Annotated in this window: 59 protein-coding genes (2 of these 59 only partly in view); 43 read left to right on the top strand and 16 right to left on the bottom strand. The window is 66.9% G+C overall.

All coding sequences use genetic code 11. From position 1 onward, the window contains the following. On the top strand, window positions 1-146 hold the 3' portion of the coding sequence (locus ABQE44_RS08015) for a zinc-binding dehydrogenase (protein ID WP_448390944.1). It extends 886 nt beyond the left edge of the window; 146 of the gene's 1,032 nt are visible here — the last part of the coding sequence; the start codon falls outside the window, past its left edge; the stop codon is at window positions 144-146. Between the two features lie 8 nt (window positions 147-154). Continuing rightward, window positions 155-1,318, top strand: coding sequence for a sulfotransferase family protein (locus tag ABQE44_RS08020; RefSeq protein ID WP_448390945.1), 1,164 nt, complete (start codon window positions 155-157; stop codon window positions 1,316-1,318). Between the two features lie 77 nt (window positions 1,319-1,395). Here ABQE44_RS08020 and ABQE44_RS08025 read toward each other — a convergent pair whose 3' ends face one another. Both ABQE44_RS08025 and ABQE44_RS08030 read right to left on the bottom strand, forming a co-directional pair. Then, a complete protein-coding gene (locus ABQE44_RS08025; RefSeq protein ID WP_448390946.1) occupies window positions 1,396-1,860 on the bottom strand; it encodes a ferritin-like domain-containing protein in 465 nt (154 codons plus the stop codon). Next, complete coding sequence (locus tag ABQE44_RS08030) at window positions 1,857-2,369, bottom strand: hypothetical protein (RefSeq protein WP_448390948.1); 513 nt, start codon at window positions 2,367-2,369, stop codon at window positions 1,857-1,859. The genes ABQE44_RS08025 and ABQE44_RS08030 overlap by 4 nt, the downstream gene beginning before the upstream one ends. 142 nt (window positions 2,370-2,511) lie before the next feature. Here ABQE44_RS08030 and rimP point away from each other — a divergent pair, with 142 nt between their 5' ends. The 7 genes from rimP (at window position 2,512) to ABQE44_RS08065 (ending at window position 10,077) form a co-directional block, all read left to right on the top strand. Beyond that, the gene (rimP, locus tag ABQE44_RS08035) at window positions 2,512-3,051 is read left to right on the top strand and encodes a ribosome maturation factor RimP (RefSeq protein WP_448390950.1); all 540 of its coding nucleotides are present in this window, start codon (window positions 2,512-2,514) and stop codon (window positions 3,049-3,051) included. Further along, the gene (nusA, locus tag ABQE44_RS08040; protein ID WP_448390951.1) at window positions 3,048-4,091 is read left to right on the top strand and encodes a transcription termination factor NusA; all 1,044 of its coding nucleotides are present in this window, start codon (window positions 3,048-3,050) and stop codon (window positions 4,089-4,091) included. The genes rimP and nusA overlap by 4 nt, the downstream gene beginning before the upstream one ends. Window positions 4,092-4,153: 62 nt before the next feature. Next, window positions 4,154-4,552, top strand: a complete 399-nt coding sequence (locus tag ABQE44_RS08045) for a YlxR family protein (protein ID WP_448390953.1) — start codon at window positions 4,154-4,156, stop codon at window positions 4,550-4,552. A 67-nt stretch (window positions 4,553-4,619) separates the two neighbouring features. Beyond that, window positions 4,620-7,292 (top strand): translation initiation factor IF-2, encoded by a 2,673-nt coding sequence (gene infB / locus ABQE44_RS08050; protein ID WP_448429059.1) that lies wholly within the window; start codon window positions 4,620-4,622, stop codon window positions 7,290-7,292. Then, a complete protein-coding gene (rbfA, locus tag ABQE44_RS08055) occupies window positions 7,289-7,765 on the top strand; it encodes a 30S ribosome-binding factor RbfA (RefSeq protein WP_448390956.1) in 477 nt (158 codons plus the stop codon). Before infB ends, rbfA begins: the two co-directional genes overlap by 4 nt. Further along, a complete protein-coding gene (locus ABQE44_RS08060) occupies window positions 7,740-8,741 on the top strand; it encodes a DHH family phosphoesterase (RefSeq protein WP_448429061.1) in 1,002 nt (333 codons plus the stop codon). The genes rbfA and ABQE44_RS08060 overlap by 26 nt, the downstream gene beginning before the upstream one ends. After that, window positions 8,734-10,077, top strand: a complete 1,344-nt coding sequence (locus ABQE44_RS08065) for an MATE family efflux transporter (RefSeq protein ID WP_448390958.1) — start codon at window positions 8,734-8,736, stop codon at window positions 10,075-10,077. The genes ABQE44_RS08060 and ABQE44_RS08065 overlap by 8 nt, the downstream gene beginning before the upstream one ends. Before the next feature lie 84 nt (window positions 10,078-10,161). On the opposite strand, the gene ABQE44_RS08070 is transcribed toward ABQE44_RS08065, so the two are convergent. Together ABQE44_RS08070 and ABQE44_RS08075 are read right to left on the bottom strand one after the other, a co-directional pair. After that, window positions 10,162-10,725 (bottom strand): class I SAM-dependent methyltransferase, encoded by a 564-nt coding sequence (locus ABQE44_RS08070; RefSeq protein ID WP_448429063.1) that lies wholly within the window; start codon window positions 10,723-10,725, stop codon window positions 10,162-10,164. Between the two features lie 89 nt (window positions 10,726-10,814). Then, window positions 10,815-11,582, bottom strand: coding sequence for an enoyl-CoA hydratase (locus ABQE44_RS08075; RefSeq protein ID WP_448390961.1), 768 nt, complete (start codon window positions 11,580-11,582; stop codon window positions 10,815-10,817). Window positions 11,583-11,605: 23 nt separating this feature from the next. Here ABQE44_RS08075 and ABQE44_RS08080 point away from each other — a divergent pair, with 23 nt between their 5' ends. Then, window positions 11,606-11,878: a DUF2277 domain-containing protein gene (locus ABQE44_RS08080; RefSeq protein ID WP_448390962.1), complete on the top strand. Its 273-nt coding sequence runs from the start codon at window positions 11,606-11,608 to the stop codon at window positions 11,876-11,878. After that, on the top strand, window positions 11,875-12,423 hold the full coding sequence (locus tag ABQE44_RS08085; RefSeq protein ID WP_448390963.1) for a DUF1802 family protein: 549 nt from the start codon (window positions 11,875-11,877) through the stop codon (window positions 12,421-12,423). Before ABQE44_RS08080 ends, ABQE44_RS08085 begins: the two co-directional genes overlap by 4 nt. Here ABQE44_RS08085 and ABQE44_RS08090 read toward each other — a convergent pair. Together ABQE44_RS08090 and ABQE44_RS08095 are read right to left on the bottom strand one after the other, a co-directional pair. Further along, window positions 12,412-14,085, bottom strand: coding sequence for a CocE/NonD family hydrolase (locus tag ABQE44_RS08090; protein WP_448429065.1), 1,674 nt, complete (start codon window positions 14,083-14,085; stop codon window positions 12,412-12,414). The two genes, ABQE44_RS08085 and ABQE44_RS08090, sit on opposite strands and share 12 nt — an antisense overlap. After that, window positions 14,082-14,714, bottom strand: a complete 633-nt coding sequence (locus ABQE44_RS08095) for a TetR/AcrR family transcriptional regulator (protein ID WP_448429067.1) — start codon at window positions 14,712-14,714, stop codon at window positions 14,082-14,084. The genes ABQE44_RS08090 and ABQE44_RS08095 overlap by 4 nt, the downstream gene beginning before the upstream one ends. A 121-nt stretch (window positions 14,715-14,835) precedes the next feature. Between ABQE44_RS08095 and ABQE44_RS08100 the strand changes: the two genes are divergently transcribed. Next, on the top strand, window positions 14,836-15,972 hold the full coding sequence (locus ABQE44_RS08100) for a sulfotransferase family protein (RefSeq protein ID WP_448390968.1): 1,137 nt from the start codon (window positions 14,836-14,838) through the stop codon (window positions 15,970-15,972). Then, window positions 15,969-17,036: a DUF7064 domain-containing protein gene (locus ABQE44_RS08105; RefSeq protein ID WP_448429069.1), complete on the top strand. Its 1,068-nt coding sequence runs from the start codon at window positions 15,969-15,971 to the stop codon at window positions 17,034-17,036. Before ABQE44_RS08100 ends, ABQE44_RS08105 begins: the two co-directional genes overlap by 4 nt. On the opposite strand, the gene ABQE44_RS08110 is transcribed toward ABQE44_RS08105, so the two are convergent. Continuing rightward, window positions 17,033-17,605 carry a DUF3558 domain-containing protein gene (locus tag ABQE44_RS08110; RefSeq protein WP_448429071.1) on the bottom strand — a complete coding sequence of 191 codons (573 nt, stop codon included), beginning with the start codon at window positions 17,603-17,605 and terminating at the stop codon, window positions 17,033-17,035. The two genes, ABQE44_RS08105 and ABQE44_RS08110, sit on opposite strands and share 4 nt — an antisense overlap. Before the next feature lie 164 nt (window positions 17,606-17,769). Here ABQE44_RS08110 and ABQE44_RS08115 point away from each other — a divergent pair, with 164 nt between their 5' ends. From ABQE44_RS08115 to ABQE44_RS08130, 4 genes are read left to right on the top strand one after another with little or no spacing between them, the layout of a single operon-like run. Further along, the gene (locus ABQE44_RS08115) at window positions 17,770-18,720 is read left to right on the top strand and encodes an ACP phosphodiesterase PptH (RefSeq protein WP_448390972.1); all 951 of its coding nucleotides are present in this window, start codon (window positions 17,770-17,772) and stop codon (window positions 18,718-18,720) included. Window positions 18,721-18,722: 2 nt separating this feature from the next. Further along, window positions 18,723-19,397, top strand: coding sequence for a 4'-phosphopantetheinyl transferase PptT (pptT, locus tag ABQE44_RS08120; protein ID WP_448390973.1), 675 nt, complete (start codon window positions 18,723-18,725; stop codon window positions 19,395-19,397). Next, complete coding sequence (truB, locus tag ABQE44_RS08125) at window positions 19,394-20,278, top strand: tRNA pseudouridine(55) synthase TruB (protein WP_448390975.1); 885 nt, start codon at window positions 19,394-19,396, stop codon at window positions 20,276-20,278. The genes pptT and truB overlap by 4 nt, the downstream gene beginning before the upstream one ends. Window positions 20,279-20,326: 48 nt before the next feature. Beyond that, window positions 20,327-20,734, top strand: coding sequence for a DUF6632 domain-containing protein (locus ABQE44_RS08130; protein WP_448390976.1), 408 nt, complete (start codon window positions 20,327-20,329; stop codon window positions 20,732-20,734). On the opposite strand, the gene mntR is transcribed toward ABQE44_RS08130, so the two are convergent. After that, the gene (gene mntR / locus ABQE44_RS08135) at window positions 20,731-21,435 is read right to left on the bottom strand and encodes a manganese-binding transcriptional regulator MntR (RefSeq protein ID WP_448390978.1); all 705 of its coding nucleotides are present in this window, start codon (window positions 21,433-21,435) and stop codon (window positions 20,731-20,733) included. The two genes, ABQE44_RS08130 and mntR, sit on opposite strands and share 4 nt — an antisense overlap. Before the next feature lie 80 nt (window positions 21,436-21,515). Here mntR and ABQE44_RS08140 point away from each other — a divergent pair, with 80 nt between their 5' ends. From ABQE44_RS08140 to ABQE44_RS08190, 11 genes are all read left to right on the top strand, one after another. Continuing rightward, window positions 21,516-22,496, top strand: coding sequence for a bifunctional riboflavin kinase/FAD synthetase (locus ABQE44_RS08140; protein WP_448390979.1), 981 nt, complete (start codon window positions 21,516-21,518; stop codon window positions 22,494-22,496). A 125-nt stretch (window positions 22,497-22,621) separates the two neighbouring features. Next, the gene (rpsO, locus tag ABQE44_RS08145; protein WP_448429073.1) at window positions 22,622-22,891 is read left to right on the top strand and encodes a 30S ribosomal protein S15; all 270 of its coding nucleotides are present in this window, start codon (window positions 22,622-22,624) and stop codon (window positions 22,889-22,891) included. Between the two features lie 299 nt (window positions 22,892-23,190). Next, a complete protein-coding gene (locus ABQE44_RS08150; protein ID WP_448390981.1) occupies window positions 23,191-25,461 on the top strand; it encodes a polyribonucleotide nucleotidyltransferase in 2,271 nt (756 codons plus the stop codon). Window positions 25,462-25,537: 76 nt separating this feature from the next. After that, window positions 25,538-26,815: a M16 family metallopeptidase gene (locus tag ABQE44_RS08155; RefSeq protein ID WP_448391374.1), complete on the top strand. Its 1,278-nt coding sequence runs from the start codon at window positions 25,538-25,540 to the stop codon at window positions 26,813-26,815. 178 nt (window positions 26,816-26,993) lie between these two features. Beyond that, window positions 26,994-28,178, top strand: coding sequence for a lipid-transfer protein (locus tag ABQE44_RS08160; protein WP_448390982.1), 1,185 nt, complete (start codon window positions 26,994-26,996; stop codon window positions 28,176-28,178). A 1-nt stretch (window position 28,179) separates the two neighbouring features. Continuing rightward, window positions 28,180-28,638, top strand: coding sequence for a MaoC family dehydratase N-terminal domain-containing protein (locus ABQE44_RS08165; RefSeq protein WP_448390983.1), 459 nt, complete (start codon window positions 28,180-28,182; stop codon window positions 28,636-28,638). Then, the gene (locus ABQE44_RS08170) at window positions 28,635-29,048 is read left to right on the top strand and encodes a MaoC/PaaZ C-terminal domain-containing protein (RefSeq protein ID WP_448390984.1); all 414 of its coding nucleotides are present in this window, start codon (window positions 28,635-28,637) and stop codon (window positions 29,046-29,048) included. Before ABQE44_RS08165 ends, ABQE44_RS08170 begins: the two co-directional genes overlap by 4 nt. A gap of 21 nt (window positions 29,049-29,069) precedes the next feature. Then, window positions 29,070-29,900, top strand: a complete 831-nt coding sequence (locus ABQE44_RS08175; protein WP_448390985.1) for an SDR family NAD(P)-dependent oxidoreductase — start codon at window positions 29,070-29,072, stop codon at window positions 29,898-29,900. A gap of 2 nt (window positions 29,901-29,902) precedes the next feature. Continuing rightward, entirely contained in the window at window positions 29,903-30,661 is a 759-nt protein-coding gene (locus tag ABQE44_RS08180) for an enoyl-CoA hydratase/isomerase family protein (RefSeq protein WP_448390986.1), read from the top strand. A 79-nt stretch (window positions 30,662-30,740) separates the two neighbouring features. Continuing rightward, the gene (locus ABQE44_RS08185) at window positions 30,741-31,937 is read left to right on the top strand and encodes a TetR/AcrR family transcriptional regulator (protein ID WP_448429075.1); all 1,197 of its coding nucleotides are present in this window, start codon (window positions 30,741-30,743) and stop codon (window positions 31,935-31,937) included. Between the two features lie 134 nt (window positions 31,938-32,071). After that, window positions 32,072-33,625, top strand: a complete 1,554-nt coding sequence (locus tag ABQE44_RS08190; protein ID WP_448390988.1) for an acyl-CoA synthetase — start codon at window positions 32,072-32,074, stop codon at window positions 33,623-33,625. Here ABQE44_RS08190 and ABQE44_RS08195 read toward each other — a convergent pair. Genes ABQE44_RS08195 through ABQE44_RS08210 form a run of 4 tightly spaced genes read right to left on the bottom strand, consistent with a single transcriptional unit; the run spans window position 33,619 to window position 37,975 of the window. Next, window positions 33,619-34,875, bottom strand: coding sequence for a PucR family transcriptional regulator (locus ABQE44_RS08195; protein WP_448429077.1), 1,257 nt, complete (start codon window positions 34,873-34,875; stop codon window positions 33,619-33,621). The genes ABQE44_RS08190 and ABQE44_RS08195 overlap by 7 nt on opposite strands. Window positions 34,876-34,929: 54 nt before the next feature. Then, window positions 34,930-36,297 carry a flavin-containing monooxygenase gene (locus ABQE44_RS08200; RefSeq protein ID WP_448429079.1) on the bottom strand — a complete coding sequence of 456 codons (1,368 nt, stop codon included), beginning with the start codon at window positions 36,295-36,297 and terminating at the stop codon, window positions 34,930-34,932. Beyond that, a complete protein-coding gene (locus ABQE44_RS08205; RefSeq protein WP_448429081.1) occupies window positions 36,294-37,196 on the bottom strand; it encodes an alpha/beta hydrolase in 903 nt (300 codons plus the stop codon). Before ABQE44_RS08205 ends, ABQE44_RS08200 begins: the two co-directional genes overlap by 4 nt. Next, window positions 37,193-37,975 carry an enoyl-CoA hydratase/isomerase family protein gene (locus ABQE44_RS08210; RefSeq protein WP_448390992.1) on the bottom strand — a complete coding sequence of 261 codons (783 nt, stop codon included), beginning with the start codon at window positions 37,973-37,975 and terminating at the stop codon, window positions 37,193-37,195. The genes ABQE44_RS08205 and ABQE44_RS08210 overlap by 4 nt, the downstream gene beginning before the upstream one ends. A gap of 188 nt (window positions 37,976-38,163) precedes the next feature. On the opposite strand from ABQE44_RS08210, the gene ABQE44_RS08215 reads away from it, so the two are divergent. From ABQE44_RS08215 to bla, 10 genes are read left to right on the top strand one after another with little or no spacing between them, the layout of a single operon-like run. Further along, entirely contained in the window at window positions 38,164-38,997 is an 834-nt protein-coding gene (locus ABQE44_RS08215; protein WP_448429243.1) for a mycofactocin-coupled SDR family oxidoreductase, read from the top strand. 2 nt (window positions 38,998-38,999) lie between these two features. Next, window positions 39,000-39,770, top strand: coding sequence for an MlaE family ABC transporter permease (locus tag ABQE44_RS08220; RefSeq protein WP_448390994.1), 771 nt, complete (start codon window positions 39,000-39,002; stop codon window positions 39,768-39,770). Window positions 39,771-39,781: 11 nt separating this feature from the next. Continuing rightward, entirely contained in the window at window positions 39,782-40,624 is an 843-nt protein-coding gene (locus ABQE44_RS08225) for an ABC transporter permease (protein ID WP_448391376.1), read from the top strand. 1 nt (window position 40,625) lies between these two features. Continuing rightward, complete coding sequence (locus ABQE44_RS08230) at window positions 40,626-41,900, top strand: MCE family protein (protein WP_448390995.1); 1,275 nt, start codon at window positions 40,626-40,628, stop codon at window positions 41,898-41,900. Continuing rightward, complete coding sequence (locus ABQE44_RS08235) at window positions 41,897-42,925, top strand: MCE family protein (RefSeq protein ID WP_448390996.1); 1,029 nt, start codon at window positions 41,897-41,899, stop codon at window positions 42,923-42,925. Before ABQE44_RS08230 ends, ABQE44_RS08235 begins: the two co-directional genes overlap by 4 nt. Continuing rightward, complete coding sequence (locus ABQE44_RS08240) at window positions 42,922-44,154, top strand: MCE family protein (RefSeq protein ID WP_448390997.1); 1,233 nt, start codon at window positions 42,922-42,924, stop codon at window positions 44,152-44,154. Before ABQE44_RS08235 ends, ABQE44_RS08240 begins: the two co-directional genes overlap by 4 nt. Then, entirely contained in the window at window positions 44,151-45,392 is a 1,242-nt protein-coding gene (locus ABQE44_RS08245) for an MCE family protein (RefSeq protein ID WP_448390998.1), read from the top strand. Before ABQE44_RS08240 ends, ABQE44_RS08245 begins: the two co-directional genes overlap by 4 nt. Further along, window positions 45,389-46,528, top strand: coding sequence for an MCE family protein (locus tag ABQE44_RS08250; RefSeq protein ID WP_448429083.1), 1,140 nt, complete (start codon window positions 45,389-45,391; stop codon window positions 46,526-46,528). The genes ABQE44_RS08245 and ABQE44_RS08250 overlap by 4 nt, the downstream gene beginning before the upstream one ends. A gap of 1 nt (window position 46,529) precedes the next feature. Then, window positions 46,530-47,951 (top strand): MCE family protein, encoded by a 1,422-nt coding sequence (locus ABQE44_RS08255; RefSeq protein WP_448429085.1) that lies wholly within the window; start codon window positions 46,530-46,532, stop codon window positions 47,949-47,951. Between the two features lie 49 nt (window positions 47,952-48,000). Continuing rightward, the gene (bla, locus tag ABQE44_RS08260; RefSeq protein ID WP_448429086.1) at window positions 48,001-48,885 is read left to right on the top strand and encodes a class A beta-lactamase; all 885 of its coding nucleotides are present in this window, start codon (window positions 48,001-48,003) and stop codon (window positions 48,883-48,885) included. A 226-nt stretch (window positions 48,886-49,111) separates the two neighbouring features. Here the strand turns inward: bla and ABQE44_RS08265 are convergent, their stop codons facing one another. Then, a complete protein-coding gene (locus ABQE44_RS08265; protein WP_448429088.1) occupies window positions 49,112-50,017 on the bottom strand; it encodes an NAD-dependent epimerase/dehydratase family protein in 906 nt (301 codons plus the stop codon). Window positions 50,018-50,075: 58 nt separating this feature from the next. Beyond that, a complete protein-coding gene (locus ABQE44_RS08270) occupies window positions 50,076-51,527 on the bottom strand; it encodes a PE family protein (RefSeq protein WP_448429090.1) in 1,452 nt (483 codons plus the stop codon). Between the two features lie 366 nt (window positions 51,528-51,893). On the opposite strand from ABQE44_RS08270, the gene dapB reads away from it, so the two are divergent. Genes dapB through ABQE44_RS08290 form a run of 4 tightly spaced genes read left to right on the top strand, consistent with a single transcriptional unit; the run spans window position 51,894 to window position 54,025 of the window. Beyond that, window positions 51,894-52,631, top strand: coding sequence for a 4-hydroxy-tetrahydrodipicolinate reductase (gene dapB / locus ABQE44_RS08275; protein WP_448429092.1), 738 nt, complete (start codon window positions 51,894-51,896; stop codon window positions 52,629-52,631). Next, window positions 52,628-53,095, top strand: coding sequence for a tetratricopeptide repeat protein (locus tag ABQE44_RS08280; RefSeq protein WP_448429094.1), 468 nt, complete (start codon window positions 52,628-52,630; stop codon window positions 53,093-53,095). Before dapB ends, ABQE44_RS08280 begins: the two co-directional genes overlap by 4 nt. Further along, complete coding sequence (locus ABQE44_RS08285; RefSeq protein ID WP_448391007.1) at window positions 53,092-53,547, top strand: flavodoxin family protein; 456 nt, start codon at window positions 53,092-53,094, stop codon at window positions 53,545-53,547. Before ABQE44_RS08280 ends, ABQE44_RS08285 begins: the two co-directional genes overlap by 4 nt. Window positions 53,548-53,563: 16 nt before the next feature. After that, complete coding sequence (locus ABQE44_RS08290) at window positions 53,564-54,025, top strand: hypothetical protein (protein WP_448391008.1); 462 nt, start codon at window positions 53,564-53,566, stop codon at window positions 54,023-54,025. Here the strand turns inward: ABQE44_RS08290 and ABQE44_RS08295 are convergent. Both ABQE44_RS08295 and ABQE44_RS08300 read right to left on the bottom strand, forming a co-directional pair. Further along, the gene (locus ABQE44_RS08295) at window positions 54,022-54,945 is read right to left on the bottom strand and encodes an HpcH/HpaI aldolase/citrate lyase family protein (RefSeq protein WP_448391010.1); all 924 of its coding nucleotides are present in this window, start codon (window positions 54,943-54,945) and stop codon (window positions 54,022-54,024) included. The two genes, ABQE44_RS08290 and ABQE44_RS08295, sit on opposite strands and share 4 nt — an antisense overlap. 43 nt (window positions 54,946-54,988) lie before the next feature. After that, a complete protein-coding gene (locus ABQE44_RS08300; protein ID WP_448391011.1) occupies window positions 54,989-55,729 on the bottom strand; it encodes a dienelactone hydrolase family protein in 741 nt (246 codons plus the stop codon). 43 nt (window positions 55,730-55,772) lie between these two features. On the opposite strand from ABQE44_RS08300, the gene ABQE44_RS08305 reads away from it, so the two are divergent. Further along, window positions 55,773-56,503, top strand: the 5' portion of a protein-coding gene (locus tag ABQE44_RS08305; RefSeq protein ID WP_448391012.1) for a thymidylate synthase. It continues 70 nt past the right edge of the window; the window shows 731 of its 801 coding nt (coding positions 1-731); its start codon is at window positions 55,773-55,775; the stop codon falls past the right edge of the window.

The raw sequence follows: 56,503 nt of genomic DNA on the forward strand, positions 1-56,503 counted from the left end.
GCGCGCTGCTCGAACTCGTCGCGGCTCGTGCGGTGCGGCCGGTGGTCGGGCGGCGGGCGACGATGGACGAGGTGGCAGGCGCCCTGCAGGACCATGAGCAGCGCCGCACCACCGGGCGCACCGTCGTCGTCCTCGGACACGGATAGGGCGGGCCGTGGCGATCTTCGACGTCGACGACCTCATGGCCAGCGCCGTCGAGCTCGCGGGCTGCGACGAATTCGGCTCCGACGACTTCCGCGAGGGGCTCACCGTGCTGTGCGCATCGGCAAGCGATGAGGCCCAGCTCAACGAGCTCGGCGTGATGGCCGTGCGGCAGAACTTGATTGGCGGCCTGGTCAACCGGCTGAAGGTGCTCGACTGGGTCCGTCAGCATCCCGAGGTCACCGCCGAACCGGTGGAGGCGCCGCTGGTGATCGTCGGGTTGTTCCGTGCGGGTACGACATTCGTCAGCGAACTGCTCGACCAGGATCGGGCCAACCGGTCGCTGCTGCGCTGGGAAGCCGCCGACAGCGTTCCGCCGCCGACGCCGCAGACGTTGCGGTCGGGCCCGCGCGTCGACGCGGCCGCCGCGGCCATCGACATGCTCGAATCGCTGAACCCGAAGATTAAAGTGGTCCACCACGAGGACCCCGCGGGCCCCACCGAGTGCCTGACCCTGTTGGGCCAGGACTTCAAGAGCCTGACCTGGGAAGCGATCGCCAACGTGCCCGGCTACAGCCGCTGGCTGCTGGGCGCCGACCACCGCTCGGCCTACGAGTACCACCGCACCGCGCTGCAGGTGTTGGCCAGCAACGGCGCGCGCGGCCGGTGGACGCTGAAGAGCCCGCACCACGCGATCGCCCTCGACGCGCTGAGCGCCGTCTACCCCGATGCGCAACTCGTGGTCCTGCACCGCGACCCAACCGTGCTGTGCGCGTCGGCGTGCAGCCTGTTGTCCACGCTCACCGGCACTTTCAGCGACGCCGACCACACCGCCTACATCGCCGAGCACTGGACCCGGATGCTCGAGGTGTCGATCGAGCGGATCGAGGCGTTTCGCCGCGCGAACCCCGGGCACACGGTTCTGGACGTGCGGTACGGCGATCTCGTCGTCGACCCGGTGGGCACCGTCGAGGCGATCTACGCCGGCTGCGGCCGCGAGCTGTCGGCGCAGGCGCGAAAAGCGATCAGCGCCTACGTCGGCACCCATCCGCGTGGCCGGTTCGGCGCCCACGGCTACCGGCTCGAGGACTACGGATTGGCTCAGGGGCAGATCCGTGAGCGCTTCGCCGACTACATCGCCCGCTACGACGTGCCTCCCGAGACGGGCCGCGCCTGAGCGCCGCGGTTGTGCGCTTTCATACGCCCGTCCCGGCGCGTCGCGGACGAAACCGCACAGCCAGCGCAGCAGGCCACTTACTCGTTGCCGCCCGGGAACGCGACGGTGACTGGGACGACGCCGAGCACCGTGCGCCACCGCGCGGCCATCACCGCGCACTGCGTCAGCGCGGTCACCGCGAACGCGCGGTCCTGCTGGTCGGTGGCCTGTTCGACGACCGCGCGCCACGCGACCGCGGCGTCCTGCTCCATGCGCACGGCCAGGGTCGCGGCGGCGGTCGGGGTGTCGACGTCGATCGGCAGCGAATACCCGGCGGCGGGCAGCGGCGCGTCCGCCGAGTGCGCCTCGAGCATGGCCAGCGCGGCATCGCGGCGTTCGCGGTGCTCGGTGATCGCCTCCGACACCAGGTAGTTGCGTTCGGGCAGCGAGTGCGCCGACACCACCCCGTAGCCGTAGATGGTCGCGTGCTCGGTGGCCACGGCGTCGAACAACGCGCCGGCGGCGGGATCGGACGGACGGGCGGGCTGCTGCGGGGCGGTCATGGCGCCTCCTCCGGAAACACGAGCGCGACGCGGTAGGCCGTGGTGCAGCCGGCGGCGATCGACGCCACCAACCCGGCGCGGTAACCCGACAAAGTCGCCGCCAGCTCGGCAGCGCTCTGCGCGGAGACCCGTAGCGCGCCGACGACGTCCTTGGCGGTCGGTGGCCGGGTCGGCTCGGCGGTGGTGCTGGTCGGGGTCGCGGTCGGCGCGTCCTCGCCGCGCATCCGGACCAGTTCGTCCGTCAGCGCCTGGGCATGGGCCGCACGCTCGGCGGCGACGGCGTTGAGCGCCTGCGCGACGGCCTTCTCGGCGTGGGCGGCGGCATCCGAAGCCAGCTGGCTGTCGGTGCGGGCGCGGTTGAGCTGGGCGAGCAGTTCGTCGACCTCCGGCGGCGGCGGTGAGGATCCGCATCCGCTGGCGGCCACCCCGAGCAGCGAGAGCGCCGCCGCCCCGATCAGGACACGTCGCCTGCTGAGGGTCGGCGGTGGGCTGCTCGGCACGTGCCACATCTTGCCATCGTCGGCTGCGGCGGTCGCAGCGCGTTTAGGGCTTACCCCGGCAGCGCTGGCGTATCGTGGGTAGTCGGTTTCGGTGTCTTAAGAAGCAGTGCGCCGAACCTGTGTCCGGACAATTCAAGATGAGGAGCTCGCCGTGTCGGAGCGTTCTGCGGAGTTGCCGTCGCAGGAACAGGTGATCGAGCTGCTCGACGGCGAGTTCGCGCGCGCGGGTTACGAAATCGAGGACGTGGTCACCGCCGCCAACGCGCGTCCCCCGCGCATCACCGTGGTCGTCGACGCCGACGACGGCCTGGATCTGGACTCGCTCGCTCAGCTGTCCCGCACGGCATCCCAACTGCTCGACCGCCTCGACGCCGAGTCGGCGCCCTACATCCTCGAAGTCACCTCACCGGGGGTGGAGCGGCCGTTGACCGCCGAGCGGCACTATCGGCGCGCCCACGGCCGCAAGGTGGAGTTGACCCTGTCCGACGGCTCCCAGCTCACCGGCCGCCTTGGCGAAACCGAAGGCGGCGCGGTGCGACTGGTGGTCCGCGAAGGCCGCAGACCCGACTTCACGGTGCGCGAACTTCCGCTGGAATCCATCGTCAAAGCCGTTGTCCAAGTGGACTTTTCGCCTCCAAATCCGCGTGAGCTGGAGCTGGTCGGCCGATCTGGGAAGGAGGCCGGGGCGTGAACATCGACATGGCGGCACTGCACGCGATCGAGGTGGACCGCGGCATCCCGGTGGGTGAACTCGTCGAGACGATCAAGTCGGCGCTGTTGACCGCCTACCGGCACACCGACGGGCACGCCGACGAGGCCCGCATCGAGATCGACCGCAAGACCGGCGAGGTCAAGGTGATCGCCACCGAACACGACGCCGACGGCAACCCGATCACCGAGTGGGACGACACCCCGGAGGGCTTCGGCCGGGTGGCCGCCACCACCGCTCGTCAGGTGATGCTGCAGCGGTTCCGCGACGCCGAGAACGAAAAGACCTTCGGCGAGTTCTCCGCGCGTGAGGGGGACATCGTCGCCGGCGTCATTCAGCGCGATGCCCGCGCCAACGCCCGCGGCCTGGTCGTCGTGCGGATGGGCAGCGAAACCAAGGGCTCTGAGGGCGTCATACCCGTCGCCGAACAGGTGCCCGGCGAGCGCTATGAGCACGGCGACCGGCTGCGCTGCTACGTCGTCGGAGTCACCCGCGGCGCCCGCGAACCGCTGATCACGCTGTCGCGCACTCACCCCAACCTGGTGCGCAAACTGTTCTCCCTGGAGGTCCCCGAGATCGCCGAGGGGTCCGTGGAGATCGTGGCCGTCGCGCGCGAGGCGGGCCACCGCTCGAAGATCGCGGTGAGCTCGCGGGTGTCCGGGCTCAACGCCAAAGGTGCCTGCATCGGCCCGATGGGACAGCGGGTCCGCAACGTGATGAGCGAATTGTCCGGCGAGAAGATCGACATCATCGACTACGACCCCGACCCGGCGAAGTTCGTGGCCAACGCGCTGTCCCCGGCCAAGGTGGTGTCGGTGAGCGTGATCGACGAAGCGGCCCGGGCAGCACGCGTCGTCGTCCCCGACTTCCAGCTGTCGCTGGCTATCGGTAAGGAAGGCCAAAACGCCCGGCTGGCCGCCCGGCTGACAGGGTGGCGCATCGACATCCGGAGCGACGCCACCGTCGCCGACAACCCTGAACCCGATCCCGGCGCGGCGCGCGGCGCGGCCCGCGACCGCTAAGCCGGCCACGCCGACCAGCACCGCCGTTGCGAATCGCACCCGACGGGACGGTAGACTCACCTGTGATCCAGCGCGAGACTTCGGCTTCGACGCATCGACGCAGCTCCGACGCCATAGTCGGGCCGGTGCGGACGTGCGTGGGCTGCCGAAAACGAGAGCTGGCCGTCGAACTGCTTCGAGTAGTCGCTGTGGTCGATGGCACTGGGAACGGTCCCAGCGCCGTAACCGTTGACTCAGCGAGAAAGCTGCCGGGGCGGGGTGCGTGGCTGCATCCCGATCCGCAGTGCCTTGAGGCGGCCATTCGCCGGCGAGCATTCGGTCGAGCGCTGCGCATCACCGGTTCACCGGACCTAACTGCGGTGATCGAGTACGTTAGCGCTGCCAGCAGCGCCGAACTGGCCGATCCACCCGGCAACAGAACAGGTAGCGAAGAACATGAGCACACCGTGAAGTCCCGATGACAATGCGTCATAGCTAAACCGAGGCGCGGCGCCTACCACCGCTGACGCCTCTAGAGATGGAGATGTAGTGGCAAAGGCCCGTGTACACGAGTTGGCCAAGGAACTCGGTGTCACCAGCAAGGAAGTACTCGCCCGGCTGAGCGAACAGGGCGAATTCGTCAAATCAGCGTCCTCCACCGTGGAGGCCCCCGTTGCGCGCCGGCTGCGCGAATCGTTCGGCGGCGGTAAGGCCGCACCGGACAAGGTCAAGGCCGACGGCAACGGTGCGTCGGCGGCCGCTCCCGCCAAGTCCGCCGCGAAGGCGCCGGCCAAGTCGGCTGCGCCCAAACCCGCGGCACCGGTCGAGCCGCCGGCCGCCGCACCGCCGCAGGCGACCCCGGCACCGCCGCCCGCAGCGGCCGCACCGCCGGAGGCTCCGCCGGCCCGGCCCGGCCCGACGCCGGGTCCACGGCCCGGCCCGTCGGCCGCACCGAAACCGGCCCCGCGCACCCCGCGCGTCGGCAACAACCCGTTCTCCACACAGCAGCCCGTCGACCGGCCGATCCCACGTCCGCAGGCACCACGCCCGGGTGCACCCCGTCCGGGTGCGCCGCGACCGGGTATGTCTCCGGGCAATATGCCGCCGCGCCCGGCCGGACCGCGTCCGGGCGCCACGGGCCGCCCCGGCGGTCCTCGCCCAGGCCCGGGCGGTCGTCCGGCTCCCGGCGGCGGCGGTCGTCCCGGCGGCGGTGGTGGCGGTGGTTACCGCGGTGGCGGCGCGCCCCCCGCTGGCGGTTTTCGCGGTCGTCCCGGCGGCGGAGGCCGTCCCGGGCAGCGCGGCGGCGCGGCCGGCGCCTTCGGTCGCCCCGGCGGTGCGCCCAAGCGCGGCCGCAAGTCCAAGCGGCAGAAGCGCCAGGAATACGACTCGATGCAGGCGCCGGTCGTCGGTGGTGTGCGGTTGCCGCACGGCAACGGCGAAACCATCCGGCTGGCCCGCGGCGCGTCGCTGTCTGACTTCGCCGAGAAGATCAACGCCAACCCGGCATCGCTGGTACAGGCGCTTTTCAACCTCGGTGAGATGGTGACCGCCACGCAGTCGGTCGGTGACGACATCCTCGAGCTGCTCGGCGGCGAGATGAACTACAAGGTTCAGGTCGTCAGCCCCGAGGACGAGGACCGCGAGCTGCTGGAATCCTTCGACCTCAGCTATGGCGAGGACGAGGGCGACGAATCGGATCTAGAGAGCCGCCCGCCGGTGGTGACCGTGATGGGTCACGTCGACCACGGCAAGACCCGACTGCTCGACACCGTCCGCCAGGCCAATGTCGGTGAGGGCGAGGCCGGTGGGATCACCCAGCACATCGGCGCGTATCAGGTCAGCGTGGAGCACGAAGGTGACGAGCGGCTGATCACCTTCATCGACACGCCCGGTCACGAGGCGTTCACCGCGATGCGTGCCCGCGGTGCGAAGGCCACCGACATCGCGATCCTGGTGGTCGCCGCCGACGACGGCGTCATGCCGCAGACGGTGGAGGCCATCAACCACGCGCAGGCCGCCGATGTTCCGATCGTGGTGGCGGTCAACAAGATCGACAAGGAAGGTGCCGACCCGGCCAAGATCCGCGGGCAGCTCACCGAATACGGTTTGGTGGCTGAGGATTTCGGCGGCGACACGATGTTCGTCGACATCTCGGCCAAGAACAACACCAACATCGATGCGCTGCTCGAGGCCGTGTTGCTGACCGCCGACGCCGCGTTGGACCTGCGGGCCAACCCCGACATGGAGGCTCAGGGTGTGGCCATCGAGGCGCACCTCGACCGCGGCCGGGGCCCGGTGGCGACCGTGCTGGTGCAGCGCGGCACGCTGCGCGTCGGCGACTCGATCGTGGCCGGCGACGCCTACGGGCGCGTCCGGCGCATGGTCGACGAGCACGGCGACGACGTCACCGAGGCGCTTCCGTCGCGGCCGGTGCAGGTCATCGGCTTCACGTCGGTGCCAGGTGCCGGCGATAACCTGCTGGTTGTCGACGAGGACCGGATCGCCCGCCAGATCGCCGACCGGCGCAACGCGCGCAAGCGCAACGCGCTGGCCGCGCGTTCGCGCAAGCGCATCAGCCTGGAGGATCTGGATTCGGCGCTGAAAGAAACCAGCCAGCTCAACCTCATCCTCAAGGGCGACAACTCCGGCACCGTCGAGGCGCTGGAGGAGGCCCTGCTGGGCATCCAGGTCGACGACGAGGTGCAGTTGCGCGTCATCGACCGCGGTGTCGGCGGCGTCACCGAGACCAACGTCAACCTGGCGTCGGCTTCGGATGCGATCATCATCGGGTTCAACGTGCGCGCCGAAGGCAAGGCCACCGAACTGGCCAACCGCGACGGTGTGGAGATCCGCTACTACTCGGTGATCTACCAGGCCATCGACGACATCGAGAAAGCCCTCAAGGGCATGCTCAAGCCGGTGTACGAGGAGCGTGAGCTCGGTCGTGCCGAGATCCGCGCGATCTTCCGGTCGTCGAAGGTCGGCAACATCGCGGGCTGCATGGTCACCTCGGGTGTCATGCGCCGCAACGCCAAGGCCCGGTTGTTGCGTGACAACGTCGTCGTCGCCGAGAACCTCACGGTGTCCTCGTTGCGGCGGGAAAAGGACGACGTCACCGAGGCCCGCGAGGGCTTCGAATGCGGTCTGACGTTGACCTACAACGACATCAAAGAAGGCGATGTCATCGAGACTTACGAGCTGGTCGAGAAAGAGCGCTCGTGAGCGATCCGGCACGAGCACGCCGGCTGGCCAAACGAATCCTGACCGTCGTCGCTTCGGCGATCGAGTACGAGATCAAGGATCCACGGCTGGCCGGCGTCACGATCACCGACGCCAAGGTCACCAACGACCTGCATGACGCCACGCTGTACTACACGGTGATGGGCAACAGCCTCGACGAGGAGCCCGACTATGCCGGCGCCGAGGCGGCGCTGGACAAGGCCAGGGGAGTGCTGCGCAGCAAGGTCGGCGCGGCCACTGGAGTGCGATTCACCCCGACACTGGCCTTCGAGCGCGATACGGTGCCAGACACGGCAGTGCGGATGGCCGAGCTGCTCGACCGGGCACGCGCGGCCGATGAGGATCTGGCCAGGGTTCGGGAAGGCGCCAAGCACGCGGGTGACGCGGACCCGTACCGTAGTGCTGGGGGGCCTGACTCTGAGGACACCGGTGACCGCGACCGACAAGATGACTGACGCCGCTGTTGCGACGCGTCCGGTCGTCGATGCGCGCGAGGCAGCCGATCTGCTGTCGGCTGCGGCCAGCGTCAGCGTGGTGTGTCACGTCTACCCCGATGCCGACACCATCGGTGCCGGGCTGGCGCTGGCGCTGGTGTTGGACCAGGCAGGCAAGGACGTCGAAGTCAGCTTCGCAGCGCCCGCTGACCTGCCGGATTCACTGCAGACACTGCCTGGCGGCTACCTGCTGGTCGAACCCGACGCGATGCGCCGCGACGCCGATCTGGTGGTGACCGTCGACATCCCCAGCGTCAACCGGTTGGGGGCGTTGTCCCCGCTGGCCGATGTGGGCCGCGAGGTGCTAGTCATCGACCACCACGCCTCCAATCAGTTGTTCGGCTCCGCCAACTACGTCGATGCGACGGCCGACTCCACCACGATGCTGGTGGCCGACCTGCTCGACGCGTGGGGTAAGCCGATCGACATCGGCGTCGCGCACTGCCTGTACGCGGGGCTGACCACCGACACCGGTTCGTTCCGCTGGGCCACCCCGCGCGCGCACCGGTTGGCCGCGCGGCTGGTGGGGTTGGGCGTCGACAACGCGGCGATCAGCCGCGCGCTGCTCGACAGCCATCCGTTCGCGTGGCTGCCGATGCTGTCGCGGGTGCTGGGCTCGGCACGCCTGGTTCCCGAGGCGCTTGGCGGCCGCGGTTTCGTGTATACCGTTGTGCCGCACCAGGAGTGGGCCAACGCGCGGCCGGAGGAGGTGGAGAGCATCGTCGACATCGTGCGCACCGCCCAGGAAGCCGAGATCGCCGCGGTGTTCAAAGAGATCGAACCCGCGCACTGGTCGGTGTCGATGCGCGCGAAGACCTATGACCTTTCTCCCGTCGCCGCCGCGTTCGGCGGGGGCGGGCACCGGTTCGCCGCGGGATACTCGGCCACCGGCACCGTCGACGAGGTCGTCGCGGCGCTGCGCGCGGCAATTGGCTGAACCCGAAGGCGATCTGCCGGTCGCTGACGCCTCCGGTCGCCGGATCGCGGCGCTGGCGCTGCCCGCCCTCGGGGTGTTGGCCGCCGAACCCATCTACCTTCTGTTCGACATCGCGATCGTCGGCCGGCTTGGTGCGCTGTCGCTGGCCGGGCTGGCCATCGGCGGGCTGATCCTGACCACGCTCAGCTCGCAGATGACCTTTCTGTCCTACGGCACGACCGCGCGCTCCGCCCGGTTCTTCGGCGCAGGCAACCGTGCGGCGGCGGTGGCCGAGGGGGTGCAGGCGACGTGGTTGGCGCTCGGCGTCGGCGCCGTGGTGGTGCTGGCGGTGCAGGCGTTCACCGTTCCGCTGGTCTCGGTGCTCGCCGGAGACGCCGACGGCGGCGAGATCGCCGATGCGGCGACGCCGTGGGTGCGGATCGCGATCTTCGGGGTGCCGGCGATCCTCGTTTCGGCCGCGGGCAACGGCTGGATGCGCGGCGTGCAAGACACCGTGCGTCCGTTGCATTACGTCGTTGTGGGATTCGGGTTTTCGGCGGTGCTGTGCCCGCTGCTGGTCTACGGCTGGCTGGGCATGCCGCGGCTGGAACTGGCCGGCTCCGCGGTCGCCAACGTAGTGGGGCAGTGGTTGGCTGCGCTGTTCTTCTTCCGCGCGCTGCTGGTGGAGAAGGCGTCGCTGCGGATCCAGCCCGCGGTGCTGCGCGCGCAGCTCGTGATGGGCCGCGATCTCATCCTGCGCACGATGGCGTTTCAGGCCTGCTTCGTCTCCGCGGGCGCCGTGGCCGCCCGGTTCGGCGCCGCCGCGGTGGCCGCCCATCAGGTGGTGCTGCAACTGTGGAATTTCCTTGCCCTGGTGCTGGATTCACTGGCGATCGCGGCGCAGTCGCTGGTGGGGGCCGCGCTGGGCGCGGGTCACCTCGTGCACGCCAAATCGGTGGCGTGGCGGGTGACGATCTTCTCCACGCTGGCCGCGTCGGTGCTGGCGATCATGTTCGCCGTCGGATCGTCGGTGTTTCCCGCCGTGTTCACTGACGACCGTTCGGTGCTCGACGCCATCGGGGTGCCGTGGTGGTTCATGGTGGCCCAATTGCCGGTCGCCGGAATCGTGTTCGCGCTCGACGGGGTGCTGTTGGGCGCCGGTGACGCGAAGTTCATGCGCAACGCGACGCTGATCAGCGCGCTGGTCGGATTCCTGCCGCTGATCTGGCTGTCGCTGGCGTTCGACTGGGGCCTGCTGGGCATCTGGGCGGGCCTGTCGACGTTCATGGTGCTGCGGTTGGTGTTCGTCGGCTGGCGCGCGTTCTCCGGGCGCTGGCTGATCCCCGGCACGGGGTAGCACCCCTTATCTTGTGGCGAGCGTGCGTGTTTGAGCCCGACACGCCGTCTCCGAACGCGAGTTTGCGCACGCTCGCGGGTGTGGTTAGGACGCGCGGGCGATCGCGGCCCAGCCGTAGTCGGTGGTTTTCACCTCGATGCCCTCGAAGCCCGCGGCCGCCAACCGTTCCGGCAGCGTGGCCGGATCCACCGGGTTGTACGTGTCGCCCTCATGCGCGTCGGCCAACTCGTCGCTGCCGAGGCTGTCGCTGGCCACCAGCGCCGCGCCCGGACGCAGCACCCGTGCCACCTCGGCGAACAGTCGGTCCTGTAGTTCGATGCTGGGGACGTGGTGCAGCATCGTGAAACACGCTGCACCGCTGAAGGTTTGATCAGCAAAGGCCAATTGCGTCGCGTCGCCCGTGACGATCTCCACCGAGGGCGTATCGGCGAACCGCTCACCCAACATCGCCGCGAGCTCGCCGTCGATCTCCACCGACGTCACGCGTGGAGCCACCGCGCCGAGCACGTCGGTGGTGGCGCCGTATCCGGGGCCGACCTCGAGCACATTGTCACCGAGGTCGGTTTCACCCAGCGCCCACGGCAGGATCACCTCACGGATCAGCTGCCGCCAGTCGTCGCTGCCGCAATACTCGTGGAGTTCGTTCACGCTCGCAGCTTACGAGCGTGCGCGAAATCGCAAAAGAACTCGGCGTGTCGCCCTCAGCCACGCACGCTCACGCGCAATTTGCGCGCAGATCAGCGGACTTGGGAACGGCCGCGCTGCAGGACGGCGTCACGGTTGGCGGCGATGTCGTCGCCGCTGGCCGAGCGCATCCACTTCCGCGCCGAGGCCGCTTCGATCCACAGCCCCTCGTTGGTCGTGGCCTCGTCGATGCGGTGATACGACGCCAGCAGCGCCTGCACCGCCCGCTGGTTGTTGCCCACGATGGCGGCCGCGATCCGGCGCGCGGCCGGCAGCAGCTCGTCGTGCGGCACCACCTCGGTGACCAGCCCCGCGCGCAGCGCATCGGCGGCCGACAGGTAGTCACCGGTCAGGCTCATCCGCCTGGCCATCCCGATGCCCACCTTCTGCGGCAGCCGCACCGATAGCCCCCAGGTGGGAAGCAACCCGACGCGGGCATGGGTGTCGGCGAAGCGGGCCTGCTCGGAGGCGATCAGGATGTCGCAGTACAACGCGAGCTCCAGGCCGCCCGTCACCGCGGCGCCGTTGATCGCGCCGATCACCGGTTTGTTCATCGCCGGCCACTTCGGCGAGATGTCGGGCAGCTCCGTGGTGTCACCGAGCTCTTTGAGGTCGAGCCCGGCGCAGAACACCGGGTCGGCGCCGGTGACGATCACGACGTCGACGTCCCGGTCGCTCTCGGCCTCGGCCAGCGCGCCGAAGAATCGTTTGCGCAGCTCGGCCGACAACGCGTTGCGTGACTGCGGCCGGTTCAACGTCAACGTGCGTACGCGCTCGGTGGTGTCGATGAGCAAGATATCCGGTGTTTCTGAGCTGACCATGCCGCTGAACATATCGTGGAGCCATGTGCCGAAACATCACCGAGCTCCGCGGGCTGCAACCAGCCGCCACCGACGAGGAGATCGAGGCGGCCGCGCGCCAGTACATCCGCAAGGTCAGCGGCATCACGCGGCCCACGGCGGCCAACGTCGACGCCTTCGAAGCCGCCGTCGCGGAGGTCACGGCCACCACCGCGCGGCTGTTGACCGAGCTGCCTGCCCGACGGCAACCGCCCAAGACCGTGCCGCCGCTGCGCCGCCCCGAGGTGCGGGCCCGGATCGCCGCTAAGGCGCCGTGACGGCGCCTGCGCTCAAGGAGTGGAGCGCGGCCGTGCACGCGCTGCTCGACGGCAGGCAGACCGTGCTGCTGCGCAAGGGCGGTATCCACGAAAAGCGGTTCGCCGTGACCGCGTCGCGCTTCCTGTTATTCCCGACCGTCGCGCACAGCCACGCCGAACGGGTTCGGCCAGCACACCGCGATCTGCTCGACCCCGCGGCCGCCGACAGCACCGAGGACTCCGTGGTGATCCGTGCCGGTGCCCGCGTCGTCGCCGCTGTCGACGTCCACCAGCCAGAGGCGCTGACCGACATTGCGCCGCTTCATATCTGGACCGATGAATCGGTGCGCAACGACCGGCTCGACTTTCGTCCCAAACACCGCCTGACCGTCCTGGTGGTGCAGGCCTGCCCGCTGACCGAGCCGCTGCGGCTCACCCGCACCCCCGGCTACGCCGGCTGCACCAGTTGGGTGCAGGTGCCCGCCGACCCCGGCTGGGCCGATCCGGTGCACGACGACGCCGCTCTCACCGCAGTCGCCGAGCGGGTGCGCCGCTCAGTCGGCTGACGGCGCACGCGCACCGGCGGGAAGCACCAGCCGCGACGCGCCGTCGCCGAGATGCACGGTGTGGGTGGCGGTCGCCGTGCGCCGACCCGACACGATCGGTTCGCCGGTGCCCAGATTACGGGCGAAACGCGGATGCGATCCGCCCGCCACCAACACCCGGATGCGCCATCCGGCGCGGAACCGGTGCGCTACCGGGTCGAGTTCGATGCGGACCGTTCCGGCATCCAGTGCGCCTCTGAGATATCCGTCGCTGACGTTTCGTGAACGCCCCTTCGGGTCGACCTCGCTGATCCGCACGAACAGGTCGTTGTGCGGGTTGTCGCAGCTGTGCGCCAGTTCCAGGACCGGCGTGCCGACGACGTAGAGGTCGGCGGGCAGCCGGTCGCCGGTGAAGTTGAGCACGTCGGCGCGCTGCGCCAGCCGGTCGTCCCTGCGGTAGCCGCCTTCGGGCGCGAGCAGTCGACCGCCGAGGGTGGGGGTCGGATCCGTCGGGTCGTAGGTGAACAGCGACGGCGACGCCGTCTCGGGTGGCACCGCGTCGCCGAGCCGGCCGCCGGGTTGCAGGTACCGCACCACCTCGGGCATCGTCGGCGGCCACTCCGGAAGATCGGTCCAGCCGGAGCCGTTGACGTACACCCGCACCGGTTTGCGCCGGCTGCTGCGGCGCCCCGCCAGATGGTTGTCGAGCCAGTCCAGTGATTCGCGGATGGCGGTCGGGGCCGCCTTGGTCGTCAGGTGGCTGTGCGTCCAGGGCCCGACGGTCAGGCCGACCTCGACGCCGCGCCGGTGCAGCCGCTCGTACTGGGTCATCGTCTGCTCGAAAAAGACATCCTGCCAGCCGCTGACGAGCAGCACCGGAACCTCGGAGCGCTCCAACGCGTGGTGCAGCCGCATGGGCGCCCAGTACGGATCGCTCGGTTCGGTGTGTTCCAACCACGATTCGAACCACGGCGCGCCCGTACCGAGCAGCCTGCGTCCGGCTTCGCCGAGCGGCAGCTCGCCCGTCGCGCGCGCCAATGCCCGGCGGGCGCCGAGTTGCCGCAGCAGCAGGCGGATTCGGCCCGGCTGCTCCTGCCGGGAGACCAGATCGCTCCAGCCCAAGAAGTCGTGGATGCCGAACGATCCTGCGCCCCACCGTGGTCCGCTGGTGTCGTGGGGTCCGACGACGATGACGGCGGCCTTCATCTCCGGCGGCGGGTCGACCAGCAGCGCCCACTGGGTGAAGCCCAGATATGACAACCCGACGGTGCCGAACGTGCCGGTGAACCAAGGCTGTTCGCGCAGCCACGCCACGGTGTCGGCGCCGTCGGAGATCTCATCGGACATCGGGGTGAACTGGCCGCCGGAGCCGTAGGTGCCCCGTACGCTCTGCAGCACGACGTGATAGCCGCGCGCGGCGTACGTCGCGGCGTACAGCGTCGAGAACGGGAAACCTCGGCCGTAGGGGCAGCGGACCAGCAGTGTGCCGGTCGGGTTCGGGGTCGTGGGCCGGTAGTGATCGGCCGCCAACTGCTCACCGTCGCGCATCGGCACAGCCACGCTGCTGACGGTGAAATCCGTCGTGTGCGGCGGCAGGCGAAGCAGGCGTGCTGCCGTTCGTCCGGCGAGCCGCCTGGTTTTGGAGCGGGAGTTGACGGTTGCTACGGAGGAAACTGCGGTCACGGCACCGAGGTTACGCACGGAACCTGATCGGCACGCTCGATTGCAGCCAGCACCTGCGCCATCAGCCACTCGATCGCGCGGGTCGCGTCGGCGCCGGACAGTGCCCAGCCGCCGACGAGGCGTTCGTAGGACGTGGGGCTCCACAGCACATCCAGCAGCCCGGCGACCGCGCGCCGTTGCGCCTCCGGCAGGTCGGGGTACGCCGCGGAGAGCGCACGCAGCAGCGCCGCCCGGCGGCGTTGATCGGAGCTGACGAACGCCGAATCGGCGGGGGTGGGCATTGTTTGGCGCACCGCGAACCGCTGCAGGGATGCGAAGACGCGCGCGGTCACCGCGCCGAGGTTGTCGACGTCGACGTCCTCGTAGGACACCCCCGCCTCGGCCTCGAGTTGGGTCATCACCGCGTCGTGCAGGTGACGTTCGGTGGGGAAGTGCCGGTACACCGTGCGCTCGCCGACGCCGGCGCGCTCGGCGACCGCACGGAACGTCAGCCCGCGCCAATCCCAGCTTTGGAACTCGTGCACGAGTGCACTGCCTGCCTCGATGATGCGCTTGCGCGTCTGGGCGGCCTTCTGTCGACGTGCGCGGTTGTCGTAGGAGCGGCGCGGTGCCGTTGACGAGTCGGCCATAATAGTGACAGTGTACTGTCACGAAATCGGCCCCCGGGCGACGAACGTGGGTTACCGCCACGGAAAAAGCCGCCCGAAACGCGTGCGGGTAACCCACGTTCGCGCGGAGTGGAGGTGCACCGTGGCGTCAGCGCAGGAGTTGATGGCCGCAGCCGTTAGTCGGACCGGGTGCGAGGACTTCGGTGACGACGCCTTCCGCGACGGGCTGGAGGTGCTGACCCGGGCGCTGGAGAACGAGGCCCGGCTCAACGCCCGCGGTGAAGGCTTCCTCTACCAGCGCATCGAGTTGCACCTATGTCAGCGCCTGCAGGTCGAGGACTGGTACCGCCGCCATCCCGAGATCGGCGACGAGCAAATCGTCGCGCCGCTGTTCGGGCTCGGGTTGCCGCGCACGGGCTCGACCGCGCTGTCGTTCCTGCTCGCCCAGGACCCGCGCGTGCGCTACCTGCGCAGCTGGGAGTCGGCCCAGCCGTGCCCGCCGCCTGCGACCGTCCGGGGCGACGATCCGCGCATCCCGCCCGATGAACGCACGCTGATCGCCGGGAGCCGCCATCACGTGCCCAACGACATCCGCGGCCCGATGGAATGCCTGGAGTTGATGGCGCTCGACTTTAAATCCCAGATCTTTCAGGCCTATGCCCAGATCCCGTCGTATTCCGAATGGCTGGTCGACCAAGCCGATTTCACGTCGACCTACCGCTATCAGCAACGGGTGCTCAAGCTGCTGCAGTGGGGTGAGCAGGCCCGGCGGTGGCGGCTGAAATCGCCCGCGCACGTGCTCTCGCTGCAGTACCTGGACCGGGTGTTTCCCGACGCCCGCTTCGTGATGACCCATCGCGACCCGGCCGACGTGTTGCTGTCGGTCGCTGACGTCTACGCCGATATCGTCGGCGGGTTCACCGACCACCTCGACACCCGTTACCTCGGCCGGCTCAACGTCGCCCAGTGGTCGACCGGGATGGAGCGGGTGATGGCCTTTCGCGGCGGCGGTGCCGAGAATCGCTTCTACGACATCGACTTTCGCTCGATGGTGACCGACCCCGTCGGCGAAGTGACCCGGCTCTACGCGTGGCTCGGCGAACCGGTCACCGAGGAGTTCACCGCCCGGATGCAGGCGTGGTGGGCCGAGAACGCCGAGCAACGCGAGCCGCACCCCAAAGCAGACCCACAGGCATTTGGCTTGAACGCCAACGCGATTCGGCCGTTGTTTGCCGACTACGTCAACACCTACATACCCACAGGGGGACAGCGCCCATGACCAGTGCCCTGACCGGCGGCCTCGACGGTGCCCGCGAGTTTGTCTTCGCCGCCCGGCCCGAAAACCCCGAGATGCGGGATTCGGCGAGCTTCTGGGTGTTCGACGACCGCGGCGAGGTCGGGTTGCCCCGCATCGGCATCGAGGCGGTGGCGTCGAGTTGGGAGGCGCACAGCATCCAGGTGAACGTCGCGTTCGCCGACGGCCGGGTCTACCGGTTGCGCGACGACGCCCCGAGCAGGCCGGTCGAGGGCGCGGACGGGCATCCGAGCGTGCTGGGTGCCGGGCCGCTGGCCTTCGAATGCGTGGCGCCGTTCGACGTGTGGACCATGACGTTCGACGGGCGGGCCGTGCAAACGTCGTCGGCCGACCTGGCCGCCGGGCGCAAGGACGGCCCGCTCGTGGACCTGCGATTCGAAGTCAAGGCGAAAATGGCTGTGCCACCGTGGGTTCAGGGCGCCATGCAACCCGCGGCCGATGAGCAGCTGAAGACCACGGTGGTCGGTGACCTGATGGGTGGGCCGCGCTACGAGCAGCTGTTCCGCGCCACCGGTTCCGTTGCCGCGGGCGGACAGCGCCACGCCTTCTCCGGCAGCGGGCTACGGATCAGGCGCCAAGGCGTGCGACGGCTGGAGGGATTCTGGGGACACTGCTGGCAGTCCGCACTGTTTCCCAGCGGGCGGGCGTTCGGCTACATCGCCTATCCGCCGCGACCCGACGGCCAACCCAATTACAACGAGGGCTACCTCTATCTCGGCGATGGAGGGCTGATTCCGGCCCGCGTGGTCCAGGCACCCTGGCTGCGCCGGCTGCGCGCCCGCGGCGACGACGTCTCCGTCGTGCTGGAGACCCTGCGCGGCACCGTGCGCATCGAAGGCGAGACCGTGCTGTCCACCCACGACATCACTGACCCAGGCGATATCCCCGCTGAGCAACTCGCCAAGCTGGCCGACTGGAGTTTTCCGGCCCTGCAGCAGGCGGGCGTGCGTTACCGCTGGGACGGCGAGGAGACGATCGGCATGCTGGAGCGCTCGAGCCCCACCGACCAGCTCGAGGAGACGCGTTAGAACACGTAGTGCGGTACCAGCTCGTGGGCGCGCTGCAGGTTGGTCTGCATGCAGTCGGGGTCGGGTTCGGAGTAGATCGGTGAATAGAACAGCGACTGCTGAAGGACGCCGTAGCTGGTGTCGAACGCCACCATGCAGGTGATCCACCAGCGGTTGTTCCAGTCGGTCGGCTTCATGATCCAAAACTGCGCGGCGCGGTGACCGTTGATGTCGAGCTGCGCGGCGTCGGGCGGCAGCGTCTCCTCGTAGGTGCGCCAGACGATCGCCTCGACGGCCATCTGGTAGTTACCGGCGTCGTATCTGCAGCGCAGCTGGTCTTCGGGGACCGGCGGGGTGAACGCCAGCCCGAGGCTCTCGATCACGCCGAGCGGGATCTCCTGGCACGGATCGAACGGCGACGGATCGACCGTTTCGATCACCGGCCACTTGATGGTGGTCGTGACGTTCGTCATCGGCAGGTCGGCGGCACGCACCTGGACCGGCTGGCCGGACGGGTTGGTCTGCCACACCACGATCACCGCCGCGACCAGCGCACACGCCGCTGCGACGAGGCGCAGTTTGGCGACCATCAGACCTCCTGCTGTCGTGGCGGGCATGCCGCCGCGGGTTGTCCGACCCTGCGGGGGAGTGTAGCGGTGCCGCCTGCACCCCGGACGGATAAATAAGAACATGTTCTAGTTGCCGGGTGAGCGGGGGCCCGCCGACCACAACCGCGCAAGTAGGCTGGTCGGCTGTGACCCGAGATGGCCGACGACCCACCTTGTGGGCGATCAGCGACCTTCACACCGGTCACACAGGCAACAAACCGGTGACCGAGGCGCTGCACCCAGCGACCCCTGACGACTGGCTGATCGTCGCAGGGGACGTCGCTGAACGCACCGACGAGATCTACTGGGCGCTGGATCTGCTGCGCAAACGGTTCGCCAAGGTGATCTGGATTCCGGGCAACCACGAGCTGTGGACCACCAACCGCGACCCGATGCAGATCTTCGGCAAGGCCCGCTACGACTACCTCGTCAACATGTGCGACGAGATGGGCGTCATCACCCCCGAGCACCCCTATCCGGTGTGGACCGAGGAGGGCGGGCCGGCGACCATCGTGCCGATGTTTTTGCTGTACGACTACACGTTCCTGCCGGCGGGGGCGGCCACCAAGGCCGAAGGCCTGGCGATCGCGCGGGAGCGCAATGTCGTCGGCACTGACGAATTCCTGTTGTCCTCGGAGCCCTACGCCACCCGCGACGCGTGGTGCCGCGAGCGGCTGGCCTACACCCGCAAGCGGCTCGAGGACCTCGACTGGATGATGCCGACCGTGCAGGTGAACCACTTCCCGATGGTCCGCGAACCGTGCGAGGCGATGTTCTATCCGGAGTTCTCGCTGTGGTGCGGTACGACGGCCACCGCGGACTGGCACACCCGCTACAACGCCGTCTGCTCGGTGTACGGGCACCTGCACATCCCGCGCACCACTTGGTATGACGGCGTGCGGTTCGAGGAGGTGTCGGTCGGCTATCCGCGGGAGTGGCGCCGGCGCAAGCCGTACCGCTGGCTGCGCCAGGTCCTGCCCGACCCCGCCTATCCGCCCGGTTACCTCAACGAGTTCGGCGGCCACTTCGAGATCACGCAGGAGATGCGCGACAACGCCGCCAAGGTGCAGCAGCGCATCCGGCAGAGGCGGTCGTGAGGATGGCCGCCAACCTGCTGTCCGGTGTTCTTCCGGCGGCCGTCGGCGAGCTTGCTGCCGCCGAAACCTACGACGATCCGGCCGACCTCGCGCCGCTGCCCGAAGAGGAGCCGTTGATCGCGCGTTCGGTGGCCAAGCGGCGCAACGAGTTCGTCACCGTGCGCCACTGCGCGCGCGAGGCGCTGCGCCAGATCGGCGTGCCGCCCGCACCGATTCTGAAGGGGGACAAGGGTGAACCGCGCTGGCCCGACGGCGTCGTGGGCAGCCTGACTCATTGCGAGGGGTTCCGCGGCGCGGCCGTCGGCAGAATGGGTGCGGTGCGGTCGGTCGGTATCGACGCCGAACCGCACGGTGTGCTGCCCGACGGTGTGCTCGACGCGATCAGCCTGCCCGCGGAGCGAACCGAACTGCGCGAGCTTCAGAGTGGTCTGCACTGGGACCGAATCCTGTTCTGCGCCAAGGAAGCGACCTACAAGGCGTGGTATCCGCTGACCCGGCGCTGGCTGGGGTTCGAGGACGCCCACATCGTGTTCGACGTCGACGAGACCGGCAGCGCAGGCCGGTTCGTGTCCCGCATCTTGATCGACCCGGCCGCGCTGAGCGGGCCACCGCTGGAGACGTTGTCGGGGCGCTGGTCGGTGCGTAACGGTCTGGCTCTGACCGCCATCGTCTTATGACCGAGGCGGGTCTTGTCATCGTCGACAAGCCGGCGGGTTTCACCAGCCACGACGTGGTCGGTCGGTGCCGGCGCATCTTCGGCACCCGAAAGGTCGGCCACGCCGGCACCCTCGACCCGATGGCGACCGGTGTGCTGGTGGTCGGCGTCGAGCGCGCCACCAAGATCCTCGGGCTGTTGACCGCGACCGACAAGTCGTATGCCGCCACGATCCGGCTGGGCCAGACCACCTCCACCGAAGACGCCGAAGGGGAGGTGCTGCAGACGGTTTCGACAGCCGAGGTGGCCGACGCCCAGATCGAGGCGGCGGTGGCCGCGCTGCACGGCGAGATCGATCAGGTGCCGTCGGCGGTCAGTGCGATCAAGGTCGGCGGACAGCGGGCCTACAAGCTCGCCCGTGAGGGGCAGCCCGTCGAGTTGGCGCCGCGGCGGGTGCGCATCGACCGGTTCGACGTGCTCGCGGTGCGTCGTCACTCCGATGGCCCGCTCGACGTGGACGTCGAGGTGGACTGCTCCAGCGGCACCTACATCCGCGCGCTCGCCCGTGACGTCGGCGCCGCGCTGGGCGTCGGCGGGCACCTCACCGCGCTGCACCGCACCCGCGTCGGCGCGTTCGGGCTGGACGAGGCGCGCACCCTCGATGCCCTGGCCGACCAACCGCGCCTGTCGTATTCACTCGACGCCGCCTGCCTGCTGTCGTTTCCGCGTCGGGATCTGACGGCCGAGGAGGCCGAGTCCGCCAGCCACGGCCGCGCGCTGGCCCCCGCCGGGATCCCGGGCGTCTACGCGGCCACCGCCACCGACGGGCGCGTCATCGCGTTGTTGCTGGACGAGCCGAAACGCACGAAATCCGTCGTGGTGTTGCGTCCAGCCACCCTGTAGCCCCTGTTCGGCGCATACTGAGAGCCCCGTTCAGATGGGAGCCACGACATGTCCCCGTACAAAGCTCTCCAGATCGTTCTCGCCGTGTTCGGCATCGTCGCCATCTGCCTGTATCCGCTGGCCGCGCTGTGGCCCTCGGGGTGGGCCTGGCATTCGGGGCCGCCGCATCACTCCGACTACTTCATGATGATCGTCGGCCTGTACGTCACGCTCGGGGTTTTTCTGTTGATCGCCGCGCGTAACCCCAGGGACCATCTCAGCCTGATCTGGTTCGCCGTGTGGTCCAGCGTCGTGCACGCGGTGATCATGGCAGTGCAGTCGTTTACCAGCGAGCACCAGATGGGCCATCTGGTCGGCGACGTGCCCGCCCTATTGGTGGCGGCGATCGCGGTGGCGGTGCTGGTGCGGGCTTCCGGCGTCACCCGGTCCGAGCCCGCAGCCGTGAGTCCCGGCTAGCCGATCACCCAGATCGCTTCCGCGGCTGGGCTGCCCAACTCCACCGTGGCGCCCGGTTCGTTCTCGGCGGCGTCGGCGGACTTGACCGCCACCGAGATCATGCCCGCGAAGTCACGGCGGGCCAGCACCTGCAACCGCGAGTCCAGCGCGATGCCCACGCTGTCGAAGTACCGCAGCATCTCGGGGTCGGCGTCGGAGATTCGCGCGATCGTGCCGGTGTCACCGTCGCTGCACTCCGACAGTTGCCGCGCGTCCGGTGTAGGGACCCGACCGTCGGGGGCAGGGATCGGATCGCCGTGCGGATCGCGGGTGGGATAGCCGAGCTTGGCGTCGATGCGGTCGAGCATTCGGTCCGAGACCGCATGCTCGAGCACCTCGGCCTCGTCGTGCACCTCGTCCCAGCTGTAGCCGAGTTCGCGCACCAGGAACGTCTCCATCAGCCGGTGCCTGCGCACCATCGCCAACGCGGCGGCCCGGCCGGAGTCGGTCAACGTCACCCCGCCGTACTTCTCGTGGTTGACCAGCCCCTGATCGGCGAGCTTGCGGATGGACTCCGAGGCCGTGCTGGCCGACACCCCAATCCGCTCGGCCAACACCTTGGTGCTGACCTTTTCCAGCGACCACTCCTGGACGGTCCAGATGACTTTCAGATAGTCCTGGGCCACCGTCGTCAGGTCCTGCGCATCGCCGGCAACGCTCACAGCTCAAAGTTTAGGCAATCGTCACCTAAACCGGGGATCTCGCGGAGCCGGGCCGCGCGCCGCGCCGTAGGCTAGCCACTGTGCAGCGCTGGCGCGGACAGGAGGAGATCCCCACCGATTGGGGCCGATGCGTTATCACGATCGGTGTTTTCGACGGTGTGCATCGCGGTCACCAAGAGCTGATCAGCCGGGCGGTGAAGGCCGGCCACGCCCGTGGCGTGCCGACGGTGGTGATGACGTTCGATCCCCATCCGATGGAGGTCGTATTCCCCGGCAGCCATCCCGCCCAGCTGACCACGCTGACCCGGCGCGCCGAACTGGTCGAGGAGCTCGGCGTCGACGTGTTCCTGGTGATGCCGTTCACCGCCGACTTCATGAAGCTGACCCCGGAGCGCTACATCCACGAACTGCTCGTCGAACGCCTGCATGTCGTGGAGGTCGTGGTGGGGGAGAACTTCACATTCGGCAAGAAGGCCGCGGGCAACGTCGAGCTGCTGCGCAAGGCCGGCGAGCGGTTCGGCTTTTCCGTCGAGAACATGTCGCTGGTCTCCGAGGTGACCGAACACTCCCACGATGAGGCCGTCACGTACTCGTCGACCTACATCCGGTCCTGCGTGGACGCCGGTGACGTGGTGGCCGCCGCCGAGGCGCTCGGCAGGCCGCACCGCGTCGAGGGCGTGGTGGTCCGGGGCGACGGCCGCGGCAAGGTGCTCGGTTTTCCGACGGCCAACGTCGCGCCGCCGATGTATGCGGCGATCCCCGCCGACGGGGTGTACGCGGCGTGGTTCACCGTCCTGGGTTACGGCCCGATCGCCGGCTCGGTCATTCCGGGGGAGCGCTACCAGGCCGCGGTGTCGGTGGGCACCAACCCCACGTTCTCCGGACGCACCCGCACCGTGGAGGCGTTCGTCCTCGACACCGAGGCCGATCTGTACGGCCAGCACGTCGCGCTGGACTTCGTCGCGCGCATCCGCGGGCAGGAGAAGTTCGCCGACGTCGACGACCTCATCGAGGCGATGGGCGCCGACACCGAGCGGGCACGGTCGATCCTGGGCCGGTGAACCACGGCGGATTTCGTGGCAGAACCCGCCCGCTGCTAAACTCCACAGCCGGCCCGGATGTGCTGCAGTTCGCGGTGGCCACCCGGAAGAAATTTGTCGCGGACCGATGGAATTGGAGTTACTTCGTGGCGCTCACCGCCGAAGAGAAGAAAGAAATCCTGGCCTCCTACGGCTTGCATGAGGCTGATACCGGCTCGCCGGAGGCCCAGGTCGCGCTGCTGACCAAGCGGATCATCGACCTGACCGAGCACCTCAAGGTGCACAAGCACGACCACCACTCCCGCCGTGGGCTGCTGCTGCTGGTCGGCCGCAGGCGCCGGCTGCTCAAGTACGTCGCACAGGTCGACGTGGAGCGCTACCGCTCGTTGATCGAACGTCTGGGCCTGCGGCGCTGACGTCGTCTGCAGTGGGGTCGGCCCCGTACCTGCTGCAATGTACGATGGATGAGTTCACCAGCCATTCCGGCTCGAACGTCCGGGTGCGGTTTTCGCAGTTCCGCAAGAACCGCTCCCGCGCGTCATATCGGGAACCCGCCTAGATCGGGCGGTCTTCGGTAGTGGCTGCCGGGTTTCCCGTTTCGGGACCGAACCGGCAGCTTCGATCGATGGCCGTAGCCGCATCCAGGCCGGTGGTTCCTACGCTGTGACGACGCGAAACAGCAGAAGACGAATCCAGAGAGGCCATACGGACGCATATGTCTGTAGTTGAAATCGAAGACGGCGTATTCGAATCCACCGCCGTGATCGACAACGGGAGCTTCGGCACCCGCACCATCCGTTTTGAAACCGGCCGGCTGGCCCAGCAGGCCGCCGGCTCCGCCGTCGCCTACCTCGACGACGAGACCATGCTGCTGTCGGCGACCAGCGCCAGCAAGAACCCGAAGGACCACTTCGACTTCTTCCCGCTGACCGTCGACGTCGAAGAGCGCATGTATGCCGCCGGCCGCATCCCCGGCTCGTTCTTCCGCCGCGAGGGCCGTCCGTCCACCGACGCGATCCTGACCTGCCGGCTGATCGACCGTCCGCTGCGGCCGTCGTTCGTCGACGGTCTGCGCAACGAGATCCAGGTCGTCGTCACGGTGATGTCGCTGGATCCCAACCAGCTCTACGACGTCGTGGCGATCAACGCCGCATCGATCTCCACCCAGCTGGCCGGGCTGCCGTTCTCCGGCCCCATCGGCGCTGTGCGGGTGGCGCTGATAGACGGCACCTGGGTGGCGTTCCCGTCCGTCGAGCAGCTCGAGCGTGCGGTGTTCGACATGGTCGTCGCCGGCCGTGTCGTCGCCGGTAGCGACGGGCAGGACGACGAGGTCGCGATCATGATGGTCGAGGCCGAAGCCACCGACAACGTCATAGAACTCGTCGAGGGGGGAGCGCAGGCGCCGACGGAAACCGTTGTCGCCGAAGGGCTCGAGGCTGCCAAACCGTTCATCAGTACGCTGGTGCGCGCTCAGCAGGAGCTGGCCGAACGCGCCGCCAAGCCGGTCGCTGAATACCCGGTGTTCCCCGAGTACGAGGACGACGTCTACTACGCCGTCGCCTCGGTGGCCAACGACGCGCTCGCCGAAGCGCTGACCATCGCCGGTAAGCAGGAGCGCAACGACCGCACCGACGAGATCAAGGTCGAGGTGCTCGACCGGCTGGCCGAACAGTACGCCGGCCGCGAGAAGGAGATCGGCGCGGCGTTCCGGTCGCTGACCAAGAAGCTTGTGCGCCAACGCATCCTGACCGATCATTTCCGCATCGACGGCCGCGGCATTTCCGATATCCGCGCGTTGAGCGCCGAGGTGGCCGTGGTGCCCCGCGCGCACGGCAGCGCGCTGTTCGAGCGCGGTGAGACGCAGATCCTCGGCATCACCACGCTGGACATGATGAAGATGGCCCAGCAGATCGACTCGCTGGGACCTGAAACTTCCAAGCGCTACATGCACCACTACAACTTCCCGCCGTACTCGACCGGTGAGACCGGCCGGGTCGGCTCGCCCAAGCGCCGCGAGATCGGCCACGGCGCGCTGGCCGAGCGGGCGCTGATGCCGGTGCTGCCCAGCATCGAGGAGTTCCCGTACTCGATCCGCCAGGTCTCAGAGGCGTTGAGCTCCAACGGCTCCACGTCGATGGGCTCGGTGTGCGCGTCGACGCTGGCGCTGCTCAACGCCGGTGTGCCGCTGAAGGCGCCGGTCGCCGGCATCGCGATGGGCCTGGTGTCTGACGACATTGAAGTGGACGGCAAAGTCGAACGCCGCTTCGTCGCGCTGACCGACATCCTCGGCGCCGAGGACGCATTCGGCGACATGGACTTCAAGGTGGCTGGCACCAAGGAGTTCGTCACCGCGCTGCAGCTCGACACCAAGCTCGACGGCATCCCGTCGCAGGTGCTCGCCGGAGCGCTGGCGCAGGCCAAGGACGCGCGGCTGACCATCCTCGAGGTGATGAACGAGGCGATCGACGGGCCCGATGAGATGAGCCCGTACGCGCCGCGGATCACCACGATCAAGGTGCCGGTGGACAAGATCGGCGAGGTGATCGGGCCCAAGGGCAAGGTCATCAACCAGATCACCGAGGACACCGGTGCGCAGATCTCCATCGAGGACGACGGCACCGTGTTCGTCGGGGCCACCGACGGCCCGTCGGCGCAGGCCGCGATCGACAAGATCAACGCGATCGCCAACCCGCAGCTGCCCAAGATCAACGAGCGTTTCCTCGGAACCGTCGTCAAGACAACCGATTTCGGCGCATTCGTATCGTTGCTGCCGGGCCGTGACGGGTTGGTGCACATCTCCAAGCTCGGTCGCGGCAAGCGCATCGGCAAGGTCGAAGACGTCGTCAAGGTCGGCGACAAGCTGCGCGTGGAGATCGCCGACATCGACAACCGCGGCAAGATCTCGCTGGTCCTCGTCGACGACGACGCACCGGCTGATTCCGACTCGGAGACCGCGTCGGCAGATGCCGCCACAGGCAGCAGCTAGGGCGTTGCGCCGCGCCGGAGATGACGCGCAGTCATCGGCCCGGGACCTCACGACATCGTCGCCCGCCCGCCCCCCGATGGTGCGGCGCACGCTGTTGCCGGGCGGCTTGCGGGTGGTCACCGAGTACCTCCCGTCGGTGCATTCGGCATCGGTCGGGGTGTGGGTCGACGTCGGCTCCCGAGACGAGGGACCGACCGTCGCCGGCGCCGCGCACTTCCTGGAGCACCTGCTGTTCAAGTCGACGCCGACGCGCACGGCGGTGGACATCGCCCAGGCCATGGACGCCGTCGGGGGAGAGCTGAACGCGTTCACCGCCCGCGAGCACACCTGCTACTACGCGCACGTGCTCAACACCGACCTGGAGTTGGCCGTGGACCTGGTCGCCGATGTGGTGCTGCGCGGCCGCTGCGCGCACGACGACGTCGAGGTCGAACGCGATGTGGTGCTCGAGGAGATCGCGATGCGCGATGACGACCCCGAAGACACGCTCGGCGACGTATTCCTGGCGGCGATGTTCGGTGCGCATCCGGTCGGCCGCCCGGTCATCGGCAGCGTGGATTCCGTCGCGGCGATGACCCGCGGGCAGCTGCACTCATTCCACGTGCGCCGCTACACCCCGCAACGCATGGTGGTCGCGGTCGCCGGAAACGTCGACCACGACGATGTCGTCGCGCTGGTACGGGAGTACTTCGGGCCGCGGCTGATCTCCGGGCGAAAACCGACACCGCCGCGCAAGGGCACCGGCCGGGTGGGCGGGCAGCCGAGCCTGCAAGTGGTCAACCGCGACTCCGAGCAGACTCATCTGTCGCTGGGCGTGCGGACACCGGGACGTCACTGGGAGCATCGCTGGGCGCTGGCGGTGCTCAACAACGCGCTCGGCGGCGGCCTCAGTTCGCGGCTGTTCCAAGAGATCCGGGAGGCCCGCGGGCTGGCGTACTCGGTGTACTCGACCGTCGACACCTTCTCCGACAGCGGTGCGCTGTCCATCTACACCGCATGCTCACCCGAGCGCTTCGACGACGTGGTCACGGTGACCACCGACGTGCTGGCGAGCGTGGCGCGCGACGGCCTCACCGAAGCGGAGTGCCGCATCTCGAAGGGCTCGCTGCGGGGCGGACTGGTGCTGGGGCTGGAGGACTCGGGTTCGCGGATGAACCGTATCGGCCGCAGCGAGTTGAACTTCGGCGAACACCGCACCATCGAGCACACCCTCGCCAAGATCGAAGCCGTGTCCCTCGATGAGGTGAACGCGGTGGCGCGCCGCTTGCTGACCAGGCCCTACGGTGGCGCCGTGCTGGGCCCGCAACATTCGAAAAGCTCGCTACCGCAGCCGCTTCGGGCGATAGCAGGCTGACGCAACCGACTCGCCTGTTCCCGACGTCGCGCTGGAAGTGAATCTGGTATAGCCGTGTCACTTCCTGCGAAGCTGCGCTCCGCAAATTATCCACTATTTAGTGGATAATTGACGCATATTGCTGACTAAGTGAATTACCGCTAGTCTCTGCGGGGAAGATCCACGGTCAGGAGCCTTGATGGGAAATCGCGTACTTGTCGCCGGCGTCGGGATGATTCCGTTTCGCACACCCCGCACCACCGATACCTACGATGTGATGGGAGAACAGGCCACCCGCGCGGCGTTGGCCGACGCGGGAGTTGCCTACCAAGCGGTCCAACAAGCCTACGTCGGGTACGTCTACGGCGACTCGACATCGGGACAAGCCGCGCTGTACCGGTTGGGCACCACCGGCATTCCCGTCGTCAACGTCAACAACAACTGCGCCACTGGTTCCTCGGCTCTGTTCCTGGCGCGTCAAGCCATCGAACATGGCGTCGCCGATGTCGTCCTCGCGCTGGGGTTCGAGCAGATGCGCCACGGTGCGCTGGAGATGGCCTACACCGACAGGCCGACACCGTTCGACAGTTTCTCCGAGGTCGTGCACGGAATCCAAGGTGAAAGCGATGCCCCTTTCGCCGCACAGTATTTCGGCGGCGCCGGCCGGGAGTACTGCCAGCGACACGGCATGGACGAGGAGGTTTTCGCCCGAATAGCGGTCAAGGCGCGCAAGCACGCGGCGTACAATCGGTACGCCGTGTTCCGCGACCCGGTCACGGTCGAGGAGGTGCTGGCCGCACCGACGATCTACGGCCCGCTGACCCGTCTGCAGTGCTGTCCGCCGACATGCGGTGCCGCCGCGGCGATTCTGGTGAGCGAGAGCTATGCGAAGAAGTTCGACATCGCCGCCACGGTCGCAGTGCGCGCCCAGGCGATGAGCACCGATTCAGCCTCGAGCTTCGCAGAACGGTCGATGATCAAGATCGTCGGCTATGACATGACCAAAGCCGCGGCGCAGCAGGTATACGACGCGGCCGGTGTTGGACCCGAGGATATCGGAGTGGTCGAATTGCATGACTGCTTCACTACCAACGAACTGCTCAGCTATGAGGCACTCGGCCTCACGCCCGAGGGCACCGCCGAGAAGTTCATCGCCGACGGCGACAACACCTATGGCGGCCGGGTCGTCACCAACCCGTCCGGAGGACTGCTGTCCAAGGGGCACCCGCTGGGCGCCACCGGGTTGGCGCAGTGCGCGGAGTTGGTGTGGCAGTTGCGTGGAACGGCAGGCGCACGGCAGGTCGACGGAGTCGGACTTGCGTTGCAACACAACATCGGTTTAGGTGGCGCGGCCGTTGTAAGCCTGTACGAGAAGGTGACCTGACGTGGCCGTCGACCCGACCGTGACGGGCACTGAACTGCCCCCAACCGAACTGGCTCTCGACGCCGGACGGCTGAAGTTCTTCGCCAAGGCGATCGGCGAAGCCAACCCGATCTACATCGACGAACAGCTGGCGAAGGCGGCCGGGCACCCCGGGCTTCCTGCGCCACCGACGTTTCTGTTCGCCATCGAGCTCGAGCGGCCCGACCCGTTCGACTGGGTCAGCGAGCTGGGAATCGACCTTCGCCGGGTGCTGCACGGCGAACAGCGGTTCGTCTACCACTCGCTCGCCTATGCCGGGGATGTCGTGACGGCCAGGCCCAAGATCGTCGACGTCTACAGCAAGAAAGGTGGTGCCCTGGAGTTCGTGGTCAAGGACACTACCGTCCTCCGTCACGACGGCAGCACGGTAGCAGACCTCAAATCTGTTCTGGTCGTTCAGAACCCGGAGGTCATGAAATGACGGTCGAATCGTTCGTTCCTCAGGTCGGCGCCGAACTTCCTCCATTGCAACTCGGAGCTGTCAGCCGGACGACGCTGGCATTGTTCGCCGGGGCCTCCGGCGACCACAACCCGATGCACATCGATATCGACGTCGCGAAGTCGGCGGGCCTGCCGGACGTTTTCGCCCACGGCATGCTCTCGATGGCCTATCTGGCCCGGCTGCTGACCGGCTGGGTAGAACCGGCAGCCATCCGGTCCTACGGGGTCCGGTTCTGCGCGATCACGCCGGTAAACGCCGAGCCGACCGCCCGCGGACGCGTCGTTTCCGTCGACATGGTCGACGGGGAACGCCGGGTCACCCTTGCGTTGTCGGTCACGCTGGCCGATGGCACCGAGACGCTATCCGGCGACGCCGTTGTGGCGATCTGAGAACAACTGTAGGAGCACAAGATGGGAACTCTGAGCGGCAAGGTGGCCATCGTCACCGGAGCCGGTCGCGGCATCGGCAACTGCATCGCACTGAAGCTGGCGACCGAGGGCGCCGCCGTCGTTGTCAACGACCTCGACGAAGACCCCGCCGCCGAGACCGCCCGCGCGATCGAGCGCATAGGCGGTAGGGCGGTGCCGGTACCGGGCAGCGTCACCGACGACGGTTTCGCCGAGACGTTCATCAACGCCGCGGTGGACGCTTTCGGCGGCCTGGACATCATCGTCAACAACGCGGGCTACACCTGGGATTCGGTAATCCAGAAGATGACCGATGAACAGTGGGACGCCGTCCTCGACGTTCATCTGAAGGCGCCGTTCCGGATTCTGCGCGCAGCCCAGCCCGTGATCTCGCAACTCGTGAAATCAGCGAAGGCGGAACGTATCGCGGTGCCCTGCCGCAAAGTCGTCAATATCTCCTCGGTCGCTGGTCTGGGCGGCAATCCCGGCCAGGCCAACTATGCCGCGGCCAAAGCCGGCGTCGCCGGCCTGACCAAGACTATCGCCAAGGAGTGGGGCCGTTACAACGTCACGGTGAACACCGTTGCGTTCGGGCTGATCCGGACCAGGCTCACCGATACACCTGCCCACGGTGACGGCAGCATCGACGTTGCAGGGCGGACAATCAAGGTCGGAGTCAACCCGAACCTGCTGGCGGTGATGGAGCAGTCGATCCCTCTGGGCCGCAGCGGGAGCCCGGAAGAGGCCGCAGGCGCGGTCTACCTGCTGTGCACACCGGAGTCCGACTATGTCAGCGGGCAGACGTTGGTCTGTGCCGGCGGGTTCAACATCTGACCGTGGTGCACATCGGTATTCACGGCGGCATCGCCACAATCACGTTGCAGCGACCGCACCGACTCAACGCGTTGACGTGGACGGTCATGGACGACATCCGCACCGCTGTAGGCGACCTCACGGCCAGCGACGAGGTGGGCGCATTGGTGATCACCGGCGCGGGCCGAGGCTTCTCGGCCGGGATGGACCTGATCGATCTGGACGCCGATGTCGGTGAGCTCGCGGCAGCTGTAGAGCGCGGGATGTCAGCGAGCCTGAACCCGATGTGTCGTGCCATCCTCGATGCACCCGTACCCGTACTGGTCGCAGTGAACGGACCGTGTGCAGGCGGAGGCGTGGGCCTGGCCCTGCTCGCCGACATCACGATCGCCGCGCAATCGGCGTACTTTCTGGTCCCGCAGGTGCATTCCCTGGGCATCGTGCCCGACGCCGGTTCGACCTGGATAATGCCCCGGCTGGTGGGCCGGGCCCGGGCGCTCGGCATGTCGCTTACCGGCGGCCGAATCGATGCTGAACAGGCTGAGCGCTGGGGCTTGATCTGGCGGTGGGTACCCGACGATGAACTCCTGAACCAGGCCTATACGCTCGCCGGTGATTTGGCCCGAAACCGCTATCCCGTCGTGGCAACCCGCGAGCTGATCGACAACGCCGTGACATCGAACCTCGCAGATCAGTTGCTCGCCGAGACACGTGCACAGTCGTTCGCCCTACGCGATCGCGGCGCGGTCGAGAAGATCAGGCGGTTTGCGACCGGCTCGTGACTGGTACGGGTCGGCGGCGCACCGGATACGATCGGCCGCGGTGCGCCAAGGGGTGCCAGCCGAATGACGAGGTAGATGAATGGTGACAGGGCCGGACGGACCGCCGGCGGATCCTCCAGTGCGGGGTACCCGCCCGGCCAATCGCCGCCGCCTCATCATCGTTGCGGCTACAGACCTGTTCTACTGCAACGGGTATACACAAGTTTCGATGAAGGAGATCGCCGAAAGGGTCGCGATCGGACCGTCGGCCCTGTATCGGCATTTTTCCAACAAAGAGGATCTGCTTTACGCCGTCGTGGCGGATGCGCTTGGCGTCGTTGATGCGCTCCTGGACCGCCTGCTGGCCGATCCGGCCACCGAGCCGATTGCCGCGATTGCCGAAACCATGTTGGAGCACCGCGCTATCGGGGCCCTCTGGCACGCTGAGTCACGCCACCTGTCGCCTGAGGCCAACGCCGCTCTGCGGCACCGGTTACGCGATATCGGGACCCGGCTGGCACAACTGGTGGCGCGGCAACGTCGCGGCGTTGACGACACAGTCGCCGACCTGCTCGCATGGTGCATTCTGGCGGTGGCCACCAGCGTGTCCTTCCACAGCCTGAGTCTGCCGACAGATCGGTTCGTGCGGTTGATGACGGAGATGATGCACTCGGTGATCCGGGTGATCGTGCCCCGGTTGCGGCGCGCACCTGTGCGGACCGGTGATAGCACAGCCGGCTGGTCACCGAGCCGGCGCGAAGAGATACTGAACGCGGCGATGAAGCTGTTTGCGCGCAACGGTTTTGCCAGCGTTGGCATCGACGATATCGGGGCCAGCGTCGGCATCGCCGGGCCCAGTGTCTACAACCATTTTGCTGCCAAGGAAGACATCCTCGCGACGGCGATATCGCGGGGACGCGAACTGCTGCATGCGGATATGCGTCGACAGGTTGCGCGGGCGGCCGGCCCACGGGATGCGCTGGAGCGATTGCTGGCCGGCTACGCCGAATACGTCTTCGAAACCCCTGAAGCCATTGCCCTGCTCATTTCGGAGGTAGGTCAGCTTCCGGCCGAGGAACAACACCGGGCCCGTGCGGCGCAGCACGAATACATCGCCGAGTGGGTGCACATGCTCCGTCAAGTCGAACCGGGGTGGGACCCGATTCAGTGCCGGATCAGGGTGCAGGCGGCACTCGGGGTGATCAACGACGTGGCGGCCACACCGCACCTGCGCGTCTTCGCCAATGTCGACGCTGCCGCCCTTGCGGTCAGCGCTGCGGTGCTGGGTTTCGGCTGACCACCGTCGGACCGCTTGTGCCGTTGACCAAACTATTCGAGATTCGCTGGCAGGTTGCAACTTTGGGCTTTTGCGGCCCCTCCGAACTCCTATGCTCGGCGGTGAACCTGTGCCATCGGCTGAAAGGCCAAGCAATGTACCTGACCCAAGGATTGCATCGAGGGGTGCAACAAAGCCCTGATGCGGTCATGACGATCTGTGGCGGACGCGAGCAGACATTTCGCGCCGTTGCCGAGCGGGTGGCCAGACTGGCCGGTGGGCTTCGCAGCCTGGGCGTGGGTACCGGTGATCGAGTCGCCATGCTGTCGATGAACTCGGATCGCTACCACGAATACCTGCTCGCGGTGCCGTGGGCCGATGCCGTGCTCGCCCCACTGAACATCCGATGGAGCGCCGGCGAAATCAGCTACGCCCTCCGCGATTCCGGCGCTGTCGTGCTGATCGTGGACGAGGCGCACCGCGATATGCTTGCCGAGATCCGAACGACCTGCGAGCAGATGCCGGCGGTGATCTACACCGGTGACGGCCCACCGCCCGATGATGCGGTGGATTACGAGCAGCTGATCGCCAACGCGCAGGCCACATCCGATGCCAGGCGAGGCGGCGACGCGCTGGCGGGGCTGTTCTACACGGGCGGGACCACCGGAGACCCCAAGGGGGTGATGCTGTCACATGCCGCGATGGTGACCTCCTGGCTGGGCGCTGTGGCCTCCGGCTACCTGTTCGAACCGCAGCGCGAAACCCGTTACCTGCATGCCGCGCCGATGTTTCACCTCGCCGACCTCGCCGCCTGGGGTGCGGCCACACTGCTCGGCGGAACGCATGTGATGGTCCCGCGCTTTGATCCGGCCACGGTGTTGGCCACCATCGAGAACCGGCGCGTCACCGATGTCGCGTTGGTACCGACCATGCTGCAGGCGCTCATCGACCATCCCGACCTTGGTACCTACAATCTGTCGAGCCTGCGCGCCATTTTGTACGGTGCCTCGCCGATCCCGCAGGCATTGCTCGAACGCGCCACGGCTGCCCTGCCCCAGACTTCCTTCACCCAGGCCTACGGAATGACCGAACTGGCGCCGATCGCGACGATGCTGGGACCCGGGGACCACACCGACAGACACCTGCTGCGTTCGGCCGGCCGCGCGGTGCCCAACTGTGAGGTGCGCATCGTCGATAACGAAGGCACGGAAGTGCCGCTGGGCGCGGTCGGTGAAATCGTCGTGCGCGGCGGCAATGTGATGACCGGCTATTGGAACAAACCCGATCAGACGGCCGCAGCCCTGCGTGATGGCTGGATGCGCACCGGCGACGGCGGATACATGGATGGTGAGGGCTATGTGTTCATCGTGGACCGAATGAAGGACATGATCGTCACGGGCGGCGAGAACGTGTACTCGGTCGAGGTGGAAGACGCCGTCGCACACAATCCGGCGGTGGCGCAGTGCGCGGTCATCGGGGTGCCCGACCCGGGTTGGGGCGAACGGGTGCACGCTGTAATCGTGCTGCAACCCGGCGTGCGCACGTCGGGCGACGAAATCCGCGAACACGCCAAGCGCCACATCGCCGGATACAAGGCGCCGCGCAGCGTCGAGTTCGTCGACGCGCTGCCCGTCTCCGGAGCCGGAAAAGTCCTCAAACGTGAGCTGCGCAAGCGGTATTGGGCAGGGCACGATGTGCAGGTTCAGTAGCCGCCCGGCGGATCGGCCGGCAGCATTTCATCGCCGAATGTTGTGGTGAGCAGCAGGGCCACCTCGACATCGAGCCGTCGATCTTCCAGCGGATGGCCCAAGAGCGCCTCGATCCGCTGCAGCCGGTACAGCACGGTATTGCGGTGCATGAACAGTCGTTCGCTGGCTCGGCGGGTGTTGCCGCCCTCCTGCAAGAACACCCAAAGCGTTTCCCGCAACTGCTCGGCGGTGCTCGTCCTAGCCGCAAGTTCGCCGAGCGTCCTGGCCACGAACCGTCGGGCCTCATCTTGATCATGGGCGAGCAATGCGACGGTCGCGACGTCGGCGTGCAACGTGACCCGCGGTGGTGCCGGCATCCGGGACGCGACGCGACGCGTGCGCAATGCCTGCTCATGGCTGATCCGGAAGCCGTCGTCGCTGTGCGCGGTCTGACCGACCGCGATCAGGACGTCGGGATGTGGCAGCTTGTCTGCCCCGGCGGCGAGCCGAGCGTGGTCCAATTCGCCGGCGATCCACGCCCACATGGCGCAAGTGCCCACGGGCAGCATCAGCATCCGCGATGCGCCGGCCGCGGACATGATCGAAGTGAGGCAAACGTCCAGCGCCGCGAGTTGCTGCTCGACCTCACCGTGTGAAGGCATCCACGCGATCAGGGCGGTCTGTGGCGCACGCAGGTCGTGATCGAGTTGATGGCTGGCGTGATCGACGGGTATCCGATCACCGCGCAGCAGCCGCTCGACCAGTGCGGCGCGACGCGCCGCCGCTCCTCGCAACCAACGATCACGTTCCCGTTCGTAATCGGAGACCAACTGTGTGACAACGCGGTCGAGATACACGTTCAGCTGATCGAAGCTGCGGTGGATCGCTTCAATGAAAACGTCTTGTTCGGTGAGCCGTTCGGCGAGGACATCCATCCAAAGCCGGGAGAACAGGGTCTGGCCAACCCGGTAGGACTGGATCAGGGATTCGAGTGGCAATTGGCGACGCGCGACGGTGGAGGCGAACGCGGTGACCTCCGGGCGGATCGCCACCTCTTCCGCCACGTTCTCCGAACGGAACACCGAAAGCATCGCGGCGACATTGCCATAGGCGCTGGCCTCGACGTCACGCACCAGATCGTCGTCCTCGAAGAACTCGGGAACCGACCCGGCGAGCTGCTCGCTGAGTGTCACGGCGACGTCGTCAAGCCGCGCACCCAGATCATGCGCACACTCGATGATCGCATCATGGGCGGTGAGCGGATCGACCACCGAGACGATGCTACCGGTCACGGTATCGGTGCGGGCGAGCCGTTGTCGCGCCGGTCACCGTACGGGTACCAATCCGGGCGGGCGGGACGCCGAACCGGCGCTGTCCGAGCCGAGCCGACGCGCACGGCGTCGTCCGGCCCGCATCTCGCGTCGCAAGGTCTTGAGGTAGTGGTTGTGATCCACCTGAACCGTATGGCGGGTGGAAGCGACGAAGCGCTTAGCGAGCCAACGTTGATCGGCGTCGATCGCACGGTTCATCGCATCGCGGTCTGGCAGCGCGGAGCGCCCAGCCAGTAGTTCGCCGATCCACTTGCCCTGCAGTTCAGCCAGGGGTTGAATGGCGCCGAGCGGCTGGCAGAGGCCGACGAAGAAGACGCCGGGCCGGTCCGGATGCACCACGCGTTGATACAACGCGATCTGGTTGTCGGGGGCGCAAATGTAAGACTCGTCGAAGAACGGAAACGTGATCTTGTACCCGGTAGCGCACACGATCACGTCGGCTTCCACCAGCGAGCCGTCGACGAACCGGACACGGTCGCCGAGTAGTTCGGCGATCTGTGGTTTGGGTGTTATCCGGCCCAGCCGCAACTCGTCCATGACGGATGCCGACATGGTGGGGTGAGCGTCGCCGAAGGCGTGATCCGGCACCGGCAGCCCGCAGTCTTGGCTGCGGCCGTTGGCCAGTCGCATCAACGCTCCCAGCATCATGCGACCGGGTTTGTGCGAGGCCGAGTTCAGCAGCCAGTTCGGCGGTGCCATCCCGAAGACATACTTGGGCATGATGTGCGCGCCGCGTCGAACTGAAAGGTATGTTTCGTCGGCCATATGGGCAGCTTCGGTCGCGATATCGACTGCGCTGTTGCCGATTCCGACCACCACCACGCGCTTACCGGCGAGAAACGCCGCATCACGGTAGTCCCGCGAGTGCATCAGGACGCCGTCGAATGTTCCGGGGAACATCGGCTCCGGCATGCGTCTGTCCCAGTGATGACCGTTTGCCACAAGCACGGCGTCGTAGTTCTCGGTGCGGCCGTCGGCCAGTCGTACCGAGAAGCCACTTCCGGGGGCAGGTGACACGTTGCTCACCTCGGTCTGGAACCGAATGTGTGGGTGGATCCCGAAGTGTCGCGCATAGTCGTCGAAGTACCGGGCGAAGTCCCAGTGGCTGGGGTAGGCAGGCAGGTGGTCCGACATCGGAAAATCGTGATAGCCCATATACGTTTTGGGAGCATTGGAGCTCAGCGTGCGATACGCGGCCGCGGTACCGCTGGGATTGTCGAAGACCCACAGGCCGCCGACCCGGTCGCTCTTTTCATAGCAATCGAAATCGATCCCGGCACCCTTCAGCCCGACGCACGCGGCCAGACCAGCCGATCCGGCGCCAATCACGCAGGCGCGGGTGGGAGGCTTGACAACGGTCATGATGCGGTCCTTTCCACAAGCGATGACAGGAACGAGATCTGGTGGTTGACAACGGATTCAAATGCCAGACCACGGTCATAGACGTCGAAATGGCCGACAGCTGGGTACTCGTGCACCACTGCGCGGGCGCGCTGGGCCGCGGCGCGGGCGAGATCGGCCGGGGCGTTGCGGTCTGCCGCAGCGATCTGCACCAGCATCGGGCAGCTAATGCGGTCGGCGCGCCGGGCCGGCCGGTAACCGGGAACGGCCAGCAGCATTCGCGCAGCGAACTCGTTGCGCCACAGCGGCGCGTCTGCGGCAGCCGCCAGGTACCCCGGTAGCGCGTCGGACGTGGTGAGCATCGCCGCGCTGCCGGGCGGTCCCACGGCGGGCAGCAGCACGGGCGAACGCCCGGTGCGGGCGCCGATCGAGTCACGTACCGCGGCCGCGGTGAGCTGCACCGCCGCCCTCGGCGGAATCTCTCGGCGCATCCGCAGCAGGGTCGCGAGCCCGTCGACGATCGGAGTCAGCGCGACCGCTGCGACCAGGTCACGTCGTTCGGCCGCCACGGCGAACACGTGTCCACCCGACAGCGACGTGCCCCAGATCGCGACACCGTCCACGTGTGGCAGCTCGCGTGCCGCGGCGACGGCGGCGTGGTAGTCGCGACGTTGGCCGGCGAAGTCGATGACCTGGCGCGCGCGGCCGCCGGATGCGCCGAAGCCGCGGTAATCGAAGCACAGGGCATCGATGCCGGCACCCGCGAAGCGTTCGCCGAAACCCACCAGACCCGCGTCTCGGGTTCCGCAGAACCCGTGCGCCATTACCACGCATGGTCGAGGATGGATGCCGTCGGCGGCGTAATGCCATGCCGCAATTTTGGTTTCGTCGACGGACAGTTCGAGCTCGATCCGCTTCATCGCCGGGCCTGGGGAGTGTTGGAACCTGGTGCGTCGAGGAACCGGCGATAGGCGGTGGCGAACTCGGGAGTGTCGATGCACAGCAGTTGCGCATCGAGTTCATCGTCGAGCGTGTCGTCCCACGTCGGCCGGGCGGCTCGGTCGATGATGCGTTTGGCCAGCCCGTTGGCGGTGGTGGAACAGGCCAAAAGTTCGTCGGTCAGTGCGGATGTGGCGGCCGTCAGCTTGGCAGCCGATGTGACGCGGGTGGCGATGCCGAGTCGCCCGGCCCGCGTTCCGTCGATCATCGCCGACGTGAGGATGAGTTCTTTGGCCCGGCCGGCGCCCAACAGCGACACCAGCCGGCCGGTGCCGCCGACATCTGGCACCACACCCATCCGGGTTTCCGGCAGACCCAGCGTCGCGTCCGCGGTGACCACCCGCAGATCGCACGCCAAGGCCAGCTCGAATCCGGCACCGATCGCCCAGCCGTGCACGCTCGCAACCGTCGGTAACGGCAGCCGTTCGAGCCGCTCGTAGGCGGCAACGAAAACGCTGCGAATACGCCGAAGCCCTTCGGCTGTAGCGAGCTTCGCCAGCGTGGCGGCATCGATTCCGGAGCTGAACCCGGGTCCCTCACCGCGAACCACCACGCAGCCGATGCCCGAGGCAGATTCCAGTTCGGCCACGGCCGCATCGAGGTCGTCGACGAGTTCCTCATCGAGTGCGTTGCGGCGCTCCGGGCGGGCGAGCACCAGGTGCGCAACACGACCGTCGCGGTCAATTCGGACAGAGGCCATGAGTGCAGCTAAGCGCCGTCGGCTGGCATGGGCCATGTCGTCCTGCACAGAGATCCACAGCCGTGTTGTGCAGCCTGCGCGAACCTGGCTGTGGGTCTTCCATATGCGCCGCGCATCACCACAATGAGGCTGAGTAGGTGTCCGATCTCGTTTCGTGGCAACCGATCCGGTCGATGAAGGGCAGGCAGATGACAACCCGGTTCCAAGGCAAGGTGGCCTTTGTCACTGGGGCGGCAAGGGGGCAGGGGCGCGCACACGCGGTCCGGTTCGCCGAGGAAGGCGCCGACATCATCGCTGTCGACCTGTGCGAACAGCTCGACAGCGTCGACTATCCAATGGCCACAGTCAACGACCTCGATGAGACGGTCAACCTGGTCGAAAGGACGGGACGTCGTATCGTCGCTGAACGTGCCGACGTCCGCAATGTTCAACGGCTGACAGCAGTGCTGGATGGCGCAGTGGCGGAGTTGGGCCGGATCGACTACGTGCTGGCGAATGCGGGGATCGGGCCGGTCTTCGGAGACAGGTCGCAGCAGCTCAACGCATATCTGCATGCGATCGACGTGATGCTCAACGGCGTTTACTTCACGGTCGAGGCGGCATTGCCGGCCCTGGTGCGACACGGTGACGGCGGCGCCATCGTGATTACCAGTTCGGCAGCGGGACTCAAATCGGTCGGTCCGGGGTACGCGACGAAAAGCCATGGCGGGGCGGGGTATACCGCTGCCAAACACGGCGTTGTGGGTCTGATGCGTTATTACGCAACCACGCTCGCCGAGCACAGTATCCGGGTCAACTCAGTTCACCCGACCGGTGTCGCCACGCCGATGATCATGAACCCTCAGGTCGAGCGGTATATGGTCGAGCACCCCGAAATGGGTGCGGCACTGGAGAACCTGCTACCCACGCCGGTGGTCGAGTGCAGCGATATCACTGAGGCCATGGTGTACCTCTGCTCGGACTCGGGACGGTACATCACCGGTGTGACCCTGCCGGTTGACGCGGGTCTGACGGTCAGGTAGTCATGGTCGCTTCGGTCAACGCGGTCACCGTCCCTATCCGCGCGGCGGGCGGCTTCTTTGCGCTGGCGTTGGACACCCTCCTCCTGACTTTTCAGCGTCCGTTCGCGTGGCGGGAGTTCCTCACGCAGAGTTGGTTCGTCGCCCGAGTGTCCATGCTTCCGACACTGATGCTGTCGATTCCGTTCACGGTGCTGACCGTTTTCACCTTCAACATCCTGTTCGTCGAATTCGGCGCGGGCGACTTCTCCGGGACCGGGGCCGCGTTTGGCGCCGTCACCCAGATCGGACCGATGGTGACCGTACTCGTCGTCGCGGGAGCCGGTGCCACTGCGATGTGTGCCGACCTTGGAGCGCGGACCATCCGCGAGGAACTCGACGCGCTACGGGTGATGGGGGTGAACACGACCCAAGCGTTGGTGGTGCCGCGAGTGCTGGCCGCGACACTCATTGCGCTGTTGTTGTCGTCCCTGGTGGTATTGGTCGGTATTGCCGGCGGATTCGCCTTCTCGGTGTTCTTCCAGCACGTTACCCCCGGGGCGTTCGTCGCCGGACTCACCCTGGTGACCGGGCTGGGAGACGTCATCGTGTCGCTGATCAAGGCCGCGTTGTTCGGGCTCACCGCCGGTCTGATCGCCTGTTACAAAGGTACGTCGGTCGGCGGCGGTCCGGCGGGTGTTGGCAATGCCGTCAATGAGACCGTCGTGTTCTCATTTCTCGCGCTGTTCGTGATCAACGTGGTAGTCACCGCCGTCGGGGTCAAGGTGACGATGTGACCTCCTCGGTGGTGGCGGGTAAGCGCTTTCCCCGCACCGGACATCGACTCCGGAAATGGTCAGCGCGGTGGAACCGGATCGGGGAGCAGGCCGAGTTCTACGGCCGGACTGTGCGCTCGATTATCGAAGCGTTCCGGCATTACAAATGGGAACTTGTCCGCCTGATCGCCCAGATGAGTTTGGGTACCGGTGCGTTGGTGGTCATCGGCGGGACGGTCGCGATCGTCGGGTTTCTGACGCTGTCCACCGGCGCGCTGGTGGCAGTGCAGGGCTACAACCAGTTTGCGCAGGTCGGCGTGGAGGCTTTGACCGGGTTTGCGTCAGCTTTCTTCAACGTTCGACTGATCGCCCCATTGACGGCGGCCATCGCGATGGCGGCCACCATCGGCGCGGGCGCCACCGCGCAGCTAGGCGCGATGCGGATCAATGAAGAGATCGATGCCCTGGAGGTGATGGGTATCCGGTCGATCGCCTATCTAGCGTCCACGCGGGTAGTGGCCGGCGTTGTAGTGGTGATCCCGTTGTACTGCGTGGCGGTGTTGATGTCGTTCTTCGCGGCCCGGTTCGGTACGACCTACATCTACGGTCAATCCACCGGCGTCTACGACCACTACTTCCGAACCTTCCTGATCCCAACAGATCTGATCTGGTCGTTCGTTCAGGCGATTGCGACCGCGGTGGTGATCATGCTGGTGCACACCTATCACGGCTTCAGTGCCTCCGGTGGTCCGGCCGGGGTAGGAGAAGCGGTCGGTAGAGCAACGCGGACGTCGTTGGTGAGCGCGGTGTTCGTGACACTCTTGGTGACTCTGGCCGTCTACGGCCAGACCGGCAACTTCAACCTGGCAGGTTGACGTGATCAGCAACGGACAACGTCGTCTTCACCGCGCTTGGTCGGCCGCGATCCTCGTCGGGACCATCATTGCGGTGACCGTGCTGTCCGGTGCCTCGTTCACCCGGTCGTTCAGGTCCTATGTTCCGGTGACGCTCGTGTCAGACCGTGCCGGTCTGGTGATGGAATCGGGCGGCAAAGTGAAGTTGCGTGGCGTTCAGGTGGGGCGTGTGAAAGCGATCGATGCTGGACGCGATGCGGTGAGCCTGGAACTCGAAATCGACCCAAACCAGATCAGACACATTCCCGCCAACACCGAAGCGCGAATCGCGGCGACCACAACGTTCGGCGCAAAATTCGTCGACCTCGTAATCCCCGCAGATCCGAGTGCCGCTCGACTGTCCGCAGGTGACGTAGTGCGATCGCACAACGTGACGACCGAAGTCAACACCGTCTTCGAGAACCTGGTGGGAGTGGTCCAAAGGGTCGACCCCGCAAAGCTGAACGCGGTGCTCTCGGCGATTGCCGACGGTGTACGCGGTCGCGGTGAAGCGATGGGCCGGACTGTCACCGACGCCGGGGAGGTACTGGCCGCGCTCAACGCGCGCAGTGCCACGATGCAACGAAACTGGCAGGCGCTCAAAGGGTTCAGTGACACCTACGGTGCCGCGAGCCGCGATATTCTCGATATGCTGGCCGCGGTCAGCATCACGAGCTCAACCACGGTTAGCCACGCCGACGCTTTGGACGCATTGCTGCTCAACCTCATCGGCCTGTCTCACAGTGGCACCGCACTGCTCGAGCCGAACAAGGACACGTTGGTGCGGGCCGTAAACGGTTTGGAACCCACCACCGAACTGGTCGCCACCTACAACCCGTCGCTGACATGCCTTCTGGTCGGCGGGAAAACCCTTTTGGACAACGGGTACTACGACATCACCGGGGGTTACAACGGCAAGTCGATCATTGTCGACGCCGCGGTGCTGCTCGGCGACGATCCGTATCGCTATCCCGAAAACTTGCCAATCGTACGGGCCAAGGGCGGGCCGGGCGGAAAACCGGGCTGCGGCTCGCTGCCCGATGTCGCCGAGAACTTCCCGGTGCGAGCGCTGGTGACCAACACGGGGTTTGGAGCAGGTTTGGACCATCGACCCAACCCTGGCATCGGGTTCCCGGGTTGGGCGAACTACTTCCCGGTAACCAGGGGGGTTTCGGAGCCGCCCAGCATCCGGCATCCCGGCGGACCGGCGCCCGGGCCGATGCCAGCTCTCGGACCGCCGGTTGGTGAGCACCCATGAGAGAACACCTACCCGGCGTCGTCTGGCGGCTGTCCGTCTTCGTCGTCGTTGCGTTACTCGGCATGTTCGCGTTGTTGACCATTTTCGCCCAGTTCCGGTTCGAGCGCGCACAGACGTACTACGCCTTATTCACCAACGTGACTGGGCTCAAGAGTGGGAACTTCGTCCGGATTGCCGGGGTCGAAGTCGGCAAGGTCATCGAAATTTCGCTGCGCGACGACGGCATCGTCGAGGTCTCCTTCACCGCCGAAGATTCTGTTGTGTTGACCGAGGGCAGCCGGGTCGTCATTCGCTTCGACGACCTCATCGGGGGCCGCTACGTCGCCCTGGAGGAGGGACCTGGCAACACCGCGAAACTATCGCCCGGCAGCACCATTCCCATCGCCCGAACCGCACCGGCACTCGATCTCGACGCCTTGATCGGTGGCTTTCGCCCGCTGTTCCGAGCGTTGGACCCCGATCAGGTGAACGCGCTGAGCGGTCAGCTCATCCGAGCGTTCCAGGGCGAGGGTGCCACGATCAGTTCGATACTCGGTCAAACCGCCACATTGACCCACACGCTGGCCGACCGTGACGAGCTCATCGGCGAGGTGATCGACAACCTCAACACGGTGCTGGCTTCATTTGCAGCCCAACGCAGTCAATTCGCCAAGGCGGTCGGATCGTTGTCCGAGTTGGTAGAGGTGCTTGCCGACCGCAAAAGGGAGATCGGCGACTGGGTCACCTACGCAAACGCGTCCTCAGCATCGATCGCCGACCTCCTGCACCATGCGCGTCCCCCGCTCCGCAAGGCGCTGCACGAAACCGACCGCACCGCTGGCATCGTGGTCGCCGACCACGACTATGTCGACAATCTGCTGGCGACCCTGCCCGAGACCTATCGGGTACTGGGACGTCAAGGCATGTATGGGGATTTCTTCAGCTTTTACCTGTGTGATCTGGTGCTCAAACTCAACGGTAAGGGTGGTCAGCCGGTGTACGTCAAACTCGCGGGTCAGTCCTCGGGAAGGTGCACTCCCCGGTGAAATCGTTTCAGGAGCGCAACAGGACGCTGATCGGGATCATCGGGCTGGTGTCGACAGTCGCCGTCGCCGCCGTCGCGGTCAACTATGACCGGATGCCGCTCATCTCGGGTGCGCACCCGTACACTGCGTACTTCGCGGAGGCAGGCGGGCTCTCCGAGGGGTCCGACGTTCAGGTCGCCGGCCTGGAGGTCGGTGAGGTGACCGGTGTTTCGTTAGTTGACGCCCACGTGGTGGTCACTTTTACGGTAAAGCGCGGTGTACGGTTGGGCGATCGCAGTGAAGCGGCGATCAAGACCAAGGCACTGCTGGGCAACAAGATTCTCGAGGTCACCCCGCGCGGGCAGGGCTTGCTGTCCGGACCCATACCGATCGGGCGCACCACACCGGCGTATCAACTGCCCGACGCCCTGGGGGATTTGACCGCGACGATCAGTGGCCTGGACACCGATCAACTGTCGGAGTCGCTGGACACGCTCGCACACACCTTTTCCGACACCCCGCCACAGCTGAGGGTCGCCGTCCAGGGTGTGGCCCGGTTCTCCAAAACGCTGAGCGAGCGTGATGCCCGGCTACGTGAGTTGCTGGTCAACGCCAGCCGGGTGACTACTGTTTTGGCCGAGCATCGCGATCAGATCGTGCGGTTGGTATCCGACACCAGCGCGTTACTGGCGGAACTGCAGGCACAGGGATCTGCGTTGAACCGCCTCTCGGCCAACGTCTCTGCGGTGAGCCGCCAGATCGGCGGGTTCATCGCAGACAACCGGGAGGCGCTGAAACCCACGCTGGACAAGTTGAACGGTGTTCTCGCCCTCGTGCAGAACCGCAAGGACGAAGTACAGCAATCGATCAAGGGCCTCAACGACTATCTGTTGGCGCTGGGGGAGACGCTGGCATCAGGACCGTTCTTCAAGGCCTATCTGGCGAACCTGCTGCCCGGCCAGTTCCTCCAGCCCTTTGTTGAGGCAGCCTTCGCCGACCTGGGCTTGGACCCGCAAGTATTACTACCGTCTGAACGGACCGATCCGCAAACAGGCCAACCGGCACTGCCGGCACTGCCGGTGCCTTATCCGCGGACCGGCCAGGGTGGTGAACCGCATCTGGCGCTGCCCGATGCGATTACCGGAATACCCGGTGACGAGCGTTATCCATACCGCGAACCGCTGCCCGCGCCGCCGCGGGGCGGTCCGCCGCCTGGGCCACCCGCTTCTGCTGGCGAGGCCGGCTCATGACCAGATTCCGGCTGTCATCTGTGCGGACCGGTCTCACCGTCGCACTCATCGCGGTGCTGATAGGCGGAATAGCGCTCGTCTCCACGGATCGCAGTACAAACCGAACGCACATAATCGGCTACTTCGACAACAGCACCGGGCTGTTCGTCGGCGATCAGGTACGCATTCTGGGTATCGCGGTCGGCCGCGTCGAACGAATTGAACCGCAACCCCACCGGGCAAAGATCCACTTCTGGGTTGACAGCCGATACCCGGTGCCCGCCGATGTGAACGCCGTTATCCTTTCTCCGTCGCTGGTGACCGCGCGCGCCATCCAGCTGACCCCGGCGTACACGAAAGGGCCGACGCTGCAGAATCATTCGGTGGTGCCGCAGGAACGAACCGCGGTGCCGATCGAATGGGATGACTTCCGCGACCAGCTGGAACGGATCACCCATATGCTGCGGCCGACCGAGCCGGGCGGGACGAGCACGCTGGGCTCCTTCATCAACACCGCCGCAGACAATCTGCGAGGACAGGGTTCAGACATCCGGCAGGCCGTCATCCAGATGTCACAGGCGATCGCCGCGCTGGGCGATCACAGCGGCGACATCTTCAGCGCTGTGCGAAATTTGTCGCTGCTGGTATCGGCTCTGCAGGGCAGCACCCAAGTGATGCAGCAACTCAACCAGAACCTGGCCGACGTCACCGGACGGTTGACGAGCAGTCCCGGTTCGGTGGGGACCGCCATCAAGGATCTCAGCGAGGTGGTGGGCGAGGTGCAGACCTTCGTTGCCGACAACAAGGAGACGGTGGGCGTCACCTCCGAAAAGCTGACCGCCGTGTCGCAGACCCTCACAGAAAGTCTCGACGACGTCGAACAGGCGCTGCACCTCGCGCCGACCGCTGCGCAAAACTTCATCAACATCTACCAGCCTGCACAGGGAACTTTGACCGGCGCATTGGCGGTGGGCAATTTCGCCGATCCGATCACGTTCATCTGCGGTGCCGTGCAGGCTGCGTCGAGGCTCAGCGGCGAGCACGCCGCCAAGCTGTGCGTGCAGTATCTGGCACCGATCATCAAGAACCGGCAGTACAACTTTCCGCCGATCGGCGTGAACCCGTTCGTCGGAACCGCCGCACGGCCCAACGAAGTCACCTACAGCGAGGACTGGCTGCGCCCGGATGCGCCTGCGGCGCGCAGTACAGACCCGGACGCCGGATTGACCGGCCTGATGGTGCCGGGGGCAGGGCCGTGAGGGCGGACCACCAGTGGCGGCTTACCGCGGCGGCACTGGCGGTCACATTGACCGCGTCGTTGTCTGGCTGTGGTTGGCGCGGACTGAACACGCTGCCGATGCCGGGCACCGAAGGGCACGGGCCGGGTGCGTACACGATTCAGGCCCAACTTCCAGACGTCAACAACATTCAACAGAACTCCCGGGTTCGGGTAGGGGATGTGACGGTCGGCAACGTCACCAAGATCGAACGGCAGGGCTGGCACGCGTTGTTGACCATCAAACTCAACGGCGACGTCGACATGCCGGCCAATTCGACGGTGACGGTCGGGCAGACCAGCCTGCTCGGATCCCTTCACATCGAACTGGACGGGCCGACCAGCGAGCCACCACACGGCCGGCTGCGCGAGGGTTCGATGATTCCGCTGGCAGCGGGCGGCGCCTACCCGTCCACCGAGCAGACCCTGGCGGCGGTGTCACTCTTGCTCAACGGTGGTGGTATCGGTCAGATGCAGGACATCACAACGGCATTCAGGACTGCGCTGGCCGATCGTGAAGACGACCTACGCGACCTGCTGAGCGAGCTGGACACGTTCATCGGCGTCGCCAACGATCAGACCGGCGACATCATCAATGCCACGGAGAGTCTCAATCGGCTCGTCGGTCAGTTCGCTGACGAGAAACCGATCGTGGACGCGGCGTTAACCACGCTCCCAGACGCCCTGGCCGAGCTGAAGAGCATGAGACACCACCTTGCCGATGCGCTGGACCGTTTGGGCCGGTTGGGCGCCCTGGCCAGCGACTCGGTCGACCAGACCAAGGAGGCTCTGGTCGCGGAGCTGAAACATATTGGGCTGCTGGCAGAGTCGTTGGCCAACGCCGGGCCAGCGTTGACCCGGTCGTTGAGCTTCTTCACGACCTACCCGTTCGCCAAGGAAACGCTCACCAACTGGTTCCGCGGGGATTACGCCAACCTGACCGCCGTGATTGACCTGACACTGAGCCGTATCGACTCGGCATTGTTCACCGGCACCCGGTTCGAGGGCGATCTCACCGAACTCGAGATCCAGTGGGGGCGAACCATCGGTCAACTGCCCAGCCCGTACACCGCCGCCAATCCGTTGGTGGCGCCGTACCGGTTCGATCAGGGACGGTGACATGCGGCCCAACCGTCGAATTTTGACTCAGCTGGCACTTTTCGTGGTGATCACCGTATCCGGAGGCGCCATCATGACGCTGAACTACATGCGCCTGCCCGAACTGCTGTTCGGTGCCGGGCACTACCGGGTGATCGTCGAACTCCCCGCCGCGGCGGGTTTGTACAAAAACGGCAACGTCACCTACCGAGGCACCGAGGTGGGTCGTGTGCACGACATCCGATTGAGCGGTGACATAGTGGTGGCTGAGTTGTCGTTGACATCGGGAATCCCCATCCCAGCTGACCTTGACGCCAGCGTGCACAGCCAGTCCGCCATCGGTGAGCAGTACGTGGCGCTTTCGCCGCGGGTGGACCACGGCCCCATGTTGCAGGAGGGCGACGTGATTCCGCTCAATCGGACTTCGGTGCCCCCCGACATCAACGCGCTCTTGAATGCGACCAACACCGGGCTGGAGGCGATTCCGCGCGATAACTTGCGAACCGCCGTCGACGAGGCGTACCTGGCGTTCGGTGGACTGGGACCCGAGCTGTCTCGGTTGGTCCGCGGATCCATCACGCTGGCCACCGATGCGCGCGCCGACCTGCCCGCACTCACCGGCTTGATCGAGGATGCGCCTCCGGTGCTCGAAACTCAAACCCGCACCGCCGGTTCGGTCCGCGCATGGTCGACCCATCTCGCCGACATCACCGACCAAGTCCGGGCACATGACGCCGAGCTGACTCGGTTACTCGAACGAGGCCCCGGCGCGGCCGACGAGTTGCGCCAAGCGGTGGACCTTGTTCAGCCCACGCTTCCCGTCTTGCTGGCGAACCTGGTCAGCGTCGGAGAAGTCGCACTGACCTACCAGAACAGCATCGAGCAGCTTCTGGTGCTCTTACCGCAGAACACCGCTGTGGTGCAGGGAGCGGGCCTGGCCAACCGGAATGTCAAGGGGCCTTACAAGGGGGGATACCTGAGTTTCAATCTGAATGTCAATCTGCCGCCGGTTTGCGCCACCGGATATCTGCCTGCGCAACAGCGAAGATCACCCAGCGAGACCGATTATCCGGCCCGCCCGGCCGGCGACATCTACTGCCGGATCCCTCAGGACGCTCCGTTCAACGTCCGTGGCGCACGCAACCTTCCGTGTCAAACCCGCCCGGGTAAGCGGGCGCCCACGGTGCGGATGTGTGAAAGTGAGGAGAACTACGTCGCGCTCAACGACGGCTTCAACTGGAAAGGTGATCCCAACGCCACGTTGTCCGGACAGCCGATTCCGCAGCTGGCACCGCCGATGTCTCCGATTGCGACCGCGGACTACGACCCCGCAACCGGGGCGTACCGAGGTCCCGACGGGCAACTGTTCACCCAGTCCGACCTCGGGCGGAGTGCGCAGGGGCAAACGTGGCAATCAATGCTCGTTCCGCCACAACCGAATTGACCCCGGGCGTGCTGAAACCAGCGCGGACGGATCATCTACGCTGGGGCCGATGATTTCACTGTCCCGGCGGCACCTGCTGATCGGCGGGCTCACGCTCGCAGCGGCCGCAAGCACCCAGAGAATCGCCCTCGCCGACCCGGCTCCCACCCTCGAGGCCCAGATCGCCGACTTGGAGCGCAAGCATGCCGCGTTGATCGGGATCTTCGCGGCGAACCCGGATTCCGGGACCACGGTGGCGCACCGGGCACAGGAGCGGTTCGCGATGTGCTCGACGTTCAAGACCTACGCGGCCGCGCGGGTGCTGCAGTTGGCCCAACGCGGCGAATTGTCGTTGGACCAACGGATGTTCGTCGACCCCACCGACATCGTGATCAACTCGCCGGTCACCGAAGCGCATGCCGGCGGCGAGATGACGCTGGCCGAACTGTGTCAGGCGGCGTTGCAGCGCAGCGATAACACCGCAGCCAACCTGCTGCTGGTTAGGCTCGGCGGACCGCAGGCCATCACGGAGTTCGCGCGCAGCATCGGCGACCAGGAGTCGCGGTTGGACCGTTGGGAACCGGCGTTGAACGCGGGGATCCCCGGCGACCCGCGCGACACCAGCACCCCGGAGGCGCTGGGCGGCGGCTACCGCAACCTGCTGGCCGGCGACGTCCTCGCCTTACCGCAGCGCAGCCGGCTCGAGGAGTGGATGCGCGCGAACCAGACGTCGAGCATGCGGGCCGGGCTACCGCCGGGGTGGACCAGCGCGGACAAGACCGGCAGCGGCGACTACGCCAGCACGAACGACGTCGGCATCGCGTACGGCCCCGACGGTCAGCAGATTCTTCTCGCGCTGATGCTCCGCACGCAGACAAGCGATCCGAACGCCCAGGGCTTGCGCCCGCTGATCGGTGAGGTCACGGGCCTGGTCCTGCCGGCTCTGTTGGCATAACCACAACCAGCGCCGCCCGACCTCCCCTCATGGCCGGGGGCGATCTGGTTTGAGCGGCTGTCCCCCCGCGTGTGATACGCCAGCCGCTGAAGACAACGCTATGACATACCGCCCGGGGAGGAATCGGGCAAAACCCTATACTTCCCAGCCACCGCCCCCTATGTCATTTTCCGCACAGCTGCTGGATTAGCGCTCGGAGCAGGACAGATGCCGGATCGGTGTGTGGCTATGGCGCCGCGAGTTCCGGGTGAAACGACGCCACCACTCGGCGCATGCCGTCGCGCCAGTCGACCGTGGTGCTAGTGCCGACGAGCTCGCGTAACTGCGTGATGTCGACCGGATTGCCGCGCAGCGCCTGCTGGCTCACCTCGAAGACCGGCGTACGGTCGATCAGCGAGCCGAGATAAGCGCACCACTGCTGGAGGCTGACGATCTGCTCGCCGGCCCAGTTGACCGTGGTGGCCGGGACCGACGCCGCCTCGAGCATTTTCGGGAGGGTGGCGATGATGTCGTCCTCGTGGATCGGGTTGTATTGCGCCTCGTCACCGGGCGGAACGGGGATCGGCATGCCCGCCAGCATCATCTCCATGTGGAAGTACGGCCAGCCGCCGTTGTCGCCGTAGGGAACGTTGAGGCGCGCGATCGTGGTCGGCACGCCCAGCGCGCGGGCCATCGAGCGCGCGACCACTTCCCCGGCGATCTTGGAAATGGAATACGTTGGGAACAGCCACTTGTGGTTGTCCCCGAGCGCGGTCCGCTCGGTGCGCGGCTGATCGTCGGGCGGATCGTAGACCGCCGCCGAGGAGCAGTGCAGGAACGCCTCGGCGTCGGCGCAGTGCGCCATGAGCAGGCCCACCGACTCCGCGTTGGCGGCCAGGTCCTTGTCCCATCTGCCGCTCTTGGCGACGGCGAAGTTGAGGACGTAGTCGAAGTCCGATGGGAGCGAGGTGAAATCGCCTGCGGCCAGGTTGACCGTCACACAGCGCACACCGGCCAGCTCAAGGCGGTCCCGCGCGGTCGGGTCGGTGAAGCGGGCGATGCCCCACACTTCGTTGTCGGCCGAAAGCGCTTGGGCCACGGGCGACGCCACCTGACCCGTCACACCCGAGATCAGGATCTTGGCGTCATGCATGCGGTGATGGTAGGCCCCCGCCGGGGCTTACCGTCGCCACTTTGCCGTCGTCGGCCGGTTAGCCGTCGGACCCGCTGCCGCCGCCGAGGCCGCCGGAACCACCGTCGCCGCCGGCTCCGCCGGTACCGGTCCCGGTGCCTGTGCTGCCGCTGCCGCCCGTCGCGCCGTCACCGCCGTTGCTCAGCAGTCCGCCGCCGTCTCCGCCGTTGCCCCCATCGCCGCCGGCGCTGTCGCCCGCGTTGCCCGAGGACGCGTCGCCACCGATGCCGCCGCTGCCGCCACCGCCGATCACGCTGCCGCCTGAGCCGCCGTCGCCGCCGTCACCTGCGGTGGAGTCGCTGGCGGCGCCAGTTCCAGAGCTGATCGCGTCGCCGCCCTCACCGCCGTCGCCACCGGTGCCGAGCAGCCCGGTGTGCCCGGCACCGCCGCCGTCGCCTCCGTTGGTGGCGCCTATCGACGTTGCGTCACCGCCGTCGCCACCATCCCCGCCGCTGCCCAACACCCCGGTGTCCGCGCCGTCTCCGCCCTCGCCGCCGGTGGCCGTGCCGGTGGTGCTGGTCGCGTCGCCGCCACCGCCGCCGTTGCCCGCCGGCCCGAGCACGATCGAACCGTCGCCCGCGGCGCCGCCGTCGCCGCCGGTGGCGTTGTTGAAGTTGGTTCCCGCATCGCCGCCGTCCCCGCCGTCACCACCGGTGCCGAGCAGCACGGTGTGCCCACCGTCGCCGCCGTTGCCGCCGGTCGCGGGCCCCACGATCACGCCGTTGCTGTCGCCGCCGTCGCCGCCGTCGCCCGCGTTGCCGAAGACGATGCCGGAGGCACCACCATCGCCGCCGTCGCCACCCGGACCCAGCAACCCGGTGCTGCCCTCACCGCCGTCGCCGCCGGTGCCGAGCAGGATGCCACCGTTGCCGCCGTCGCCGCCGTCGACGCCGGGTGCAAGCGGGTTACCGGTTCCGCCGTCGCCACCGTTGCCGATCAGGCCCGCGTTACCGCCGTCGCCGTCGAACAGCGACGTGCCGCCGCTGCCGAGGACCAGGCCGCCGTTGCCGCCGTCGCCGGTGAGCGAGATACCACCATTGCCGATCAACACGGCGCCGTTGCCGCCGGTTCCGGTGCCCGACGCGCCGCCCTGCCCGATCACCAGGCCGCCGTTGCCGCCGTCGCCGTTGACCGATGAACCGCCGCTGCCGAACAGCAGACCGCCGTTGCCGCCGTCGCCGTTGACCGACGATCCGCCGCTGCCGATCAGCAGGCCCGCGTTGCCCCCGTCACCGTCGACCGACGAGGCGCCGTTACCGATCAACGGCTTGAGCAGGTTCTTGAGCAGGCTGCCCAGGAAGACCAGTTGGACGTCACCTTGTGCGGTCGCGATCGTGGCGGGCGCTGCGACCGACGTCACCGCGGGCGCGCTCAGCGTGACGGTCAAACCCGCGGCGCCACCACCGGCGAGCACACCGGCGGCGAGCGTAGCCGTCAGCATCGTCTTCTTGGAGTTTGTTGCGCTGGCCATCGCACGGTCCCTTCGCTGTTGCGGTCGATCAGCTAACTATGTTCAGAATCTCAGCAATATAATGGCATGTTTATAACAAAGTCAGCGGAGAACCTCCCACAATGATGAATGTCGAACTACACATTGACATGGATCGCGCTTGAATGCCCTGTGTACTGGCATGACACGCTCTTTATTAACGATTGACGTCAATTTCTGGTCCGATGGGTGTTTCGCTATCCGTCTATATGGAGACATCATTAGGCCGATTAAACACCAGCGTCAGTTAACTAGCGATAGATATATGGCAACGTTGATCACGGCAGGTGCGCGGGTCAGCGTACTTGCCGCCCCTATCGTCATTCGGCACGTCGATAAGGTGTCTGCATGCGCGTCGGAGTGCTGGGAGCCAAGGGCAAGGTCGGTGCCACGATGGTGCAGGCGGTGCAGGCGGCAGAGAACCTGACTTTCACTGCCGGCGTCGACGCCGGTGACCCGCTGGGTCAATTGGTGGAAACCGACACCGACGTGGTGATCGACTTCACCCATCCCGACGTGGTGATGGACAACCTGAAGTTTCTGGTAGACAACGGTATTCACGCCGTCGTCGGCACGACCGGCTTCACCGACGAACGGTTGGCCCAGGTGCGGACCTGGTTGGCCGACAAACCGGACGTTGCGGTGCTGATCGCGCCGAACTTCGCGATCGGCGCCGTGCTGTGCATGCACTTCGCCCGCCAGGCGGCCCGCCACTTCGAGTCCGTCGAGGTCATCGAACTGCACCATCCGCACAAGGCCGACGCACCTTCGGGCACGGCGACACGGACTGCGCAGTTGATCGCCGAGGCGCGGAAAGATCTGCCGCCCAATCCCGATGCCACCAGCACCGCACTCGACGGGGCGCGCGGCGCCGATGTCGGCGGCGTCCCGGTGCACTCCGTGCGGCTGGCCGGGCTGGTCGCGCACCAGGAAGTGCTGTTCGGTACGCAGGGGGAGACGCTCACGATCAGGCACGACAGCATCGACCGGACCTCCTTCGTGCCCGGTGTGCTGCTGGCGGTGCGCCGGGTGTCCGAGCGACCCGGGCTCACGATAGGTATCGAGCCGCTGCTCGATCTCGAATGACCGAGAGCGGCCGCGCACTGCGCATCCAACTGCTGATCGGCTTCATGTGCGTCGCGCTGGTCGTCTATTTCCTGCTGCTCGGCCGCATCGCGATGGCTTTCATCGGCACCGGGGAGGGCGCCGCCATCGGCCTCGGGCTCGCGTTGATGGTCTTTCCGATGATCGGGGCATGGGCGATGGTCAGCACGCTGCGCAGCGGGCTCACCCATCAGCGGCTGGCGCGCATCGCCACCGAGGAAGGGATGGAACTCGACGTCAGCGCGCTGCCGCGGATGGCATCGGGCCGCATCCAACGCGAGGCGGCCGACGCGTTGTTCGTCACCGTGCGCGAGGAACTGGAGAACGACCCGGACAACTGGCGGCGCTGGTATCGGCTCGCGCGCGCCTATGACTACGCCGGCGACCGCAGCCGCGCGCGGGAGGCGATGAGGAAGGCAGTCGAAATGGAGGCGCGCTCACCATGAGCAAGACGCTGCTCGTCGTGCACCACACCCCGTCCCCGGGAACCCGGGAACTCCTGGAGGCCGTCCTGGACGGTGCCAAGGATCCCGAGATCACCGGCGTCGACGTCGAGGTGCGGCCGGCGTTGGCCGCGACCCTGCCCGATGTGCTCGACGCCGACGGCTACCTGTTCGGCACCACCGCCAACTTCGGCTACATGAGCGGCGCCCTCAAACACTTTTTCGACACCGTGTACTACCCCAGCCTCGATCACGTCGCCGGCCGGCCCTACGGGCTTTGGGTGCACGGCAACAACGACACCGCAGGCGCGGTCAACGCGGTAGAAAAGCTTGCGACCGGGCTGGCGCTCGCCAAGTCCGCCGATGCGCTCGAGATCGTCGGCGGTATCGACAGTGGCGTTCGCGAGCGCGCCTATGAACTCGGCGGCACTTTGGCTGCCATGCTGATGGAATGACGGAGGGGACGCAGTAATGCCGGGTATCGCCGAATTGGCCTTGGGCGCAGCACCTATCGCCGGCGGTGCCATGCTGGGCGTCATCGCAGGTAACCTCAAACCGCCCGACGTGCGCGGCCAGATCGTCAAGGATATCGATCTGCTGGAACGCATTCCGCCCGATCAGACGGAGCGCCGCGCGCGGCTACAGGCCAGCATCGACCAGCGCATCGACGACCTGATCGCGGCCGGCGAACGCAGTCGCCAACTGCGCGCGGCTGCGTTGTCATACACGGGCAACTGGCGTGACATCGTGGTGTTTTTGTGCGCGGTGCTGTTCACGATCGTGTGGTGGAACGTCAGCCACGACCGCTCCAACTGGCTGGTGATGTTCATCGCGATGATCGTGCTCTCGGTCGCCGCCGGAATCTACGCCGGACGCGGCGCCCTGCGCGCGGTCAAGACGTTCCTGGGCAAGCAGGACGACGACAAACCCTAGTAGTGGTAGGTGTCCGACGGCGCCGGGATGTGTGCGGGATCGTCGACGTCGTCGTACTCGGGCACCTCGATGCCGTACGCGCGCGCCAGGTCGAGGATCTTGTTCGCCCGCGCGATGCGCGGCAGGTCCGAGCCGTTGCGGATCTCGCCGCCGTCACGGTCGAACTCGACGAAAAACTCTTTGGCCCAGGCGATTTCATCAGGGGACGGAGAAAGGCCCTCGTTCACCGTCGGGCACTGTTCCGGGGTGAGGCAGATCTTGCCGGTCATGCCGAACTCGGCTGACACCGCGGTCGCTTCGCTGAGCACCAGCGCACTGTGCCCGACGGTCGGCCCGTCGATCGCGCTCGGCAGGCGGGCCGCCTTGGCTGCGATCGTGAAGCGCGACCGCGCATAGGCCAGCGTCGTCGGGTTGTCGCCAAAACCGGTGTCGCGGCGGAAGTCGCCGATGCCGAAGGCGAGCCGGAACGTGCCCTTGGTGGCGGCGATCTGCGTGATGCGTTCCAACCCGCGCGCGGTTTCCACCAGCGCCACGATCGGAACGTTGGGTAGCCGATTGGCGGTTTCGGTGACGTGGTCGACGGACTCGACCATCGCCAGCATCACACCGCCGACCGAGGTGTCGGCCAGCATCGCCAGGTCGTCTGCCCACCACGGGGTGCCGAAGCCGTTGACGCGTACCCAGTCGCTGTTGCCCTCGGCCAGCCACCGGATCACGTTGTCGCGGGCGGTGGCCTTGTCCTTCGGGGCGACGGCGTCTTCGATGTCGAGGACGACGATGTCGGCGCGCGACCGCGCCGCGGGTGCGAAACGCTCGTACTGCGCGCCGTTGACCAGAAGCCAGCTGCGGGCGAGCACCGGATCGATACGGAATCCGGCGTCGCTGGCGGCCGGTTGGTCAGCCTGCTGCTGGTCGTGCATCTGATAATCGTCGCGTATCGCTCGGTGGCGCTCGGTCGCAGGGTCAGTTCGGCAGCGCGGTCTCGAACAGGTCCTGCAGTGCGACCCAGTGCCGTTCGGCGGCTTCCTCGTCGTACGGCGCGTTGTCGGGAACCGCGAAACCGTGTCCGGCGGGATAGAACTCGACGGTGTGGTTGACGCCAGCGGCGGTCAGCGCCTTCTCCAGCGTCTCGGCGTCACGGCGGGTGAAGCCCTGGTCGTCTTTGGCCCCCGCGACGTACACGGTGGCCTGGATCTGATCGGCGAGCAGATGCGGGCTGGTGGGCTCGTCGGTGACCAGACCGCTGGCGTGAAACGAGCCCGCCGCGGCGACCCGGTCGGGCACCCGCCCGGCCACGATCACCGAGGTGCGCCCGCCCATGCAGTATCCGCATACGCCGAACGCGTCGCCCTTGACCTCGGGGCGTGCGGCCAGAAAGTCGAAGAACGCCGTCGCGTCCGTGGCCATCATTTCCGGAGTGATGCTCTGGATCATGCGGAACAGCCGCGAGCGTTGCTTACCGTCGGTGAAGACCGTCGCCATGTCGAACGGCGCCCAGTCGCCGTGGCGGTAGTACACGTCGGGCAGCAACACCGCGTGGCCGAAGCCGGCGAGGCGGGCCGCCATGTCCTGGAAGAGGTCGCGCACACCGCCGGCGTCGACGTACATGACCACGCCGGTCCACGGGCCGCTGCCGTTGGGGGTGTGCAGGGTGACGGGGCAGGTGCCGTCGGGGGTGGTGATGGTGGTGGAGATACTCGGCATGGCTTCCGTTCTACCCGTCCGGTCTCGGACTAGGCTTAGCGGCGTGCCGATCGCCACACCGTATGAGGACCTTCTGCGCCTGGTGCTCGAGTCCGGCACGCCGAAATCCGACCGGACCGGCACCGGCACCCGCAGCGTGTTCGGCCATCAGATGCGCTATGACCTGACGGTCGGCTTCCCGTTGATCACCACCAAGAAGGTGCACACCAAGTCCATCGTCTACGAGCTGCTGTGGTTCTTGCGCGGCGACTCCAATGTGCGGTGGCTACAGGAGCGCGGTGTCACCATTTGGGACGAATGGGCAAGTGACACAGGTGAGCTCGGGCCGGTCTACGGTGTGCAGTGGCGGTCGTGGCCCACCCCGTCGGGGGAGCGCATCGACCAGATCAGCGCCGCGCTCGAACTGCTCAAGACCGACCCGGATTCGCGGCGCATCATCGTCTCGGCGTGGAACGTCGGCGAGATCGCGCAGATGGCGCTGCCGCCGTGTCATGCGTTCTTCCAGTTCTACGTCGCCGAGGGGCGGCTGAGCTGCCAGCTGTACCAGCGCAGTGCCGACCTGTTTCTCGGCGTGCCGTTCAACATCGCCAGCTATGCGCTGCTCACCCACATGATGGCCGCGCAGGCCGGGCTGGACGTCGGCGACTTCATCTGGACCGGCGGCGACTGCCACATCTACGACAACCATGTCGAACAGGTCACCGAACAGCTCAGCCGGGATCCCCGCCCGTACCCAGAACTCGTTCTGGCGCCGCGAGATTCGATCTTCGACTA

It is taken from the genome of Mycolicibacterium sp. XJ2546, assembly GCF_053483195.1.

Bases quoted from the DNA above. Each gene is read 5' to 3' on its own strand.
- ABQE44_RS08130 (WP_448390976.1), top strand. From the start codon at position 20,327: ATGTCCCCGTACAAAGCTCTCCAGATCGTTCTCGCCGTGTTCGGCATC.
- ABQE44_RS08175 (WP_448390985.1), top strand. From the start codon at position 29,070: ATGGGAACTCTGAGCGGCAAGGTGGCCATCGTCACCGGAGCCGGTCGC.
- ABQE44_RS08150 (WP_448390981.1), top strand. From the start codon at position 23,191: ATGTCTGTAGTTGAAATCGAAGACGGCGTATTCGAATCCACCGCCGTG.
- ABQE44_RS08265 (WP_448429088.1), bottom strand. From the start codon at position 50,017: ATGCATGACGCCAAGATCCTGATCTCGGGTGTGACGGGTCAGGTGGCG.
- ABQE44_RS08220 (WP_448390994.1), top strand. From the start codon at position 39,000: ATGGTCGCTTCGGTCAACGCGGTCACCGTCCCTATCCGCGCGGCGGGC.
- ABQE44_RS08105 (WP_448429069.1), top strand. From the start codon at position 15,969: ATGACCAGTGCCCTGACCGGCGGCCTCGACGGTGCCCGCGAGTTTGTC.
- ABQE44_RS08205 (WP_448429081.1), bottom strand. From the start codon at position 37,196: ATGAAGCGGATCGAGCTCGAACTGTCCGTCGACGAAACCAAAATTGCG.
- ABQE44_RS08215 (WP_448429243.1), top strand. From the start codon at position 38,164: ATGACAACCCGGTTCCAAGGCAAGGTGGCCTTTGTCACTGGGGCGGCA.
- ABQE44_RS08190 (WP_448390988.1), top strand. From the start codon at position 32,072: ATGTACCTGACCCAAGGATTGCATCGAGGGGTGCAACAAAGCCCTGAT.
- ABQE44_RS08095 (WP_448429067.1), bottom strand. From the start codon at position 14,714: ATGGCCGACTCGTCAACGGCACCGCGCCGCTCCTACGACAACCGCGCA.
- ABQE44_RS08160 (WP_448390982.1), top strand. From the start codon at position 26,994: ATGGGAAATCGCGTACTTGTCGCCGGCGTCGGGATGATTCCGTTTCGC.
- ABQE44_RS08295 (WP_448391010.1), bottom strand. From the start codon at position 54,945: ATGCACGACCAGCAGCAGGCTGACCAACCGGCCGCCAGCGACGCCGGA.
- ABQE44_RS08185 (WP_448429075.1), top strand. From the start codon at position 30,741: ATGGTGACAGGGCCGGACGGACCGCCGGCGGATCCTCCAGTGCGGGGT.
- bla (WP_448429086.1), top strand. From the start codon at position 48,001: ATGATTTCACTGTCCCGGCGGCACCTGCTGATCGGCGGGCTCACGCTC.
- ABQE44_RS08270 (WP_448429090.1), bottom strand. From the start codon at position 51,527: ATGGCCAGCGCAACAAACTCCAAGAAGACGATGCTGACGGCTACGCTC.
- dapB (WP_448429092.1), top strand. From the start codon at position 51,894: ATGCGCGTCGGAGTGCTGGGAGCCAAGGGCAAGGTCGGTGCCACGATG.
- ABQE44_RS08110 (WP_448429071.1), bottom strand. From the start codon at position 17,605: ATGGTCGCCAAACTGCGCCTCGTCGCAGCGGCGTGTGCGCTGGTCGCG.
- ABQE44_RS08075 (WP_448390961.1), bottom strand. From the start codon at position 11,582: ATGGTCAGCTCAGAAACACCGGATATCTTGCTCATCGACACCACCGAG.
- ABQE44_RS08170 (WP_448390984.1), top strand. From the start codon at position 28,635: ATGACGGTCGAATCGTTCGTTCCTCAGGTCGGCGCCGAACTTCCTCCA.
- ABQE44_RS08235 (WP_448390996.1), top strand. From the start codon at position 41,897: ATGAGAGAACACCTACCCGGCGTCGTCTGGCGGCTGTCCGTCTTCGTC.
- ABQE44_RS08025 (WP_448390946.1), bottom strand. From the start codon at position 1,860: ATGACCGCCCCGCAGCAGCCCGCCCGTCCGTCCGATCCCGCCGCCGGC.
- ABQE44_RS08155 (WP_448391374.1), top strand. From the start codon at position 25,538: ATGGTGCGGCGCACGCTGTTGCCGGGCGGCTTGCGGGTGGTCACCGAG.
- ABQE44_RS08030 (WP_448390948.1), bottom strand. From the start codon at position 2,369: ATGTGGCACGTGCCGAGCAGCCCACCGCCGACCCTCAGCAGGCGACGT.
- ABQE44_RS08290 (WP_448391008.1), top strand. From the start codon at position 53,564: ATGCCGGGTATCGCCGAATTGGCCTTGGGCGCAGCACCTATCGCCGGC.
- pptT (WP_448390973.1), top strand. From the start codon at position 18,723: ATGGCCGCCAACCTGCTGTCCGGTGTTCTTCCGGCGGCCGTCGGCGAG.
- ABQE44_RS08285 (WP_448391007.1), top strand. From the start codon at position 53,092: ATGAGCAAGACGCTGCTCGTCGTGCACCACACCCCGTCCCCGGGAACC.
- ABQE44_RS08300 (WP_448391011.1), bottom strand. From the start codon at position 55,729: ATGCCGAGTATCTCCACCACCATCACCACCCCCGACGGCACCTGCCCC.
- ABQE44_RS08210 (WP_448390992.1), bottom strand. From the start codon at position 37,975: ATGGCCTCTGTCCGAATTGACCGCGACGGTCGTGTTGCGCACCTGGTG.
- truB (WP_448390975.1), top strand. From the start codon at position 19,394: ATGACCGAGGCGGGTCTTGTCATCGTCGACAAGCCGGCGGGTTTCACC.
- ABQE44_RS08255 (WP_448429085.1), top strand. From the start codon at position 46,530: ATGCGGCCCAACCGTCGAATTTTGACTCAGCTGGCACTTTTCGTGGTG.
- ABQE44_RS08200 (WP_448429079.1), bottom strand. From the start codon at position 36,297: ATGACCGTTGTCAAGCCTCCCACCCGCGCCTGCGTGATTGGCGCCGGA.
- ABQE44_RS08245 (WP_448390998.1), top strand. From the start codon at position 44,151: ATGACCAGATTCCGGCTGTCATCTGTGCGGACCGGTCTCACCGTCGCA.
- ABQE44_RS08080 (WP_448390962.1), top strand. From the start codon at position 11,606: ATGTGCCGAAACATCACCGAGCTCCGCGGGCTGCAACCAGCCGCCACC.
- ABQE44_RS08280 (WP_448429094.1), top strand. From the start codon at position 52,628: ATGACCGAGAGCGGCCGCGCACTGCGCATCCAACTGCTGATCGGCTTC.